Here is a 57,671-nt window from a genome sequence, read left to right as displayed (position 1 = left end):
AAGCTTCAAGCGTTCAATTGACTGCCTTCAAGAGAGCTGAGAATGGAGATGGTTATATTTTGCGCTTATTTGAATCCTCAGGTAAAGGTGAAACGGCCAAATTGTATTTCCCGGAAAATAATTTGCATAAGGAAATCAAGTTGAATGGCTTCGAAATTGTTACGCTACGGTATCGTAAAGAAACAGGAGAAGTTGTGCAAGAGTCATTAATGGAAGGTTATTAAGGTTGATTCCAATTATTGCGATCTATCCATTTATGCAAAGATACTTTATTGACGGTATTATGATGGGATCTGTAAAAGTGTAGGTTAACCATGCGAGCCCTAGAGTTGGATCTAGGAGCTCGTATTTTTTTATCGCAGAATAGAAAAAGTGATAGACGTATGTTATAAAATAACATATTATTATGTTATAAATTAACTTTTAAATGTTATTTTAAAACAATGAAAAGGGTGGGAGACATGTCCGTTCAACCAAGATTAAATCGCATGTTTAGTGAGCAGGGGAAATGCTTTGATGTAGCTATCGATCATGGCTTCTTTAATGAGGCTCAGTTTCTAACCGGAATCGAAAATATGAAGGAAGCTGTTGAAACCATCGTTCATGCGAGTCCGAACTGTATTCAACTTAGCATAGGTCAAGCCAAGCATTTGCAAGCCATCCCAGGCAGTCATAAACCAGGACTTGTGCTTCGTACAGATGTTGCCAATATTTATGGGAATGTGCTTCCTGCGTTTCTTTTCAGCGAACTGATTGACAAAGCGATTGAGCAAGCAGTCCGGATGGATGCTGTAGCTGTATGTGTGAACCTGTTGCAATTGCCGAATCAGCCCCAGCTTCATTATCAATGTGTGAAAAATGTATCACATCTTAAAACAGCATGTGAAAAATTCGGCATGCCGCTGATGGTGGAGCCTTTAGTTATGCTTGCAAACGAGGAAAAAGGCGGCTATATCGTCGATGGCGATATCAACAAAATAATGCCGCTTGTTAGGCAAGCTGTTGAACTTGGGGCAGATGTCATTAAAGCAGACCCATCTGAGCATGTAGAAGAGTATCATCGTGTCATTGGGATTGCTTCTGGCGTTCCTGTCCTTGTCCGCGGGGGAGGCCGAGCAAGCGATGAAGAGATCATGAGCCGCACGGTGGAGCTGATGAAGCAAGGCGCATCGGGTATTGTGTACGGCCGCAATGTCATTCAGCATCCGAATCCTGCTGGCATGACCAAAGCTTTAATGTCCATTGTTCATCACGGGGCTTCGGAAGACCAGGCGCTTGCGTTACTGCGTAAATAACTTAACATACCAGAAGGAGGTCATCTCATTTTGACTAGGACAATTATTCGGTTTGGTGTTATCGGCTGCGGCTTGATGGGCAAAGAATTTGCAAGTAGCGCCGCAAGATGGTGCCATCTTACCGAGATCGATAGTGAACCCCGAATCATAGCGGTTTGTGATGCCAACTCTGCAGCGACACAGTGGTTCAAGGACAGCGTATCAAGTGTGGAAGCTACCTATACGGATTATAGGGAGATGCTTGCGAACCCCCATATTGACGCGATTTACTGTGCGGTTCCCCACAACCTGCATGCTCAAATCTATATCGATATCATTGAAGCAGGGAAACATTTGCTAGGTGAAAAGCCATTCGGTATCGATCAGGCAGCCAATACCTTGATATTGGAAGCTATTTCACGCAATCCCCATGTCATCGTTCGTTGCTCATCAGAATTCCCATTTTTCCCAGGCGTTCAACAAATGGTTCAGTGGGTAGAAGAGAATAAATTCGGGAAGATCATTGAGGTTGAGGCTGGATTCTGGCATTCAAGTGACTTAGATCCGACGAAACCAATCAATTGGAAAAGGCGTATCGCTACGAATGGCGAATATGGTTGTATGGGCGATCTGGGGATGCACGTTCTTCATTTGCCTCTGCGTTTTGGTTGGAAACCGAAATCCGTAAGAGCTTTGCTGTCCAAAATTGTACCAGAACGTCCCGATGGCAAAGGGGAGATAGTTCCATGCGAAACGTGGGATAATGCCATATTGGCCTGTGAGGTAGATACGGGAGGGCAACAATTTCCGATGGTCCTATCGACCAAGCGTATTGCCCCAGGACATGCTAATACGTGGTTCATCCGAATCATGGGCACGGAATTCTCTGCGGAATTTACAACCAAGAACCCAAAGCAAGTGAGTTCATTGCCTTACAACCCTGGCGGGGTACAGTCTTGGCATCAAACAGATGCTCCTTATAAGTCGGCGTACAGCACCATTACAGGAGCAATCTTTGAGTTCGGCTTCTCGGATTCGATCTTGCAGATGTGGGCTGCATTCTGTGATGAATTAGCACACCCTAAAGAGATGGCGCAGCCTTTTTATTGCGCCACGCCAGAAGAAGCCGCAGCCAGTCATCAGGTGTTTACAGCTGCGTTAGAATCCAATCGAACCGGTCAAACCATAGCGCTACATTGGGAGGAATAAATGTGAGCGGCAAAGCGGAAGTCATCGTGGCAGGGCATATTTGCTTGGATATTATTCCAACGATTGATGAGAAACAATCGAGCTTGGCTGCCCTGCTATCACCTGGGAAGCTTGTGAATATCGGGCCTGCCGTCATTTCAACGGGAGGTGCAGTTTCAAATACCGGACTTGCGCTTCACCGACTGGGAAGCAAGGTGAAATTAATGGGGAAGATAGGTGCGGACCCCTTCGGTGAAGCCATACTTACCCTGCTGAGGCAGCAGGATCCTTCCTTAGTGGAGGGGATGATTGTATCGCCGGAGGCTAATAGTTCCTATTCCATCGTCATTAGTCCACCGAATATGGATCGGATGTTTCTGCACTCGACGGGAGCTAATGATACGTATGCGGCTTCTGATTTGAATCAGGAACAATTGCAAGGAGCAAAGCTGTTTCATTTTGGTTATCCACCTCTCATGAAGAACATGTTCGAGAATGAGGGGGCAGAGCTTGTATCCTTATTGAAGAAAGTCAAAGCGAGTGGCTTGACGGTTTCTCTTGATATGGCCAAACCTGACCCAGAATCAACTGCTGGAAGGGGGAATTGGCGAGAAATTCTGACGCAAGCTCTTCCTTATGTCGATGTTTTTTTACCAAGCTTCGAAGAAATTGTTTATATGCTCGACCGAGAGCGTTACGACCTCATGGAAAAAACGGCTCCAGATGGCGACCTGTTGTCTTATGCTGATGGCGTATTATTAGCTCAACTATCCGCTGAGCTCATCCAAATGGGGGTGGCGATTGTAGTCATTAAACTGGGGGAGCATGGGTTATATGTACGAACAACCTCAGATGAGAAGAAATTTGCACGGATGGGGCTAAGTTTACCCCAGCAGAATCAATTCGATGATTGGCTAAACTGCGAATACATTTCCTCTTGTTATGAAGTCGATGTTGTAGGTACAACAGGGGCAGGAGATTGCACAATTGCAGGTTTCCTATTTGGACTGACAAGGGGGCTATCTCTAAAGGAGTCACTGCAGAGCGCTGTTGGCGTAGGAGCTTGCAATGTGGAACAGGCGGATGCGACCAGTGGCATACCCGAGTGGACAGCGGTCCAAGACCGAATGAACAAAGGATGGAAGAAACGGGCGACGAAGTTGAAGCTGGTCAATTGGCATTTGCATGATGATCAGATCTGGATAGGACCTTATCATAAGTCTTCGAAAGAGAGCGTGAGAAGCGAATGAAGCGAAGTGAGATTAAGCAAGCTCAGCAGCTGGCTGAACATATGTTGACATCATCAGGCATTCATTTAACTCAGGAAGAGATTGCACGAATTGAAGTTGCAGACTTTGGACTGGGACAGCTTGAGGTACAAGGGCTGGAGCTCATTACTTATATCAATACCGACCGTTATTGTGCAAAAGACTTAGTTCTTTTTCCACGACAAACTTGTCCCGAGCACCTTCATCCTAGAATCGCGAACGAACCTGGTAAAATGGAAACTTTTCGCTGCCGTGCAGGGGTCGTCTATTTATATGTGGAGGGGGAGCCTACACCAGAGATAGCGGCTATTTTACCTTCAGGAAGTGAGGATTCCTATACTGTCATGAATGAAATCGTCCTCCATCCGGGCGAGCAATATACCATTGAACCTGGGATTAAACATTGGTTTCAAGCTGGCGTTGAAGGGGCCATCATTTCCGAATTTTCAAGTACGAGTCGGGATGAGTTGGATATCTTTACAGATCTGCGCATTCAACGAATGCCGATTATTCATGAAGATGCGTAGGTAGAATCCTATGAACCTATATGGAAAAGCATGGTCGCGTCGAGACATGGAGGCGAGAGTGGGCAAGATAGATCAAATAGCGGGAATCAAACGCTTCGTTGCCGTTGAAGGCAAAGAAGCAGGTGTGGCGTATATTCAGGTGCGGACAGGTGCAGGCTTAAGTTATAACGTGGTCCCATCCAAAGGTTTAGATATCTCCTTGGCGGAATATCATGGTGTGCCGATTAGCTGGCAATCACCGAATGGGGATGCCCATCCTTCATACTATGAGGCGGAAGGCAATCAATGGCTCCGGACTGCATCTGGCGGGTTACTCATGACATGTGGGCTCATGCAAGTAGGGGCTAGCTGTGAGGATCAGGGTGAGCGTCTTGGACTTCATGGACGGTATCATCATACACCAGCAGAACAAGTATGTGCACGAAGCACTTGGCAGGAAGATGAGATGGATCTGTGTATTTCAGGAACCATTAACGAAACCTCTATTTTCGGTGGAAGACTTCAATTAGCTAGAGAAATCAACAGTCGTGTTGGTGACAATACAATACTAATTAAAGACGAAGTTCGTAACATGGGTTTTGAGCCCTGTCCGCATATGATTATGTACCATTTTAACTTTGGTTTCCCGCTGCTGATGGAAGAGACACGTATTCAATTTTATAGTGATCAGGTGAGTCCGCGTGATCAAGATACTTCTATCCATGCCTATGGTGAGTGGCAGGCTCCTGATGCTGCTTATCAAGAACGTGTTTATTATCATGAGTCTGCCAATAAGCCATTGGTGCGAATTAGCAATCCTTGTTTTCCATTAAATGGGGGAACAGGGACGGTTCAAGCCTCTCTTCAATGGTCTTCGCAAACGCTGCCTAATCTCGTTCAATGGAAAATGCCTGGTAGTGGGACACATGTGCTTGGTATCGAGCCTGCTAATTGTCATGTAGGAGGTCGTAAAGAAGAGCGTGAGCGAGGGACTTTGGTATATCTGGAGCCAGGTGAAACGGTAAAATATGAAATCAGGTTGAACCTCAGTTAAATGATTGGGATAATAAGGTGAATAGAAACATTGACGGGGGTTCTTCATGATAACAAATCAAATAAATGGTCGGCAGCAACAAATCTTAGATCGGATGGCACTCGATGGTGAGATTCGAATTGCTGAATTGAAAGAAATGTTTAATGTCACAGAAATGACGATACGTCGTGATATAGAAAAGCTTGAGACCATGGGACTGCTTAGACGAACTTTTGGAGGAGCTATCCTGATAGGCAAGGATATTGCCCTGCAAGATCGCACAGGCGTCATGATGGAAGAAAAAATGAAAATGGGCCTCCGCGCAGCACAGCTCATTAATGAAGGGGAATCTATCTTTCTGGATGGAGGTTCAACGACACTTCAAGTAGCCAAGTATCTAACACCGAATATGCCGATCACTGTGGTTACCAATGCATTAAATATTGCAGCCGAGCTGCAAGGCAAGCAGATTCCGACCATTGTCGTGGGAGGCATGCTGCTGGATAAAACATCGACACTCGTTGGCCCAGTCGCTGCCGTAGCAATTGCCAAAATGGCGTTTGACCGCGTATTTATTGGAACAACGGGTCTCACCTCTAAGCATGGATTCAGTAATTCTAATATGCACGAGGCTGAAATCAAAAGGCTTGTTATCGAACAAGCGTCTGAAATAAACGTAATAATGGATCACACGAAGTATGGCGTTCGGGATCTGTTTTCATTTGCTGAGATAGGTGCGGTGCATCGAGTTATTTCAGACAAGTACCCAGAAGGTGAACTTCATGCGACTTTAAAAGAAAGCGGAGTTCAATTGCTTGTTTGTTCGGATGCATGATCATCAGATAGCGATGCTGGCGAAGCGGTTTGTACGTTTTTAGGGATGGCGGTTGTTGGAGAGTGTTTAGAATAAGAATGAAATAAGGCCAGGACTCCTTGGGCAATTGGGGTTCCGGCTTATTTTAATTGGATAATAGTATCAGAGGAGGCATTTCAAGGTTCTATCTGGACGGAAGATACCCCTCACGGTAAAATAAAGAAATTACCAAATAGGGGGAGGGCATCCGGTGAAACGATCCATCTATATCCGATTGTTGTTTCATTTGACAATTGCTGTTGTTCTGATTACATGTCTTGTTGGAGCTCTCGTATACCGGTACACGACAGCTATGTTGAAGGAGGAGGTTATCGGTGCCAATAATGAATTGTTATTGCAAACGAGCAAAATTGTCGATCAGTCGCTTGGCGAAGTCCAACAAATTGCTACGACGCTTGCTTTGAACAGTGACGTGCAAAAATCAGTTTGGCTCCCGTGGAATTTGGAAGAAGAATATCGGTTTCTGAAAAATACAGGAGCGTTGTTCGATGAACGGATCAATTCGTCCAACTACGTACACTCCATATATTTATATAGTTCCGTCAACCGGAAGCTAATATCGAGCTCGGGCATTACCGACATGGCTGACTTTTCGTATCGATCGGTATTAGATCGTTTTGTAGAAGGTCCGAACACCTCGGCCTGGTTAGCGGCAAGCATGTTGACGACAGGTGGCGATCGGGACAACGTCATTAGCTTTTTAATTACTGTACCGTTCAATAGCGTAGAAAAGAAGGGCGTCTTGCTGATTAATCTCAAGGAGGACGTGCTCTACAATGCGGTAGTCAATACGAACAACCGGAAGCTTGGCAATGTCGCGGTTCTCAATAGCAACGGCGAAGTGCTGTCCTACAAAGATAAAAGCATGCTGCTCGAACAGTTCAAGCAGGCAGACATCAAGCGAATTAGCGAGCATAAAGAAGGATATTTCGTGGAAACAATCGGCGGTAAAAAGATGTTCGTATCGTTTCTGAGCTCGTCGTTTACCAACTGGATATACATTACGTTGAACCCGCACGGAGAGTTATTTAAACGTTCCAACGAAGTGATTCGGATTACACTGCTTATCTCAGTAATCAGCTTGGCAGCGGGAGTGTTGCTGATGGTAGTCGTCTCGAGACGGCATTACCAGCCGGTCCGGAACATGGTGCAAGCTCTCATCTCTTACATGGAGAAGCCGCTGCCGAAGGCGAAGTACGGGGATGAGTTCGGATTTATCCGCGAGTCGATCGATCGGCTGCATCACGAGAACGAGGAGTTCAAGACAAGGTTTCGCGGACAGGAGCTTATTTTGAAGGATCATTTACTTCTAAATCTGTTATCAGGCAAAACAGCCGACGAGGATGAAATGATTGGGCAATTGAACTATTATCACCTCAATCTAGAGCCGCACGGTTTTCTGGTGATGGCCATGCGGGTCCATTTGAATGGTCCTATGCTCAGGTCTCCTGACGAGCAGGTTCGTAACCTGATTCATTTCCAGATCCGCACCATTTGTGAGGATGCCATCGGTCTCTATGGTAAAGGAGCTTACATCAGCAGGTTTCATAAGCACGATGTCATCATTCTCAACACGGGACATTGGGATTCGGCTAACCCAGCAATCGACAAGGCGAAGGAACTCGCTTTCCGGATCAAGAACGAGGTGACCTCGAAACTCGAAGGCGTCTCCGTTACATTCGGAATAGGCGGTAATTACGAGCTTATAACGGAAATACCACTTTCCTACAACGAAGCAACCGAAGCACTTCTGCACGAAAGGATTGCCGGGATTGGAAGCATCTTGTCGATTCACGATCTAGATGTCAACCGTGCTAATCGGAACCAGTTTATCGCGTACCGTCAGCAAGTAGACAAACTTGTCGGCGATCTGAAATCTGGCCATTTAGATAAAGTGAAAGAAACGAAGGACAGCATCATCAACCAGCTCGAACATGACGGCCATTTCGGCCTCTCCTACAAAAACATGATATTGCTCCACTTGCTGAACGCTCTCGTGACAGTACGGGTAGAGCTTGCCATATCCGGAGAAGAAACGGTCGAGCAAGTAAACCGATGGCACCATGAATTCGCTAAGCTTCAAAATTTAGAAGAAATCACGGTTTGGCTGGACCGTATCCTGACTATTATCGCAGGCGACATAGAGCATAGGCGTGACAATAAAAACGCAGAAGTGATCGCTAAATTGGCGGCTTATATTCGTGAACACTACCGAGAGCCTCTCGGTCTTCAACTGCTGGCCGACATGGCATACATGAACAGCCAATATTTATCGAAGCTGTTTAAGGAAATGACGGGATCGACGTTTATCGATTATTTGACAGAGACGCGCTTCCGTGAAGCATGCCGGCTATTGAAAGAGACGGACCGTAATATTAACGATATCGCCGAAGCGACGGGGTTCGGACAAAAGCAAAATTTAATTCGCACATTCAAAAAAATGACAGGTTTGACGCCAACAGAGTACCGGAATGGGGACGTACTGGACCGTCTTGAGAGCCTAAATACGAACGAATGAATCTAATCCGATGAATTGACACCTAACGAAAATGACATTATGAAACCGTTATCAACAATTGAATCTTGAGGACACCTCCCCCTCCACTTTATGCTGAAAGTGCTTACATGACCTACAGATAACAAGCATAAAGAAAGGGGGAATTTTGTCCATGGCTGTTCCATCGACCACGTCGGGGCCGAAACTCAATATACGGAGACGATTGTTGTGGAAACGCATCGCATCCAACCGCTATATTTATTTGATGCTTTTGCCTGCGATTGTTTATTACGGTGTCTTCCATTATTACCCGATGTATGGAGCTCTAATTGCGTTTAAGCAATTCAGTATTACGAAAGGGATTATTGGGAGTCCATGGGTAGGGTTTAAGCACTTCGAAACGTTGTTCGCGCTCGACAAGTTTTGGCAAGTGTTTTGGAACACAATCGTCATCAGCTTATACAGGCTTGTTTTCGGTTTTCCGTTGCCTTTGTTTGTGGCGGTATTAATGAATGAAGTTCGCAAGATTGCATTCAAGCGCACGGTACAAACGGTTATTTACTTGCCTCACTTCATTTCCTGGGTCATCCTCGGTGGGCTGTTGATTAATCTGCTATCGACCGACAGCGGTGTCGTCAACAACGCGATTCGCTCGTTTGGCGGAGAGCCGGTAGGCTTCCTGACCGATGAAAGCTATTTCCGCAGCACACTCGTCTGGTCGATGATCTGGAAGGAGTTCGGTTGGAGCACAATCATCTATATGGCTGCTCTCGCTGGAGTCAATCCGCAGTTGTATGAGGCTGCGGTAATGGATGGGGCCAACCGGTGGAGGCGTATCTGGCATATTACGTTGCCGTGTATTCGCAGCACGATCATCATTTTATTGATTTTGAGGATTGGCCATCTGATGGAGGCGGGTTTCGAACAGATTTTCGTGTTGTACCATCCTGGTGTCTATCAAACATCCGATATTATCGACACCTATGTGTACAGGATCGGGTTGACCGAAGGACGGTTTAGCCTGGCCGCAGCAGTCGGCTTGTTCAAATCGGCAATTAACTTCTTGCTGCTTATTATCGCGAATCGGCTGGCCCGTATGATGGGTGAGCAAGGTGTTTACTAAAAAGGCAAAGGAGGAATGCAGCATGGTTCGCGGCAGTTTCGGCGGAAAGCTATTCGACGCAGCGAATGTTATATTTCTGGTGTTGATCACGCTGTTGACGCTGTACCCATTCTGGGACTCGCTCATCGTCTCGATCACGCCCATTCAAGAAAGTCTGTCATCAAGCATTCATCTCTATCCACAATCGATTACATTCGAAGCCTACACCTATATTCTCGGTTTGAAGCAGTTGTGGGTTTCGTACAAAGTGAGTGTGATCGTTACTGTACTCGGAACATTGATTAGCATGATAGCGACCCTATTGGCCGCTTACGCACTCTCCAAGAAGCAGTTGCCAGGCGGACGTATCATCATGTTCGCGATCGTATTCACGATGATGTTCGGCGGGGGCATCATTCCGAACTATCTGGTAGTCAAACAGCTCGGAATCATCAATTCGATGTGGGCAATGATGATTCCCGCAGCGATTCAGACGTATAATTTGATTCTCATGCGCAGTTTCTTCTCATCCGTTCCGGAAAGCTTGGAAGAGTCTGCGCGCATCGACGGCTGCAATGATTTCGGTATATTGCTGCGAATTATCGTCCCGCTGTCAATGCCAGCCATCGCTACCATATCCTTGTTTTATGCGGTATCGAAATGGAACGAATTTTTCACAGCGGTCATGTATGTGACGGATAAGGAAATATGGCCGCTCCAGTTATTTTTGCGGTCCATGCTCATTGATAACGAGGCCGCCTTTCAATCTGGAGGTGACAGCCCGTTTCTGCTCGGTCAATCGATCAAGATGGCAACGATCATGATTTCCACCATTCCAGTCATGCTCATATACCCGTTCTTTCAGAGGTATTTCGTGCAAGGGGTTACGCTTGGAGCGGTTAAGGAATGACGGTTCGTATTAGAAGAGGAGGACAAACGATGCTAAAAAATAATAAATGGCTTGCACTTGCACTTTCCGGGGTGCTGGCGGTATCTGTAGCAGGATGCGGAAACTCCGAAAATGAGTCTGGGGCAGGTGCCACCGGAACGAATAAGGAAGTCAAAAAGGTCAAAATCGTATTTCTCACCCCAGGCGACGGTGCTGCCAAGGCAATCAATCCGGGAGACCGGGTTATTGCCGAAATCAACAATAAACTCGGTATCGATTTGGAAGTCAAGCTCGTGCCGGAGAACGGCTTTGAGAAGATCAACGTTGCTATGGCGACCGGGGACTTGCCGGATATCGTGACCATTAATTATCCGTCCCCATCATTAAACCAATGGATCTCGGAAGGCTTACTCGTACCGTTAAACGACTATTTGCCCGTAATGCCGACCGTCAAGGAGAAGCTCGAGAAGCAATTATCTTGGACCGCCGTTAACGGTAAATATTACGGGTACCCCTTCATCGAGGAGCGCTCGAACACTACGGTTGCCTATCGCGCGGACTGGCTTGAAACACTCGGATTGAAGGTGCCGCAGACGCTGGACGAATTATATACGGTGCTCAAAGAAATCGCGACGAAAGATCCCGACAAGAATGGAAAGGCCGATACGTACGGATTGACAGGCACCAAAAGCACTGGATTCAACGGGTCGTTCCATTTCGTCCTGTACGGTTATGGTTTGCCTCATGGCGATTGGGTTCTGGACAGCACAGGCAAGGTCGCTCCCATATTCGAGCATCCCTCTTTCAAGCAAGGCGTTCAATATTTGCGTAAGTTGTGGGAAGAGAAGCTGATTGACCCGGAATTTCTGCTGAACGATACACAGCAGCGGGAGCAAAAGTTTTTTCAAAGCAAGGTCGGATTCATGGGCACACCGCTGTTTCGTCACGTGAACCGTCTCGAAACGAGCCTGCAAAAAGTGAATCCGCAAGGCAAGCTTGGATTCATGGCACCGCCGGCCGGACCGGATGGCAAAAGAGGGATGGCGAGTGCGCCGAAGGGCGGCCTGTTCACAGCGGTTACGAAAAATTCCAAAGATCCGCAAAAAGCGGCTAAATTAATCGAATTCATGCTGTCTAAGGAAGGCCGAAGCTTGCTAGAGCTTGGAATCGAAGGCGTTCATTACACGAAAGCAGGCGACAAAATTACGTACAATGAAGAAGAACGGGCCAAAGACGGCTTTGCCACTAACGGCTGGTCGCATCCACTCGCTTGGGGCAGCGTCGTATGGCCGCTTACGGAAAATTATTTGCCGCAGACCGAGCCTCAGGCCGACCGAGCGAAGCAATCCGTAGACATCGCCACAAAAAACCTGGTCCCGAACCTCGTGAATGTGACGACCGCTGAGGAAGTGGAGATGGGCAGCGTGTTGGGGGAATTGTTGAATCAATATTATCTCGACATGATTGTTGGCAAGAAGGAAATTGACGCTGGTTTGGCCGAGTTATCTAAAAAATGGCGTGACCAAGGCGGCAACAAAGTGCTAGAAGCGGTTAACAAGGCGTACTTGGCGCAGCAGAAGAAGTAAGGAAAGGGTGTTGATAAGATGCTTCCATCTGTACAAAAGCAGCCGAACATAGTTTTCATATTGAGTGACGATCAAGGCGCTTGGGCGCTCGGCTGTGCTGGCAATCGCGAGATCCAGACGCCGAACTTGGACCGTTTGGCGGCAGAAGGGGTGCGGTTCTCGAACTTTTTCTGCACCTCGCCGGTATGTTCGCCTGCGCGCGCTTCGCTGTTGACCGGACGCATGCCGTCGCAACACGGCATACATGATTGGATTCGCGGTGGTAATGTGGGGGATCGACCGATTGAATATTTGAAGGGCCAAACCGCCTATACGGAACTTTTAGCTAATAGCGGTTATACGTGTGGATTGAGCGGGAAATGGCACCTTGGCGACAGTATAAAGCCCCAAAAAGGATTTACACATTGGTATGTGCACCAGCAGGGAGGCAGCGCTTATTATAATGCGCCGATGATTCGCGATGGCGAATTGATCGACGAACCGGGTTACTTGACCGATGTTATCACCGACGATGCCTTGCATTTCCTGGAGTCACAACAAGATGATCAGCCGTTTTACTTGGGTGTGCATTACACGGCGCCGCACAGTCCTTGGATCGACAGCCATCCTCAGGAGTTCGTCGATATGTACGATAATTGCCAGTTCGACACCTGCCCGCAGGAGCCGAAGCATCCCTGGTCGATCCAAACAGCACCTTGGTCCGACGACCAACGGGAAAACTTGAAAGGATACTTTGCTGCCGTGACGGCAATGGACCGCAATGTTGGCCGCATTCTCGACAAGCTCGAGGCGAAGGGTATGCGCGAGCAAACGCTGATCTGCTTCTTGAGCGACAACGGTTTCAACTGCGGTCATCACGGCATATGGGGGAAAGGCAACGGCACGTTCCCGTTCAATATGTTTGATACGTCCGTTAAAGTACCAGCCATCTTCAGCCACCCGAGCCGCATTCCGCAAGGCAGCGTCTGCGACGAACTGGTCAGCGGGTACGATTTTATGCCGACATTGCTGGCGTATGTCGGAGGGATTGAGCATCCAGAAGCGGGGAATCTGCCTGGTCGAAGCTTCCTGCCCCTCTTGCTTGGCGATGAAGGGGCTGGACGAGAGGATGTCGTCATCTATGACGAATACGGTCCGGTTCGCATGATCCGTTCGCGGGAATGGAAATACGTTCACAGGTATCCTTATGGACCGCATGAGTTATATAACTTGGCGGCCGACCCGGACGAACGCAACAATGTGATCGACGCGCCGGAGGCCGAAGAACAGCGACGTTCCATGAAGGAACGGCTGGATACCTGGTTCGTCAGCTATGTTGATCCGAGCCGTGATGGTACGCGGGAAGCGGTGACTGGCTTTGGTCAGCTGGAGCTTGCCGGCCTCGACGGGCAAGGAAAGAAGGCGTATCACGAGTAGCCTCTTTGAGATCTCGGTGCTAATCAAGGTGATATCCCAATGCAGCAAGCGCAGAGCTAATTCCAAGTGATTTTATTGGTGATTTGTTTATGATAAAAACAACGAGAAAAAACAGCCCGTATTTTATTTCGCGGACGTTTTTTCTCGTTATTATTTGTGTAGGATTAAGGAATTACCATACAAAAGCTGACGTGATGATAACCAAAAGAATAAAAAGAACCAAAATAGCTGCTGCGCTTGAACCGTGACCTGCACAACTTCCACCATAACCTACTGCTCCCATGTGTACTCATTCCCCTCTGGTGATTTGTCACTACGGTATAAAATATGTTCGTTAGATAGTAATTGATTGGACGTATGCACCAAATTGAGTTTACATTTACAATATACCCGGAAAAAATAACCGCATCTTCCCCCTATGAATACACACATTATAAACCGGATTCCTAAGCGTACAGGAATCCGGTTTATTTGTGAGTCACAAATGACGATAATAATGGAGTTGACATACTGATCATTCGGCTATTATAGAAATGGATGCGGATGAGGATTGAGTTGACCAGCCTTCAGCGGTTCTTTCGCATATCCAAGCTTCGCCGGCACCCGATACACTCTCTTTAGCCCCGTCAAGCGTTTCAAATGATGTCCGAACGTCATCGGCAACATTCCCGGAATCAGTACTTTTACACAATGCAGCCCGTTTCGCAGCGTTTCCAGCGATGATTGATCCACCACAATCACATCGAGGTTCAATTGGTGAAACACCTCGATCGTGTCCTTCAGATCATCGGTCAGATCCGCATGACTTGCCTTACGCTTGAACTCCTCGTCAAACGTTCTGAGCGGGCGTTGGTCGTTCAACAAAAATTGCAGCCGTTCCTCTGCTTGCGGCAAACCGTAAAGCAGGGCATGATCCTCCATTTGATATACGAGAAATGGATCGTCGAGCATCTGCCTAATATGTTCTTGGCCCTCCTCAAATTTCTCTTGCAAAAAGATCAACCTGCCGGCAAATTCGTGAATGGCGCTTTTCGCAGCTCTTACTGGATCCAGATGAGTTCCCGCCGAACAGATAATATTCATCTTCCCAGGGCTGATGCTTTTCGCGAGTGCCCAAATGCTCGGAATCCCATTCTCCATCGTCATATTAAACAAATGTATATCGTATCCGGCAACAACGCGGAGCCTTTCGAGCATGAGCCGCAGTTCCTGATCGTTAGTGGAATAGGGGTCCAAGCGCGGGATAGGCAACTGCGCATACCAAGTCATCAGGAACGCGTCGCGCTCCACCACTTCCAAAATACCGTGCAAGATGGCTTCCTCCAAGCTCCCGCCTAATGCACACCCGTTAGAGCCTTCCTGAACAAAGGCGGAACCAAATCCCGAGCTGTAATAAGCGAGACTCTCAGGAACAAGGATCGGAGAATTCTGCACTAGCGAATAGCCCCAAATCCAATCGATCGGGATGGCGGGGTCAAACGGTTGGAACGTGCAATCAGACTGGGCGTACTGTTTCTTCGAATATAATCCAACCTTGGAGGGGTCGAGTGCTTGATCCGCAACATGGTTGAAGCTGTCGTAGATTATGGTTCGTTTGCCGCGGGGGGTTATTCCACAGTGCCGCTCCAATCCTTCCAAGATTGCGGTCAATTCGCTTTCAGCATAAGAAAAGCTGCGACCTCCCGTTACCTCATCGCCCATCATAAACGACGGCAGATTGACCCCCACCCCAGCAAACGGCGATTCGAGGTCAAGCATCTTGGCATTAAAAACGCCAGTTCGGTAATCCAAATAGTCTTTGACCAAATGTTGTTTCAGGTCCTCTATCGGACGGCATCGGTAACTGTCTGCGCTTATCTTCGGTCTCGGCTTGAGCGAAATGTTGGCCGCCTCCGATGAATCGTCTGGCAAGCAGCCACACACCGGACAAAGCGGGTCAGGCAGAATAAAATGGAGCGAGCTACTCAGATTATTTAGGTTAACGATATACATATGCTCTTCTGTATGGGCTCGGCTGCCCTGCAGCACTCGCTGCGTCTCGGCAACCAGCAAGTGAGCAACATGCCAAAGTCCTGAGGGCGAAGATCGTACTGCATGTTGTATGTTCCCAGGCGACGCCGTAAAACGCCGGTTATCCGCACATTCCGTGCATCCCGGCACACCCGGACGAATCAAAGGCCCAACTATGCCCTCATCCATTGAAATAAAGCCCCGCAGCCATGGGATGCTAACCTGCTGTAACACCTCTTCAGCCTCTAAGTATCCCGAGGAAGGCCAGTCATCGTGCAGCACCACAACCAATTTCGCTGCTTTCGGTATGTCTGAAGTGAAATCTTTCTGTCGAACGACCTGATAATGGTCCAATAACATTCCGCATACGAAGTCGACCAATAAACCTGTTCCAACAACGGATATGATAGCATTCATGCAGATCACCTCATCTCGCAGCATTAGCCCCCGCTCAAGGATTCCAAAATTGAATCTCATCGCTTCAAGGATTCCGCTAATTTTTCTCCTAATAACAACCTTTCTTTAAGATGACTTCATTTTATAGGAGTGATGACTAATATATGCACGTATTGGACAAGGCGCTTACAATTTTCAGATGTAGGTGAATGACTGTTTTTACACATGGGTGGACAGGTATCCAATCGATCTTACCTAAACAGGAGTACATTGTATAGCAATGTATCTCTGGTGGCAGAAGGAGGTGGACGTTCATGACATCCCAAATTAGGAAAGAGGACGTTCGTAAAATGGTTGGTAAACAAATTATGGCACTGAAAAAAGACGGAACAAGCGTATCTGGCAAATTGGTCAGAATTAGCGGTAACAAATTGATTATAGCTCCACAAAAAGGTGAGAAAGTACAGGTTAAAGCGATCATCCCATTGGTTTTATTTGATCTCTTAGCTATTGGCACTGAACCTTTTGCATTTGGTGGTTTTGGCGGAGGCTTTGGCGGCTTCGGCGGCTTCGGTGGTCCAGGATTCTGGTGGTAAGTTGAAATAAGGGGCTGCACCGAAAGATTTATTTCGGCGCAGCCCATTTTTATTGAAGTATTATATGATTAAGTATAAGAATAAGGGTGATCTTTATTATGATAAGAACAAAGAAAAAAAACGGCCCGTATATTATTTCGCGGCCGTTTTTTCTTGTTGTTATTGTGTAGGATTAAGGAATTACCATACAAAAGCTGACGTGATGATAACCAAAAGAATAAAAAGAACCAAAATAGCTGCTGCGCTTGAACCGTGACCTGCACAACTTCCACCATAACCTACTGCTCCCATGTTTACTCATTCCTCTCTGGTGATTTTTCACTACGGTATAAAATATGTTCGTTTTATAGTCATTGATTGGACGCACGAACCAATTTGTGTGTAGGAATTTCCGCCAACTGAGAATTTCACACAAAAAAACGGTCTTATCGCGAAGTAGATGCGAATACAGACCGTTTTTTTCGTTTTATAAATGAGGGTGACGATTAAGTTGACTGTGCTGGGTGGCAATATCAATATATGGTCAAGTGGATGGTTCCGCACTAGGTTGATACCCATATTTCGTGATTACTTACCTTCTAACCTGTCGTGAAATCTACAACGTCATCCACTTTTTTCTCTTATTTATCGTGTTTTAACAAATTCGATCGATAACGAGCAAAAAAAGCCGGATGTGATTATAGACGGTAACTCCAAAACTGGCTACGATAAACGTAACGACCTCATCGGCATTTGGGAGGAGCACATGCCAATGAAGGCAGCAGCGAAATCAAAATACTTCCATAAGATGATCATCTTCTCGATCTTCCTCATTTCATTCCCCATCGTCCTTATAGAGCAACTTGGATTAAATTGTGCTAATCGTAATTATTCTCAAATCGTATTTTGTGCACTGAGTGTAAACAATTTCAAATGTTTGATATCGCTTTCACTTTGCTAAAAATTTCATAGTTAGCCTGCAAAGCAAGTTGTCCGCGAATGCGTTGGACGATTTCGTGCACCAGGTCAAGGCGCAAAGCGGTAAGCATTTGACAAGCCAGGCGGCGCAATATTTACTGCGTGATGCCAACTATTTGTTATCCCGACCATAAGGTTGAATAGAGTATAGCGTCATTCGGAGCCGGCACAAGGCAGCGTATTGATAATTTTTGGAAAAAAAGCGCTTCCCGTGAAGTGCTTTTTTCTTCGTATTTTTGTGCATACTACGAAAGAAAACTCATTATGAATAGGAGTAACTCAAGTGAACATGGATGAACTCATCGTGGAACAGATCAAGAAACAGGCTGTGCCTTTGAACAGTACAGATGATTTAGATGTATTAATCGAAGCGATTGGCGATAAAAAGTATGTTTTACTTGGTGAGGCCACGCATGGTACTTCCGAATTTTATAAGCTTCGCATGGAGTTGAGCCGTAAATTGATTGAGACGAAGGGATTTTCTTTTATAGCAGTTGAAGGGGATTGGCCTTCCTGCTATGAGGTTAACCGGTATGTCAAGCAGTACAAGGATGCGAAGCCAAACGCCCGTGCTGTTATGGAAGGGTTCAATCGCTGGCCAACATGGATGTGGGCAAATGAAGAAGTTGGGGAATTAATGGATTGGTTAAAAAAGCATAATGAAGACAAATCGATGGCGCAGCGCGTCGGTTTTTATGGACTTGACGTTTATAGTTTATGGGAGTCATTGGAAGAAATCGAACGCTACTTGCACGAAAAAGGCACACCTGAGCAGTTAGCTTTAGCCCGTAAAGCCTTTGAGTGCTTCGATTCCTATGATAAAGAGGGGCAAAACTACGGAGTTTCTGCGGCTTTCTACGGCGAGAGCTGTAAGGACGATGTCGTGAAGTTGCTGAAGGAGCTTCACGTGAAACGAGTGCGGTACGACGAAGACAGCGAAGCCGCCCTTAGTGCAGAAATAAACGCGCTTGTTGCCGTAAATGCGGAGGATTATTACAGCACCATGGTCAAGCATGACGCGGAATCGTGGAACGTCCGCGACCGACACATGGTCGAGGCACTGCGCCGCCTCGCCATCCATCACGGCTCAGACGCCAAAGTTATCGTCTGGGAGCATAACACGCACATTGGCGATGCGCGTGCAACCGATATGCTGAACGACGACATGATCAACGTCGGCCAGCTTGTGCGCGAAGCGCACGGCGAAGCCGATGTGTGTGCCATCGGCTTCGGCACTTACCGCGGCACCGTCATTGCCGCGAAATCTTGGGGCGCGCCGATGGCGACGATGCAAGTGCCCGCTGCACAGCAGGGCAGCTGGGAAGAGCTCATGCATCGCGCTGGCGCATATGATCAGATCCTCCTGCTAAGCAAGGAGGATCCGTTACTCGGGCACGAGGTGCTGGGGCACCGTGCCATCGGTGTCGTGTACCGCCCCACTGCTGAGCGAGGGAACTACGTTCCCTCTGTGATGGCTCGGCGGTACGACGCCTTCGTGCATGTGGACGAAAGCCATGCGCTTCGTCCGTTAACTATAGAAAAAGTGCTTGTGTGAACACAAGCACTTTTTCTTATACACTGGTAACCTTAAGTAGGTGACCGGCGTTTTCATAATTTAGCGTTTCGGCATTGTGCTCTCATCCATGAACAGCAGGTTTCAGTGGCGACCGTCCAGGTCGGCAAATCCTGCGCCGTACATCCAGCCGTCAATTTCACTCGGCTTGCCAAAGATGCTTCCTCCGGCAAACTCTACTTTTTGAATAAAGGTATCTACTTCTTTTCTGCTTTCAGCGCCAATGGAAAATATTACTTCTGAGCTTTGGACTATATCCGGCATGTTTTCTGTAAGGAAGTAGGCATGCTTTTTGACGAATACCTTGCCCAGTACCGGGTACGGATTGCGAAAAAGTGGTTGACGGAGACGAGCATGAAGATTTCGGACATTGCCGAAAAACTTCAATACAATAATTCACAGAACTTTATCCGGTATTTCCGGAAGATGGAGGGTATGACTCCGGGGCAGTATCGCAACTCGGTAGACATTAGCGCAGCGGATCAGTAACTGATCTAGCTGCGTTTTTTTGTCTTTTCGCTTCCCTTACAGAGCTGTCATGGAATATGAAGCAGACGCTCAGGATTGTTGCTTGGGCAGTCACTTAACGGATATAACCGTCTCGACTTTTAGGTTTCTGTGCGAGTGGGCCTGAAATTCATCCCTTCGAGATTTTTATGCTATAATGTACCCGATTAACAGCAGGAGATGATAACTGGATGGTGCTGCGCAAGATATATCGGAATTATTTGCAAAATAATTTGTTTATGAGGCTGCTGCTCCTCTTTTCGATGATTACGGTTCTAACGATTATTTCGTTTTCTTATTTTATGTACTACTCGATGTCTCAAGCGGCGATCAATCGAGAGTTGGATATCCAGAAGAAAGCGCTGACGAACGTTAACAATTATTTGGGTGGAAAATATGATTCAGCCCAGTCCATCCTGTTTGGCCTCTATCGGGATAGCTCGCTGGCTTCGGGTGTATCTTTTATGCTGCAACACCCTTTTCAAGAATATGTCCAGCACGGTTTGGAGCAGTATAATTTAGGCGGCAACAGCATGTGGAGCGATGGGCTGCAATATTTTAAAAATCAGGTGGAAGACAACAAAGATATCCGTAATTTGCTGTTATACAGCGAGGATCAGCAGACGTTATATGCGCTGGGGCAAAATGGGCAGATGAAATTCGTTCCCACCAATCGCGCTCGCTCTTATATCCCGGATGTGATGGCTCTCGAAAGCAAGAGTGTGGAACTGCCAAATATTTGGGTGCGTGAAGCGATCGGACAATGGGATCCCAACCTTTATGCGATTCGAACGCCAATCACGGACAAGTTAACGCTGAAGACGATTGGCCAGCAGGTCGTTTATTTTAGTACGGATGGGATTTGGAAGATTTTGCAGAACGATAAGGATGAGCTGAAAGGGATGATTCTTGTATTGGCACCGGACGGCGGTGTGCTGTTCGATTCTTCGAATCAATACGTTGGGAAGATCTATCCACATATGGATCAAATCAATGCGATGTATGAGAATAGTGGTTCCAGCCAAGGCGACTATGTGACGAAGCTCACGCAAAGCAAGGGAAATTTCAGCACGGTCAGCATCATCCCCCGCAAAGAGCTGGATGCTTCCTCAAAGAAAATCGGCAGTATGATTTTCCTCATCAGTGCGATATGTATCTTTTTCGCCATCCTGATTCCGTTCCTTGTCGTGATGAGTGTCGCCAAGCGGACCAATCAAATCATCCGATTCACGAGAAAGGTAAAGCAAGGCGATCTTAGTGTGCGGATACCCGATGTGCGGGAGGATGAGATCGGGCAAATATCACGGAGCTTTAACGAGATGATTGAGGAATTGAACCTCTATATTGATCGGGTGTATAAGGCGAACATTAAGCAAAAACAGACGGAACTAACGGCACTGCAAGCTAGGGTGAATCCTCATTTCCTCTACAATACGCTGGAAGTGATTCGGATGCGGGCAATCTCGCAAGGCGCACATGACGTTGGGGAAATGATCTACAGCTTATCGGCGCTGTTCCGAAGTTTTGTCCAACAGAAGAAAATCTATACACTCAAACATGAGTTGGAAGCCTGTCGTCTGTATTTGGAACTATTTCAAATTCGATATAAGGATAAATTTACGTATGCCATGGATTGGGATCGACGGCTCGGGTCTGTGCGCGTGATGAAAATGTCGCTGCAACCGATCATTGAGAATTATATTGTGCATGGCTTGCGAAGCGAAAGCTCGGATAATGAGCTTCACATCCGAGTGAAGCAGGTAGAGGCGTTTCTACATGTGCAGATTGAAGACAACGGCAACGGGATTTCACCCCAGCGGCTCAATGAATTGACTTTATTTCTGCAAGATGAGGAATTGGAAGGGGAGTCTTTTGGGTTGCGAAGCATCAATCAACGGCTTAAACTGCTGTATGGCAGTGAATACGGCTTGAAATTACATAGCCAACCAGGCCAAGGAACAACCATTGATATCTGGTTGCCGATGGACGGTGGAACGGAGGTGGACGATGTTTAGGGTCTTTCTTGCGGACGATGAACCTTTCATTATCGAAGGGTTGTATGACATTATTGATTGGGCGGAAGTTGGTTTGGAAATTGTGGGGCATGCCAGCAATGGACAGAAGGCTTTAGACGCTTTGCAGGAAACATCCGTCGATATTTTGGTGACAGACATTTCCATGCCGATTATGAATGGGCTGGATTTGATTCGGCACGCGAGAGCGGTTCACCCGGAATTGAAAGTGATCGTGCTCAGTGGATTCGATGAGTTTGCTTATTTGAAAGAGGGCATGCAGCTAGGCATCGAAAATTACTTGCTCAAGCCCATTAACATCCAAGAACTCAAGTCGTCCCTGCAAAATACCGTTGAGAAGCTGAATACCATGAACGAGACACAGTTGGTCCAGGCATACAGCAAGCAAATATTGAAGGACAACACGCTGCATCGTTGGTTGACGCAACAGATTGCGCCGCTGGAGTTCTATGAGCGTGCAGAACTTCTAGGCATCAACTTAGCAAGCGCCTATATGGTCGCGGCCGTTCTGCGAATGCCTATTGATGCAGATAAGGGCTTGGAATTTATCACTAGCCGGCTGGATGTCTACGAATGGGTAACCGTTTTCCGCGATCTGGACGGAGATATCTTGCTGCTTGCGTCCATGGATCACATGGAAGAGGGCAAAAAAGAACTGATAGCACTACTTCATCAGCTTCATACCGCGTTTCAAGACCAATCGGTTCGCATCTCGATAGGGACCGTCGGTCACCTGCCGGATGGCGTCGCGCAAAGCTATGAAGCCGCCAAAAAAGCACAGGAGTATTTCTGGATTTATCCTGAACTGCCAATTATTGATTATCAGGAGTTGGCTATGCATCAAGACAATCCCAAGGTGGATTTCTCGATCATTGATTGGCCGGCTTATGCGAAGCTAATTATTGCCAAAGATATAGAAAATCTGCGTGCATGCATTCATAGCGACTTCAAGCGAATTCAAGCCTTGCCGGGAATTACGCCACACGATTTTCAGAATATCGCCTTTGAGATGGTTATACATTTCAAGTTGGAAATCAAAGCAATCCGCCATACCGAAGAACTAGAGGTGTATCATCTTGCCTTTGACCAGATTCGCGAGGCGGTCGCGCTGGAAGAACTGGAAGCTGCCATCCTGGAGATTGCCGAGACGACAGTTGGCTTTTTGATTTCGGACGTTCGAAGTCCGATTGTGCAGCAGGTGTTGAAATATGTGCAGCAGTCCTATGCGGAGGAGCTCTCACTCAAAATGCTTGGCGCTCACTACCACATCCATCCTGTTTACTTAGGGCAATTGTTTCAGAAAGAAATCAATGAGACATTCACGGAGTATATGAACCGTTTCCGGGTTGAGAAGGCGAAAGAACTGCTCAAGACAACGCATGCGAAGGTTCATCAGATTGCCAAAGAGGTAGGTTACTCCGAATTGGGTTACTTTTATAAACAATTCAAAAAATATGTCGGTATTTCGCCAACGGATTATCGTGGACTGCTCTAGGGAAACTTAGAAGCAGTCTTTTTTTTGCGAAAATGATTTGATAGCGTTTTTTTCTTTATTTTAGACAGGGTTCATTTAGTTTATCGTCTATTTGTAATTGCTTTCATGCAGTACTGTAAATATAGCCCCTACGGGCGTAGAAAACGAGTATTCACTTGGGAGGACTCAAAAAATGAGAAAAATGAAAAAAAACTTGGTCACTACACTAGGATTAACCTTAGCTGTATCCTTGACGCTTAGCGCTTGTGGCAGCAAAGATGCCGATGATGCGAAAGGGAATGCGGCAGCGAATAAACCCGTTGAATTAATTTGGTATACAATCGGAACGCCACAGAAAGATGTGGAGCGCGTTATGGCTGAAGTCAGCAAGTACACTGCGGAGAAAATCGGTGTTACGGTGAAGATGAATATGACGGATTGGGGCGATTATGCTCAAAAAATGCAAGTAATGACCGCTTCCGGCACACCTATGGATATTATGTTCACGTCTTCATGGGCATTTGATTATGTGCAAAATGCGCGTAAAGGCGCATTCAAGCCAATTGACGAGCTGCTGCAAAAAAATGGACAAGGCATAGTCAAAGCATTGGACCCTGCTTTCCTTAACGGCTCCAAAGTTGATGGACATAATTACGGTGTTCCAGCTAATAAAGAGCTGCCAGCACAAGACGTATGGCGCTTCAACAAAAACCTGGCTGATAAATATAACCTCAGTCTAGATAACGTGAAATCGCTGGAAAGCCTAGAGCCGCTTCTTTCAGTAATTAAAGCCAAAGAGCCGAACACTTACGGATTGGCTGTTGATAAAAACTACATGCCTTATGTGCCATATGACTACATCATTGAGAAAATGCCAATGGCTGTTAGCGTAGACAATAAAGATTTGAAAGTCGTTAACATTCTAGATACACCGGAAATGAAACAAGCATTGAAAACAATGAATAAATATTACAAAGCCGGCTACATTCCAACGGAAGCGTCCACGCTGACATCATTGAATGATGTACAAGTGACGGGCAAGTGGTTCTCCGATAAAGCGACCAATCAACCTTTCGCGGACAACCTTTGGTCAGCAAGCTATGGATACCCCGTTGTATCCAAACCAGCAAGCCCAGCTTTAATTTATAACTGGTCCGTTATGGGCTCCATGCAAGCGATCTCGGCCAACTCCAAATATCCGGAAAAAGCGATGGAATTCCTGAACCTACTCAACACGGATCCTGTACTTCGCAACATGGTCGATTCCGGTATTGAAGGCGAGCACTACAAAAAAGTCGGCAACGACACAATGGAAAACTTACCGGCATCCAAAAACTATGATATGCCTACATTCTCCCTTGGTAATGTGTTGTTGACATACAGAGATGTCAAAGACCCTGAGAACAAATGGGAAGAATTCAAGAAATTTAACGATACAGGCGTACCTGCGCCGCTGCTTGGCTTTAACTTCGATCCTACCAAAGTAATCAACGAAATCGCCGCTGTACAGAACGTGAAAGAAGAGTTCTGGGCAACACTTATGACGGGTACCGTTGATCCAGATAAATACATTCTGCTTGCTAACGAGAAATTCAAAGCAGCCGGACTGGATAAAATTATGGCGGAAGCACAAAGTCAAATTGACGCGTGGAAAGCAGCTAACAAAAAATAGAGGCAAGTTTAAAGATGAGGTGAATGTTCTGCATTCACCTGATCTTTGTCTAAATATCAGCGAAGGGGTGATTGTATGAACAGAATAGGAACTTTTTTCAAAGATGTTAAACAAAGCAGAGTGCTGCTGCTCATGGCATTACCAGCAACACTTTGGTTCCTGTTCTTCTCTTATTTACCGATGGCAGGCATGGTTATTGCTTTCAAGCAGTACCGTTACAGCCGTGATGGTTTTTGGGCAAGTATTGTGGAGAGCAAGTGGGTTGGCTTACAGAACTTCAAATTCCTTTTTAGTACGAACGATGCTTATATCATTACGCGCAACACCTTACTATACAATATTGTGTTTATAATTGCAGGTCTGGTGCTGTCCGTTGGACTCGCCATTGTGTTATCTGAAATTACGAATAAAAAGCTTGCTAAGCTTTATCAAACAGGTATGTTCATGCCCTATTTCTTATCTTGGGTCATCGTTGGCTATTTCGTATTCAGTTTCCTAAGTGTGGATAAAGGAATGCTTAATCATATACTTCCCTGGTTTGGCGTGGATCCGATTCGTTGGTACAACGACAAGACGTATTGGCCGCTTATCATTATTCTCGTTTACCTCTGGAAATCAGTCGGCTACAGCTCTGTTGTGTATTTGGCGGCGATCATGGGAATCGATAAATCGCTTTATGAAGCAGCCATGATTGACGGCGCGAGCAAATGGCAGCAAATCCGCAACATTACCTTCCCGATGTTAAAACCATTAATGACGATTCTGACGCTGCTGGCGATCGGACGAATTTTTTATGCAGACTTTGGCTTGTTCCTGCAAGTGCCTAGAGACTCCGGGACGTTATACTCCGTAACCAATGTTATCGATACGTACGTATACCGCGGCCTTAAATCTACGGGAGAGATCGGGATGAGTACAGCGGCTGGTTTGTATCAGTCCGTGATCGGCTTCATTCTCGTGATGACTTCGAACTATGTCGTTAGAAAATTTGATAAAGACAATGCACTCTTTTAACTGAGGATTGAGGAAAGGAGGAACTGATAATGAATGCTGTCAAAGCGATGAAAAAACAAGACTTTCATAAATTGCCGCCACTTTTGAATGTGTTCGCTCATGTGGCCGCGGGTCTTTTTACCATTGCCTGTGTTTTCCCGTTTCTGTTTGTGACGATTATTTCGTTCACCGATGAGAAATCTCTGAATACGAATGGATATCGCATCATCCCGGAGAAATGGAGCCTGGAAGCTTACCGTTATCTCTTCAAAGCAGGCGATCAATTGCTGATGTCCTATGGGGTCACCATCCTTGTGACGGTCGTAGGTACGCTAGTCAGCTTGATTCTGACCGCTACGTTCGCGTACGCGATTTCCCGAAAAAGCTTTAAATTCCGTAATTTCTTCGGTTTTTTCGCCTTTTTTACGATGCTCTTCAACGGTGGACTTGTGCCGACTTATATTGTCATGACGCAATTGCTCGGGCTCAAGGACTCCCTGTGGGCTTTGGTTCTGCCATTAGCGGGCAACGCCTTCTATATCATGATTATGCGTACTTTCTTTAGCACATCTGTACCGGATGCCATTATTGAATCGGGCAAAATGGACGGAGCCGGCGAATTCGGCATCTTCGTCAAGCTCGTGCTGCCGCTGTCCCTGCCAGGGCTCGCGACGATCGGGTTATTCAGTACTTTGGGGTACTGGAATGATTGGTTCAATGCGCTTCTGTACATCGACACGCCGAGCTTGGTGCCTCTGCAATCGATGCTGATGCGGATTGAGAATAGCATGCAGTTCCTGCTTCAGAACACGAGCAACCCGTCGGTTGGCATTGGCTTGCTGCAATCGCTGCCGCAGGATACGTCGCGGATGGCTATGGTTGTGCTTGCGACTGGACCGATTATATTCGCATATCCGTTCTTCCAGCGTTACTTCATTCAAGGCTTGACGATCGGTGCTGTAAAAGAGTAGTGCCCTAACCAACTTCGTAGATTATAGAAATGTGGAGGATTCACCGTGGAACAATTCAGACTGCCCAAAATTCCGATGCCCAAGCTAGAACTGCCACAAGCCATTCAAGATGTCTTGTTGGAAGCCGAAGAAAAGCTGGCGCATCGTCCTAAACTCCTGCAATTATTTAAAAATTGTTTTCCGAATACATTAGAAACAACAACCAAGTTGATGCCAGATGGCACCACGTTTGTAATCACGGGAGATATTCCGGCGTCCTGGCTGCGTGATTCTGTCGAACAGGTCATGCATTACGTGCCTTTTGCCAAAGAAGATAGGGATCTTCAACGCATCATTAGCGGTTTAATTAAACGTCATATTCAGTATATTCATATTGATCCGTATGCGAATGCGTTTAATGAGTCGGCCAATGATTGGCATTGGAACAAAGCAGACCAAACAGAGATGTCGCCATGGGTATGGGAGCGTAAATTTGAGCTCGATTCCTTGTGTTTCTCGATGCGTCTGGCCTATGCGTATTGGAAGGAAACCGAATTGACGGATATCTTTGATGCTGGCTTTAAAGCAGCGATGGTTAAGATCTATGAGTTGTTCCAAACCGAGCAGCATCATTTTGAAAAGTCGCCTTACCGCTTTACCCGCAATAACGGGATACCAACCGATTCCCTCCGCAATCATGGCTTGGGCATGCCTGTGAATTATACGGGGATGGTGTGGTCAGGCTTCCGTTCCAGTGACGATGCGTGTGACTTTCATTACAACATTCCAGCGAATATGTTCGCGGTAGTCGCCCTTCGCCATATGCAAGAATTCGCGGAATGGGTATTCCGGGACATGGATTTCCTCGCACAACTCAAAGCGCTCGAAGCGGACATTGACCATGGCATTCAATTGTACGGGATTTATCGTCATCCGACATTTGGTCCTATTTATGCGTATGAAACAGACGGCTTCGGCAATTACTGCCTGATGGATGATGCCGGGACGCCGGGTCTTATGTCGATTCCTTACTTGGGCTATGTGACCGCGGACGATCCTATATATCAAAACACAAGACGCTTTGCGCTTAGCAAAGAGAACCCGTTCTATTTTGAAGGCAAGGTGGCTCGAGGCATCGGCAGTCCGCATACGCCGGACGACTACATTTGGCATATGGCTCTGTCCATGCAAGGCATTACGGCATCGACGGCGGAAGAGAAGCTAGAGATGATCGCGATGCTGGAAGCGACAGATGCGGATACGGGATTCATGCATGAAGGTTTTCACGTCGATGACCCAACGATTTTCACGCGCAAATGGTTTGCGTGGTCGAACAGCCTGTTCTCTCAATTGGTTTATCAAGCGATGAAGGATGGTCTTCTATGAGTCGTCCGGTCCTTATCTTCCATGAACCCGGATTCCCGAGCAGTTCGTTTAGCGATGTGCAAATCGAGCAATTGATGGCGCAAGGGGCGGTTGTAGTAGGTGCCCATGCACTTGCAGAGGCATTAATATCAGCAGTTGGCGGATGTTTCGTCAATTTGCATGCGCCGTATTTTCCGAAAGCGGCGTGGCCTGAGATTCTGGCGTTCTTGCAGCGCGGGGGCGGCCTGCTGAGTGTTGGCGGCGCAGCCTTCAAGCGTCCTGTCCGCTGGGAAGATGAGAATTGGCATGTGGAATCTGAGCAGACGGGCTACCACCAGCAGCTGCATATTCATGAAATCATGCGAGTTGAAGGAACGCCAATCCGTTCCAATATCGCGTTAGAAACGTTACCGCTGCTGCAAGGGCAAGAGTCTTTATTCGCGTTTGCGGATACTTGGAATATGGTGCCGCATACGACGCGAGACAGTGATTTGCCTCATCAGATGGGTGCGGCAGGTACGATGAGCACGCAAATTTATCCGTTGCTGAAAAGCATCGGCAAGACTGGCCGCGAAGTAGCGGCTCCTGTCGTCCTATGGGAGAATTCGCGCGGTGCGTTTATCGGTTCGCGTTGGATGTTCGTCAATGTGCCGCTGAGTCCCTCGTTTTGGAGCGAAGGCGGCGCGCAGAAATTGGTCCAATGGGCGAAATTCTGTGCGAGCGGTGTGACTGAATTGTGGATCAAGCCGAATTATGCCAGCTATGAACCTGGCGAGCACGCGATGCTGACGATTCAGACGCAACGAATTGGGGATAAAGATGCCGCTAAGACGTGGACACTGGATCTTCGGGTCGAACATGAAAAAGCTACACAAGATGCTTGGACGCATCGTCTAATCGTTCAAGTCAACAAAGAATTTAATGTGGTGCGCATTCCGGTACCGATGGATATACAGCGTGGCTTGTATCGCGTAACGTGCAAAGCAGTCTCAGAGGACGGCGAGCTCCGCTTGCTTCGTCAAGGATTCTGGGGGCACGATGCTGGGCTCCTCGCAGATGGTCAGCCCATCACTTGCGGACGCGATTATTTCATCAAGGATGGTCGTCCATTACCCGTAGTTGGCATGACGTACATGACGTCGGATGTCGCTCGCAAATTCTTATTCCTGCCGAATAGCGATGTCTGGGATCGGGATATGGCCCAAATGGCCAAAGCAGGCATTAACTGGATTCGTACGGGCATTTGGACAGCCTACCGCAATATCATGCAGGTGGATGGCCATGCTTCGGAAGAAGTATTGAGAGCCATTGATGCCTTCCTACTGACGGCCAAAAAACATCAACTGCAGGTGACGTTTACCTTCTTCTCCTTCACACCTGAAACTTGGGAAGGGGTTAATCCCTATCTCGATCCGCAAAGTGTGGAAGCTCAAAAGCGGTTTATTCGCTCCATCGTTTCCCGACATCAGGCGACGACCCATGTGGATTGGGACCTGATCAACGAGCCGTCGATGTTCGATCCAGCTCAGATTTTCTCGGATGGACCTCGTTCCAGTCGAGATAAGTATGAGAAAGAAGCTTTCATTGCGTGGCTCAAGCAGCGTCATGAGAGCATCGAACTGCTGCAAGAACGCTGGAATATGACGCCTATGCAGCTTCCGAATTATGAAGCGGCTGTCATTCCGGAGGCGGCTGACATCAATTTCGATGTGCAGGACATGCACCGGGCGAAAAAGGGGTCACGCTGGCTGGATTACTGCTTATTCTCGATGGAGATGCACAACCAGTGGGCCAAACAGCTCTATGACACAATCAAAGAAATCGTACCTGGGCATCTCGTTGTGGTAGGCCAGGATGAAGCGCTTGGCGCGCAGCGGCCTTCACCGCTTTTCTACGAAGAAGCGGTAGATTACACAACTGTCCATTCGTGGTGGTTGAACGATAACCTCGTTTGGGATGGCATCTTTGCCAAAACAGCCAACAAACCGAATGTAGTTCAAGAGACCGGTATTATGTATGTAGAGACCCCGGATGGACGTGCTAAACGTTCGGAGATCGAGCTGCGCAGCATGTTGGAGCGCAAATATGCTTACGCCTTTGCAACCGGAGGCGCAGGAGCTATTCATTGGATTTGGAACACCAATTTCTATATGGATAACGCAAACGAGTCGCACATCGGAGCTCTTCGTGCCGATGGCACGGAGAAACCGGAAGCGGATGTATCGTATGAATTCGGCCGCTTCATGGCCGAGATCAGAGATTTATTCGAGGAGCGGGAGCTGGAAGATATTGTGGCTGTATTCCCTTATTCGAATGATTTTTCCAATCGGAAACTGGCGTTCGATGCAACGACATCAATGACTCGTGTGCTGTCATACGAGATGAAGCTGCCGTTCCGCGCGGCTTCGGAATATCATTTGGAGGCGCTGGAGCAGCAACCGGCGAAGCTGATTGTGCTCCCAAGCGCGCATAATCTGGATGAACAAGCATGGAATAAGCTTATCGATATTGTGAAGCGCACGGGTGCGACATTATTGGCTACAGGTCCAATCAGTCTGGACGCGTATTGGAAGCAAAAGCCGAGGCTCATTGAAGAGCTGGGTGAAGCAGAACTTCACAATGTACGCCGTGAAGAAATGCTTGAGCTGGAAGGCACTTCGCTTCATGTCTCCTATAGTCGGCGCCGAATTGCTGAAACGTTGAAAGAAGTACGGCTTGGAGGTTTGGGAGCGAAGTCAAGCGCTGCTGGGGATCGTGTTGTCGATCTTCCTCTAGGCAATGGCCGATTGATTTGGAGTCCGCTGCCAGTGGAAGTAAACGACCGGATGGACACGGTAGCGGCACTTTACCGATATGCCGTGAATGCTGCAGGTTGCAACAACAGCAGCGGATTGCAGTGGCTTCAAGGCGATATCGCAGGGGTTTACGGAAGTAAGCTGCGTTTCAAGGGCGGTTTCTTGTATGTATTTGTTTCCGAGTTTGCCTGGGATGTGACGGTAAAAGTTCGGGATACCGATAGTGATACGACGTATGCGTTCACTCTGGAGAAAGAGCGTTCTGTGCTCTTTGCCGCAGATAAACGGGGGCAAGTGATTTCCATTTACCGCCCAGATGAAGTCCATATTGAAAGGAGCTAACCCATGAGTACCAAGCGAACGGCTCATATCATTTCCCATACCCATTGGGATCGGGAGTGGTATTTACCTTATGAGAAGCACCATGTGCGTCTAGTTAAACTCGTAGATACGTTATTAGATAAAATGGATCAAGATGCGAATTATCGCAGTTTCTTTCTGGATGGGCAGACGATTATTCTGGAGGATTACTTGCAGGTTAGACCCGAGCAGAAGGATCGCCTAAGCAAATTAATTCGGGATGGCCGTATTCTCATCGGACCTTGGTATATTTTGCAAGATGCCTTCTTGACGAGCGGAGAAGCCAATGTCCGCAATATGCAGATTGGACATCAAGATGCGAAAGCGTATGGCGATGTTTCGAAAATCGGTTATTTTCCCGACACATTCGGCTTAGTCGGGCAGACGCCGCAATTGATGCAGCAGTCCGGTATCACGAATGCCTTATTCGGCAGAGGCGTGAAGCCGACGGGTTTCAATAACACGGTTTCCGACGGTGATTTTGAATCCTCCTTCTCGGAGCTGATCTGGGAGGGGCCAGATGGTTCCCAAGTGCTGGGCATTCTATTTGCCAACTGGTATTCCAATGGCAATGAGATCCCCGTTGACAAGGAAGAAGCAAAAGCATACTGGGAACGTAAACTTGGAGACGCTGAGAAATATGCTTCCACGGGCGAACTGCTCTTCATGAATGGTTGTGATCATCAGCCTGTTCAGTTGGATCTGCCGGAAGCGATTCAAGCTGCGAGCGAGCTTTTCCCGGATACAACCTTTGTTCATTCGAACTTTAATGATTACTTGGCGGCCGTTCAGCGCTCAGGGAAGCAGGTACTTTCGACGGTCAAAGGTGAACTTCGCAGCCAGCGGACGGACGGGTGGTCTACGCTTGTCAATACAGCTTCGGCGCGCGTGTACTTGAAACAGATGAATCAGCTCGGACAAGCGATGTTGGAGAAAGTGGCAGAGCCGCTGGCGGCTTTCGCCCATGTCTGTAAAGTCGGGGAGAAGTACCCGCATCATCTGTTCACTTATGCCTGGAAAACCTTAATGCAAAACCATCCGCATGACAGCATCTGCGGCTGCTCCGTGGATGAAGTGCACCGTGAAATGGTCACGCGCTTCGATAAGAGCCGTCATGTTGCTGAAGCCATTATTGATGACAGCAAGCAAGCCATTGCGGACGCGATCGATACGTCTGACTTTACACTGGCGGGTGAAGGTGCACTGCCCGTAGTCGTGTTTAATACGTCGGGTTGGGAACGCACGGGGGTTGTAACTATTGAAATGGATGCTTTACGCCTCTATTTCCGAGATGGCTATACGCTGGAAGAAGCAAGCGCTTTTGCCAAAGCGGTAGATCTCACAGGACGAGTACTCGTGGATGCGTCTTCGCAGCCTCTCCCATGCACAGTCGAGGATCTCGGCTTGCAATTCGGTTATGATTTGCCGGACGACAAGTTCCGTCAGCCGTATATGTGCCGAAAAGTAAGATTGACGTTCGAAGCAGACAAGGTACCAGCACTAGGCTTGAAAACTTACGCTTGGGTGAAGAGGCAAACAGAATTGGCGAATTCCTCGTTGTTCACAGATGAGCGGGTTATGGAAAATGCAGCGATCAAGATTGAAATCGCGGATAACGGTTCATTCACGCTGACGGATAAGAAGAACGGCCGCACGTACCTGGATTTGGGGGTATACGAGAATGTTGGAGATATTGGCAACGAGTACATGTTCCGTCAACCGGATGGCGAAAAGCCGTTGACAACGAGCGGATTACAAGCTCAAATCCGTGTGCTCCAAGATACGGCCTACCAAGCTTCCGTCGAAATCGTCCATGATTGGGAAATCCCTGCATCGGGCGACGACATGCTGGACGTTGAACAACGTGACTTGGTTTACTATCCGCATCGCAAAGCACAGCGTTCAACGCGCATGATTCCGATGCGGATCCGCACGGAGGTTAGCTTGAGTCGAAGCGGACAAGGGGTAGAGATCGAGTCATCATTCAACAACCAAGCGATGGATCATCGTCTGCGGATGTTATTCCCAACCGATCTGACTGCGCAAACGCATCATGTTGATTCGATGTTTGAAGTCGTGCAACGCGATAATACGCCAGCCGCAGAGTGGGAAAACCCAAGTAATACGCAGCATCAACAGGCATTCGTTGATGTCAGCGAAGCGGGGGCGGGCTTGGTCGTTGCCAATCTCGGATTGAACGAATACGAAGTTCTTAGCGATGGGCGGAATACGATCGCCGTTACGCTTCTACGCGCGGTTGGCGAACTCGGCGATTGGGGCCTATTCCCGACTCCTGAGGCTCAGTGTCTGGGTGAACATACGGTACGATTGGCGATCTTCCCGCACACTGGTGAAGGTGCACAATACGAAGCCTTTACGGCTGCCTACCTGTTTCAAATTCCTTGGACAGTGGCACAAACCGGCATCCATTATGGTCGAATTGCTTCCACATTTGCTCCTTTCCAATGGGAAGGGGAAGGTCTGGCTTTATCCTCGATGAAAATGAATGAAGCATCAGGTGATGTGCTGCTTCGTTGGTATAACATGCGTTCACAGCAAGCGGAGGTTAAGGTCCGTACGCAACTTCCCCAGCAGAATTTCTATAAGAGCACGATCTTGGAAACACAAGGCGAGCGTTTGGCCGTGGAGGCAGACGGCGGCTTGACGTTGCCAGTGGGTTCCTGTGAGATCGTGACGATCGGGATTCAGCGGTAGTCGTTACCAGCTTGCAAAGACATGATTAGCTTAGGCTATTCTGGTCGAAATCGTACAAACAGAAAGTCGGAAACGGAGTAGCAAGTGACCAAGCAAAGTCACTATAATTAATATATTCTACTTGTTAAGTTGAGAAGCCAGCAGACTGCTGGCTTCTTTAATTCGTTCATTCAGTCAATAATGATTAGAGAAGAATATGAAAAGGGGGAGCAATTATGACAGGCCGATTTTTTCGAATTCCTTTCAATTCCATTCGTTTCAAGCTGATCGTCGGCTTGGTGTTGATCACAGTGCCGTTAAGCTTGCTGCTCATTTATACCAACTACTATGCGATCGGCGTTGTTCGGAGTCAAGTGGCTGATTCCAACAAAAAAATGATGTCTTTGTATATGGGACAAATCGATGAACAATTAAGGTTCGCAGAATCGAATTTAATGGGCCTGACGATCGCCGAAGCTGACTTCACCGGCATTGAGAACAAGGTTTCGGAGAGTGACCGCATCTTCGCTTTAAGCAGATTATCTAAACGAATTACCGAAAATATATTGAATTTCAAATCGGTGGACGGCTTTTTTATTTATTCCTCTCCTAATCAATATTATATGAATGCATTTTCGGAAGTTACGAATTATGCGGAACGAGAATCGGTCAGAAACTTTATTGAGGATGAAACCGGAAAGGCAACGCCCAATTTACCGATCAATCGTTGGTACGTACAGGAAATAGGGGAGAAATATTACTTGCTGCGTACGATCAAGGTGAGCAATACGTATGTGGGTACATGGATATTGATCGACAATTTAATGGTACCGCTAAATCTCATCGGACTTGGAGAAAAAGGGGTGGCCCTATTTACGACGAATGAGGGTGTGCCTTTGGTGAATGCGGAAATTGTTAGAGATAATCGGCTAGATGTAAGTAAAAATATTCAACACTATTATTTAACCGGAGACCATAATCGTTATTTGGTAGTCGGCGAAAAGTCGGCTGTGGGGGATTTCAACCTAATTGCGCTTATACCGGATGAACAAATATTAAAAAATCTTCCTATCCTCCGAAACATTGTCAATTTCATTCTTATCGGAGTTTTCATTCTGTTGCCAGTCTGTTTGCTGCTTCTCCGAAAAACGTTGCTCATTCCGATCAATCGCCTGATTTCAGCGATGAAACGGATAAAGGACGGCAATTTGGACATGCGGATTCCATCGTTCAGGACATCTGATGAGTTTCAGCTTGTTTATGAAACCTTTAATACGATGATGTCACAAATTCAAGAATTACGGATTCATGTCTATGAAGAGCAGATGAACAAACAAAAGGCGGAGCTCCAGCATTTGCAGCTGCAAATCAATCCGCACTTTTATTTGAATTCACTTAATATTATGCACACGCTCGCTCGCGCCAAAAATTATGCGTTGATTGAAGAGATGGCGCTATGCTTAGTTGGCTATTTCCGCTATATGTTCCGAAGCAATCTGACTTTTGTTTCTGTGCAAGAAGAATTACAGCATGTTCGAAATTATTTGCGCATTCAGGAGCTGCGATTTCCTAGTCATTTACAGTGTACGATTCATGTTCCTGACTATTTGCTGCGCACCCCGATCCCGCCGCTCGTCGTCCAAACGTTTGTGGAAAATGCGATCAAGCATGCGGTAACGATGGACGAACCTGTTCTTTTGACAATCGATATGGAACTTGACGATGCGGCTGTAACTCCTACGCTCAAAATAACTATACAAGATACAGGGCCAGGTTTCCCGGAAGAAGTGTTGGTAGGCATTCGCAGCGGAGCCCAGATGACGAATACGCAAGGTGAGCATATCGGAATTTGGAATGTTCAACAAAGGCTGTTACTGCTGTACCAAAGCCGTGCTGACATTTCATTTGCTAATCAAGCTTCTGGAGGTGCTGTCATTGTCATTACGCTGCCGTTACAGCTGGATATGGGAAAAGGAGAGCGATTATAATGCAAATGCTCATTGTGGATGATGAAATTCTGTTCGTGGAAGGACTCAAATCAGATTTGCACTGGGAGACATTTGGGGTGGCAACCGTTCACACGGCTTATAATATTAGGCAAGCAAAGGAGATTTTTGAAGCTCATCCCATCGATATCATGCTTTGTGATATTGAAATGCCGCAAGGCAGCGGCCTAGAGCTTTTGACATGGGTACGGGAGCATTATCCGAAAACGGAATCGATCTTCTTAACATGTCATGCCGATTTCAAATTTGCGCAGCAAGCTATTCAGCTTGGCTGCTTCGATTATTTGCTGAAGCCCGTTGCACTTTCACAGTTGGAAGAGGTGATTGTGAAAGCAAAGGCAAAGATCAATAAAGAGAGTGAGCTTCAGCAATACAGTCGTTACGGGCAATTCTGGGTCCAGCATCAGCCGATCCTGATTGAGCGATTTTGGCTCGATATTTTGCATGAAACCATTCCGTCAAATCTAGAAGCTATACGAGAGTCTGCCGCGGAACGCAATATTCCTTTTTCAGAGGAAATGAGGTTTTTACCTGTTCTGATCAGTGTCCAGCGCTTTTATAAAGAGTTGAGTTTGCGCGATGAGAAGATTATGGAGTATGCCATTCAAAATAGCGCTGAGGAAATGATCGTTGAACACAAAGAAAAGGGACAAGTTCTGCTGCTGGGCAGCCGTAATCTGCTAGCGATCGTGTCTTGGGATCAAGAAGCAGAGCCAGAGATGAAGCTATTGAAACAAAAGTGTGAAGCCTTTATCTCATCCTGCAGGCAATTTTTCTATTGCGATATTTCATGTTATATCGGGAATCGGGCGTCGGGCGTCTGTACATGAACTGCCGTCCATGGTGCACAAGCTGACTCAGCTCGAGAAAAACAATGTTGCTTATAACAATACGGTGTTCATGCTATCCGGCCAAAAACAATCCTCCAAGCCTGTTACATTGCCCGATCTGCCTGTGTGGTCAGTCATGTTGAAAGAAGGTTCAATGTCAAAAGTATTATCAGAGGTTGAGCGATACTTGGAGAGCCTGATGCAAGCAGGGGAACTAGATGCGAAGGTATTGCATCAGTTTCATCACGATTTTCTGCAAATGTTGTATCACGTCATCATGCTGAAAGGCATTCAGGCACGAGAACTGTTAAGTGATGCTGAATCCATGGAACTTGCACCGCGTGCAACACGCTCCGTAACGGATACGCTTGCATGGATTAAGCACATTATGGAGAGATCACTTCAATACGTAAACACGGTTGAACAAACGCAATCCGTCGCAGAGCGTGTAAAGAATCATATTGCGATTCACTTGAATGAACAAGAGCTGTCACGCGAAGAAATCGCTAATCATGTCTATTTGAATCCGGATTATTTGGATCGCATCTTCAAGAAAGAAACCGGCATATCCGTTACTGAATATTTGGTTCAGGAGCGAATGGGGATGGCCAAGGAGCTGTTGTCCAAAAGCGGAATGTCGGTCAGCAGCATCGCCGTGCATGTCGGGTACTCGAATCTTGCGCATTTCTCCAAACGATTCAAAAGTGTGACAGGTATGAACCCGAATGATTATCGACAGCTGCATGGTCGGAATGGTACAAGCGGAAAGTCGAAAACGGAGTAGTGACTGTTTTACCGGGTACTTATAATGAAATTGTTCGGATAACAACAAATAAAAGGAGATAACCATGAAGAAAAGAATGAGTTTCTTAAGTTCAGTTATCGCATTGACGGTCGTGATTTCAGGTTGCAGTTCCGATAATGAGGCATCAAGCTCCAAGAAACAGGATGAAAAGAAGGCCGAAGCGCCAGTTGAGCTCACGGTGGCGATTCCTGTTAAAGGCGCAATTCCGAAAGATATGCAGCTGGTGAATGACGAGATTAACAAAATTGCCAAAGAGAAAATTAATACCACTATTAAGCTGCTGCCTATCAGTTACAGTGCCTATGTGAATCAAATGAATTTGATGATGACCGGTGGAGAAAAGCTCGATTTGATGGTGGTGTGGGGAGCATTTTACTCCAACTATGTTGCAAAAGGACAAGTACTGGCCCTTGATGATTTACTTGCCAAATATGGAAAAAATGTTTCAGAGTCGCTCGGCCCTGTATTTCTAAATGCACCCAAAGTGAAGGGGAAAATTTACGGCGTTCCGAGCATTCGTGATTTAGCGCAAGATTACGGCTTTATCATGAGAAAAGATTTAGTAACCAAATACAACATCGATTTGAGTAAAGTGAAAAAATTGGACGATCTTGAAAGTGTACTAAAAACACTCAAAGAAAATGAGCCGAGCATGGCTCCTATGACGAATAAGGCGAATACCTCCCTATACGGTACGTTCAGCACTAGAGATTCTTTGGGCGACGATTTAGGGGTGCTTCTGAATAATGGTCAAGACGAGCTGAAAGTCGTGAACTGGTACGAGACTCCAGATTATGCCAACATGGTGAAGCTCATGAGAAAATGGAACCAAGCCGGTTACGCGATTAAAGATGTCGTGACAAACAAAGAAAGTGAAAACACCATTATTAAAGCAGGTAAGGCAGCGGGGAATATCACGCACATGAAACCAGGCTTTGTTGAACAGCAATCCAAAATAATCGGAACTGAAATGACCGCGGTCAAGCTTGCGCCAGCAGCTGCGAATACAAGTACGGTAAATAGCGTGATGTGGGGGATTTCGCAAGGTTCCAAAAATCCGGATAAAGCTATGCAGTTCCTTAATCTCATGTACGCTGACAAAGATATTGTCAACTTATTCTCATGGGGGATCGAAGGTAAGCATTATGTCAAAAAGCAGGATGGTTTGATTGGCTACCCTGCAGGAGTGGATGAGAATAATACAGGTTACGCATTGAACCAAGGGTTTATGTTCGGTAATTCGTTCCTTGCCGATGTATGGGAAGGTAATGACAAGAATGTGTGGCAGGAAACGAGGAAGTTCAACGAGAGTGCTACCCGGTCAAAAGCGCTTGGGTTTACCTATGACAATTCTTCGGTGAAGACAGAAGTCGCTGCGGTTACAAATGTCGTAAATCAGTACCGATTGGGGCTGGAGGACGGAGCCTTCGATCCGGATAAAGAACTGCCTAAGTTCATTTCTGAGTTGAAAGCTGCCGGAATCGACAAAATTATTGCTGAAAAGCAAAAGCAGTTAGATGTTTGGGCCAAAGAAAATAACGTGAAATAAGCGGAATATCAATGAAATTCAGGAGGATATAATGGGAACTGCCTACAAGCAAAGAGCAGAGGAAATAGAGCGCAGAACGAACTTGCGTAATTTAGGTGGATATCGCACGGCAGATGGAAGGACAATCAAGCATAATCTATTGTTCCGCTCTGCAGAGTTGGCGGAAATGAATGAAACGGATATTGCATACCTGCAAGAAAACGGTTTGCGCTATATCTGCGATTTCCGTTCGGAAGGTGAACAAATAGCTAATCCCAACCCAGTTGTCGCTGGTGCAGAAGACATCCATATTTCCGTACTGGGTGGCGTTGTAAATCCACAGGAAATGTTTGAATTGATTATGAAAATGGACATATCTGAGTTCAAGGGAGATTGGCTGGAAAACGTGTATGTACAGTTTGTCTCTGATCCAATTGCTAAGGCTGCATATCGTCGATTTTTTGATCTGATACTGCAGGCAGAAGGCAGTCCGCTGCTTTGGCACTGTGCAGCAGGTAAAGACCGAACGGGATTTGCTGGAGCCATCTTGCTTCTTGCACTAGAAGTGCCTATGGAAACCGTTATGGAGGACTTCTTAAGAAGCAACAATAACCGGAAAGAAGCGATTGAGCACGTGCTTAGTTCGATTCAAGAGAAGCTTGGAGATGACAACAAGCTTGCCAAGGTTAGGGAAATGATGGCTGTCAAACAGGAGTACTTGACTACGGCACTAAACGAAATCAAAAAGAACTATGGGACGATGGAATCCTATATGGAAGAAGTGCTCGGCTTGACCTCAGAAGCGCGCGAAAATCTGAAAAGCATTTATTTAGAGTAAAGGTGAGAATGCCAAATAAGTCATATGAGAAGAGGGACGATACATGGTTGATTTGCATGCAAAACCTTTTCATCTAGACGATAATGGGATTGGATGGGTTAAGGACACTTTGGCCGCCATGGATCTTGCCGCCAAGGTAGGACAGCTGTTTTGTCCGATCGGATTCACCGAAGATAAGGAGCATCTAGCGAAGCTGACGCAAAAGATGAGAGTCGGCGGCATGATGTATCGACCTGGTCCCGGGGAGAAAGTTCAGGAAACACATCGCTATTTGCAGGAAACTTCGGAAATTCCGCTTCTTATTGCCGCCAATCTGGAAGCTGGGGGCAACGGCACCGCTGTAGATGGTACTTTTTTCGGCAAGCAACTACAAGTCGCAGCTACGGACAATACGGACATGGCTCGCAGGCTTGGCGTTATTGCTGCTCGAGAAGGCAGCGCAGTAGGTGTAAACTGGGCGTTTGCGCCAGTCGTGGATATCGACGTCAACTTTCGCAATCCAATTACGAATGTAAGAACGTTTGGGTCTGACCCAAAGCGCGTTGCTAGCATGAGCAAAGCTTATACGGCTGCAGTTCAGGGACATGGCGTAGCTGTTTCGATTAAGCATTTCCCAGGCGACGGCGTGGACGAGCGCGATCAGCACTTGTTAACATCGATCAATTCGTTATCGGTCGAAGAGTGGGACGCCACTTTTGGCCATGTGTATCAAGAATGCATTGATGCCGGAGCCATGAGCGTTATGGTTGGCCATATTGCTCATCCTGCTTACAGCAAGCAACTTCGTCCGGAGCTCAAAGATGCGGACATTATGCCGGCGACTTTGACGCCGGAGCTACTGAACGATCTGCTGCGAGGCAAGCTCGGATTCAATGGACTTATTACGACGGATGCTACGCCTATGGCCGGTTTTATGATAGCGATGAAGCGCGAGACAGCCGTTCCCGCTTCGATCGCTGCAGGTTGTGATATGTTCTTGTTTAATAAGAGTATTGAGGAAGATTTCTTCTTTATGATGAAAGGGATCGAGACGGGCATCTTGACCGTTGAGCGGCTGGATGAAGCGGTGACACGTATTCTCGGTGTTAAGGCTTCGCTTGGTCTGCATACAAAGAAGCGGGAGGGGACTCTTGTGCCTGGCGTAGAGGCGCTATCCGTTCTGAAGTGCAATGAGCATATGAGATGGGCCGGGGAATGTGCGGATCAGTCCGTTACACTTGTGAAGGACACGCAGCAATTACTGCCGATCAATCCAGAACGTCACAAGCGCATTCTACTCTTCTCTCTCGGGGGCGAGGAAGGCTTGTTCAAATCAACAAACATAGCGCCTTACTTTATCTCCAAACTAGAAGCGGAAGGCTTCGAGGTCCATATATTTGATACGAAAAGTTTCGATTTAAGGACGATGTTTGCTGGGGTGAAGGCGATGACGGATCAACATGACGTTGCTATTTACTTCTCCAATTTTGAGACTCACAGCAACCAAACGACTGTCCGGGTCAACTGGGCACCTCCTTTTGGCTTAGATATGCCATGGTTCATTCAGGAGCTGCCAACGATGTTTATTTCCGTAGCTAATCCGTACCACCTGCTGGACGTACCGCGTATACCAACGTTTATTAATGCGTATTCAGCCAGCGAGCATGTCGTGGACGCGATTATCGAGAAGCTGCTGGGACGCTCCGCTTTCAAGGGGATCAATCCTGTAGATCCATTCTGCGGCTTTTGGGATACACGTTTATAAGTATGAGGTGCAAGTTGGACTATGAAAAGGGGAATTTCTAACATGTCGATACTTGCCGTCATTTTTGATTTGGACGGTGTGCTTGTGCACACAGATCAGTATCACTACCAAGCATGGAAGCGAATGGCGGACGAAGAAGGCATTGCATTCGATGAGTCCGTAAACGACAGACTGCGTGGCATTAGCCGGATGGACAGCTTGGAAGTTATCCTTGAAAAGAGCAGCAGAACGTATACAAGTGCGGAAAAAGAAGTTTTGACTGAGAAGAAGAATGGCTACTATCGTGAACTACTGAATCGATTGACTCCCGGAGACGCGGCCCCTGGTTCTCACGAGATCATCGCTGCCTGCAAGCAGCAGGGAACGAAAGTCGCGATCGGATCATCGAGTCGGAATACGCCGATCATTCTAGAAAGGCTTGGCTTTACGCACTTGTTTGAAGCTGTGGCGGATGGTAATGAGATCGTTAACAGTAAGCCGGATCCCGAGGTATTTCTACTCGCGGCGAAAAAGCTTGCCATAGATCCCGAATGTTGTCTCGTCGTAGAAGATGCAGAGGCTGGTCTTATCGCTGCTAAGCGTGCTGGAATGAAGTCGGCCGCCATTGGTACTGTGATAAACAGCCCGACTACTGCTGACTACCGGCTTTATCGTTTGGAAGAGCTGACGGCTGTCATTTGGGGTTAAATAAACATAAAAGGAAGGGGCAGACGGCTCCTTCCTTTTTTATATATACAGCGTCTCGATTTTACCTAAGGAGAGATCTCTCATGATGACAAGCATTGACGTTCATATTACTAGCAGGTCGGAATCGTACAAACGGGAAGTCGAAAACGGAGTAGTGGCGGTTCCGCCTAATTCCTATAATGAAAGTGTAAGCAAACAATAGATGCCATGAAGTGGAGGAAGTGAGTAGTATGACACAAGCAATAACGAATAAATCCTCAACGAGTAAAAGGCTGAGTAGGTGGAAAAATTATTATCCACTTTACCTTTTGATGATCCCAGGCGTGCTTTACTTACTCATTAACAATTATGTACCGATGTTCGGTGTTATCATCGCGTTTAAAGATATCAATTATCAGGCAGGTATACTCGGCAGCGATTGGATCGGGTTTAAAAATTTTGAATACTTGTTCAAGACGAAAGATGCCTTCATCATTACACGCAATACAATTCTGTACAATTCGCTTTTTATCATTGTACACACGGTCATAGCTATTTTTGTAGCAATTTTGCTAAATGAAGTGAAGAAGAAATTTTTATCCCGTTTTTATCAAAGTGTCATTCTGCTTCCCTATCTGATTTCGATGGTCATTGTTAGCTATCTCGTCTATTCCATGTTAAGTGTCGAATCAGGCTTGATGAACAAGGCCATTCTTCCGCTGTTCGGAATTGACGGCATTTCTTGGTACTCGGAGGCGAAATACTGGCCGTACATTCTGACACTGGTGCATATTTGGAAAGGTGTCGGATTCTTATGCGTCGTTTATTTAGCTTCCATCATCAGCATCGACTCGGAGTATTACGAAGCTGCGACACTGGATGGCGCTTCAAGATGGTATCAGATTCGCTCCATTACTATTCCTTTGATCATGCCTGTCATTATTATGATGACCATGCTGGCGATTGGGCGCATTTTTTATTCGGATTTCGGCTTGTTCTATCAAGTGCCAATGGACTCGGGCGCGTTGTCCAAAACGACAAATGTCATTGACACCTACGTGTATAGAGGTCTGATGAACCTCGGGGATATCGGGATGTCATCGGCAGCCGGTGTGTACCAATCGCTTGTCGGATTCGTATTGGTTATCGTATCCAACTATGCGGTGCGCAAATTTAGCAAAGACAATGCCTTATTTTAGAGGGGGAAAAGATTCATGGCACAAGATAGTAAAGCGCTGCAGTGGACTACTCATATTGTTCTAATCGCATTATCCGCTGCAAGCCTTCTGCCTTTTTTACTGCTCATCATGTCCTCCATTTCAAGTGAGACAAGCATTATTCAACATGGATACTCTCTGTTTCCGCAAGAATTTAGTTCCAAAGCGTATGTGTATTTACTGGATCACTGGCAAGAGTTGGGCCGCGCGTATGGGATTACCGTGTTCATTACGATAGTGGGCACCACTGCCAGCTTAGCCATCACGTCGATGCTGGCGTATCCGATTTCTCGCCAAGATCTGCCGTGGAAGAAATTTTGGGCATTCTTCGTTTTCTTTACACTTTTATTTAACGGTGGCCTTGTCCCGACGTACTTGATTTATACACAGGTTCTACATGTGAAAAATACAATTTGGGCTTTGCTTATTCCTGGGCTGCTCATGAACGGATTTAACGTCCTACTCGTCCGCACCTTCTTCATGACGTCCATTCCGCCAGCGCTTATCGAAGCGGCCAAAATCGATGGGGCGGGTGAGATTAAAACCTTCTACAAAATCGTTCTCCCGCTGTCGGTTCCGATCATGGCGACCATCGGTCTGTTCGAGGCCATCCTGTATTGGAACGATTGGTTTAACGGATTAACTTATGTGACCAACCCGAAGCTGTTTAGCATTCAAAATATTTTGAATCGGCTCATTCAAGATGTCCAATTTTTGAGCAGCAACTCCGACATGGGATCGGGCGCTGGGGCGAAGGTCGCAGAGCTTCCGAGCACATCAGTGAAAATGGCGATTGCTGTTGTCGGTGTACTTCCAATTCTGGTGGCGTATCCGTTCTTCCAAAAGTACTTTATCAAAGGAATTACAATTGGTTCTGTGAAATAGTGGGAAATATCGGGAGGGTACGGCTATGAAAGCAGTCATGATGATGTTCGATTCTTTAAATAAGCATATGCTGCCGAGTTACGGCTGCGATTGGATTCACGCTCCCAACTTTCAAAGACTGTCTGAGCGGACAATAACGTTCGACAAATGTTACGCGGCCAGCTTGCCCTGTATGCCTTCACGGCGTGAGATTCATACAGGACGTTTTAACTTTTTGCATCGAAGCTGGGGGCCGCTTGAGCCATATGACGATTCGATGATCGATTTGCTTCGAAAAAGCGGCGTGTATACGCATCTAACGACCGATCATAATCATTACTTCGAGGCCGGGGGAGCTACGTATCACACCAAGTACAATTCGTGGGAGTTTGCCCGCGGTCAAGAGGGAGATCCATGGAAAGGAAACGTCGAGGCCCCGCACATTCCGGAAAGCTTAAGCGGCCCTAAGCAGGGCGATTTATGGAGACAGGATTGGGTGAACCGACCCTATTTAGATAGCGAAGAGAAGATGCCCCTGGCGGTAACAGTCAATCGGGGGATTGAATTTATCGAGAAAAACCGCGATCAAGATCGTTGGTTTTTGCAAATAGAAGCTTTCGATCCACATGAGCCTTTTTTTACCCAGCAAAAATATAAGGATTTATATCCGCATGATTATCAAGGCAAACATTACGACTGGCCGGATTATTCGAAAGTCACGCAGCAGCCGGAAGAAGTTCAGCATATGAAATACGAATATGCGGCGCTTGTCAGCATGTGCGATGCATATTTGGGTAAAGTGTTGGATGCATTCGATCAGTACGATCTTTGGAAAGATACCCTGTTAATAGTGAATACCGATCATGGATTTTTGCTAGGTGAACATCGCTGGTGGGGGAAAAACATCCAACCGCTCTATCAAGAGATCTCGAATCTCCCCCTTTTTATTTGGGATCCCAGATACGCTGTAAAGAGTAAGAGAACGGAAGCATTAGTTCAAACGATCGATCTACCTCCAACGCTGCTCGAGTTCTTTGGAGTAGACATTCCTGCCGATATGCAAGGCAGCTCTATCCGACCGATAATCGAATCGAATCGGACCATTCGTGAAGCCGCTTTATTTGGCATACATGGCGGTCACATCAATTGCACGGATGGAAGATATGTCTACATGCGGGGACCGAAGGACATAAGCAACGGGCCGCTGTACGAATATACGCTGATGCCGACGCACATGCATACAATGTTTGATCCGAAAGAGTTTACAGGAATGGAACTCGCCGCTCCATTTTCGTTCACGAAAGGCTGTTCCGTGATGAGGCTCCTGGCTGCAAACTTTTTGAACCCGTATCTTTATGGTGATTTGTTATTTGATCTTGAAGCTGATCCGTCACAAGAGATCGTCATTGCAGATCCGGAAGTAGAGGCGACCATGATCGACCATATCGCCAGGCTGATGCGGGAGCATGATGCGCCAGCCGAGCAGTATGAGCGTATCGGCATTCCGAAGGACGGTATCGTGAAGGCTGAGGAACTCGAACGGGAAAAAGAAACCAAGCGGAAGCAAAACGAAGTTGATTTGGGGCTAGAAGAGCGATGGATCGGGAAATCGAAAGAAGCCTTTTTCACCCTGAGCTGCCTGACGCCGAATCCAATGCGATCGATGCTGAAAGCGAAGCTGGCTACGATGGTGCAAAGCAAACCATCGCTGGAAGTGTGTGAAGATGACATTGTCCAGCTTGCGATGAGCTTGTTTGGCAATCACGCGCCGAGGCTTGTCGGTTTTCTGAAAATGCTTTTGGTGTAAGGGATGGCGGAGCGGTTAATAACATATAAAGGAGTTTGTGGGATGAAGGATGAAGGACGAAAACCTAATTTCTTGTGGATTACGTTGGAGGATACGAGCCCAAGAATGGGCTGCTACGGAGATCCTTTGGCGCGTACACCCCATATAGATCGCTTAGCCCAAGAGGGCACTTTGTATCAGAACGCATTTGCCACGGCGGGAGTATGCGCTCCCAGCCGATCCGCGGTCATTACGGGCATGTATCAAACCGCGATAGGCACGCATCATATGCGAACCGCACATACGAATGTGCACACACCAGAGCTGCCGACACCTTATTATGCAGTTCCCCCTGCTCATGTCAAAACGATTCCCGAAATCATGCGTGCCAACGGATATTATTGTACAAACAATGCTAAAACAGATTATCAGTTTGAGGCGCCTTTAACAGCATGGGACGAAAACGGCAAAGAAGCCCACTTCCGCAACCGGGAAGACGGTCAGCCCTTCTTCGCTGTATTTAATTATGACGCTACACATGAGAGCGGCATGTGGCCCGCTGAGTTTATGAGGCAATTTGCACCTAACTATGAGGAGAGACCGCTCACAACCGACCCGGATCAGGTCGTTCTTCCACACTACTTGCCGAATACACCGAAATCGCGAGCAGCGCTTGCCAAACACTATGACAATCTGGCCAGTGCTGACGAGTTTGTAGGTCGCATTCTTCAACAGCTTGAGGAGGATGGTTTGACGGACAATACGATCGTCATGTTATGGAGCGACCACGGAGAAGGGCTGCCGCGTGCCAAGCGGTGGACGTATGATGCGGGAATCCGCGTGCCGCTTATCGTCAGGTGCCCCGAAAATGTGAAAAATGGACAAGTCAGTGAACAACTAGTCAGCATGATCGACCTGGGACCAACGGTGCTCTCCTTGGCTGGGATACCCGTTCCTCGGCATATTCAAGGCCAGCCGTTCATGGGAGCGCATGCGGAATCGAGAGACTTTGTATTTGCCACGCGTGACCGGTATGACGAAGCTTATGATAAGGTTCGCGCTGTAAGAGATGCACAATTCAAATACATTCGTAATGATTATCCCGATCAGCCTTACCTTCAGTGGATCCCGTTTAGTCATCTTCATCCCATATTCCAAGAGCTGTGGAGATTACAATTGGCAGGCGACTTAGAAGGCGATAAGCAAGTTCTCATGCAAAATAAGCGCCCTCCTGAGGAATTGTATGACTGCGTGAGCGATCCTCATGAACTTCATAATTTGGCGGACGATCCATCTTATCGGGAACTACGGATACGTCTGCGCAAGGAGCTTGACAATTGGTGCGGGAAATACGACGTTTGGGGGGATATACCAGAGACACAAATGGTTGCGACCATGTGGCCCAATGGCATTCAACCACAAACTGCTAAACCGCTCTTTATCCAGATCAATAGCCAGTTGCCGGGTAAGAATGCAGTGAATGAGGGAATCTTCAAAGAACCGACAGCGGTTATGCTTCATTCAGCAACACAAGGTGCTTCCATAGCATATACGACCAATGAAGATGTGAATCCTCGTTGGAAGCTGTACACAGGCCCGATAATCGTAACCGATTGTATTGCGCGTATTCGAGCGATTGCGGTGCGCATTGGCTATAAGGATAGTGAGGAAGCGCAGGCTACCTTTGTTGTTGAATGAGGACGGGTACGGAAGATTACTTTGGCGGCGCTTGGAATATGTATAGATGGCACATCATGGACATGCAGGTTTAGGGCAGCGTGGGATTATCGACGAACTTTAAGATAAGTAGTGAAGAGCACTGCAGATATTGCCTGTATGATGGGCGAGGTCTGCAGTTTTTTCGAACATGGTCAGATTTGAAGATAACGATTGAAGTTTGGGGCGTTGATAAGAAACTAAACTTCAAAAGGAACGCCAGCAAGCATAGAGTTTGCTGGCTTCTTGCCCATAAACGAATATTGACATGTGTTATAACACGTGTTATTTTGTTCTGGAGAAGGTGATTGAATGGCAAAGCGCGTAACGAGTTTTGACGTCGCTAGACGTGCAGGGGTGTCCAGAAGCATTGTGTCAGCGGTTCTTAACAACACGCCCGGTATCGGAGTCGGTGAAGAGAAGCGAAAAGCGGTTCTGGACGCAATTGAGGAGCTGAACTATCGGGTTGATGCGCAGGCAAAGGGAATGAGAACCGGCCGAAGTTACTGTATCGGTGTGCATGGGGATTTAAGCAACCCGATGTTTACACAGATGCTGCAGGGGCTTCAGGAAGCCTGCAAAGAGAGGGGGTACCACGTCCTTCTGTGTGGTGTGGAAAACCGAACTGAGCTGATCGAGCTGTTCATGCACAAGCGAATTGACGGCATCGTGACCAAAGACACGACGGGCTACGCGGATGAGAGTTGGGAGAAGGAGCTGAACGATCAGCAAGTTCCCTTCATTTCGGTTGAAGGATACCCAGAGAGTTCGAGAACTACTTCGATCCTCATGGATTATAAGCAAAGTGTGCATGATGCACTGAACGCCATGTGGGGGCTAACTAAACTGCCTCCAGTTTATCTGGGGGTTTATAGAGGGTTTGAGTATAAGCCGAATTGGGGAGACCGTGAACGACTGCAAGGTTATCGGGAGTGGATGAGCCAACACGGCTGCGAGGCTTCTATAGAATTGCGCCAGGAAGAGTCTAGGCAATCTGCACCTAAGGATTGGGAGAAGTGGCTGGAGATGCTGCCTAAGCCTGTTTCTATCCTTTCCAATTGGTCAAGAGGGGCTATATATATATACCGTGCCGCTAATAAGCTAGGCCTACGCATCGGTGAAGATGTGCATATTATGGCAGCAGATAACACAGAAAGCGTTAATGCTTTCTTGGTTCCCGCATTAAGTGCTGTAGAGGTTCCCTACCCAGACATGGGCCGAGCAGCTGCAGACCGAATTATCGCGTACATCGAGGGGAAGCAAGCGATAGATAGCAAGGAAAAGCAATGGGTACCAGCAAAGTTATCGATGAGGGATAGTGTAATGACAGGTAGGAGCAGGTAGACCTACCCTTTTTTATTATCTGACATAACACGTGTTATAGGGGGAATAGACATGTTTTGGATCATGGAAAAGCTGGAGGCAAGACTTAAGGAGTTAAGCGGTTACAGGTATCGTGGGGAAAAAACGCTGACACATATTCGTAAGCAGGTGGATCATGAGGGAATAGTGGGAGCCTACCCTTCATGCGAGGGAAAGTGGGAAGAAGTGAGCCTAGGAGATCGTTGGACCGGACGTGATTACTACGTTTGGCTAACGATCGATGTTGAGATTCCTTCCGCGTGGGAAGGACGTAATGTGCTCGGACGATTTAATTTCGGTCAGACTGGAGGAGGCAACAACAGCGGTTTTGAGTCCTTGCTATTTGTGAACGGCAAGCCCTATCAAGGTGTGGATTCCAATCACGAGGAAGTGTTCTTCACTCCCGATTTGATTGGAACGAAGGTAAGCCTTCAATTCCGGCTTTGGTCCGGTTTGAATGGCTATGCTCCTGAAGCTCCTATAGAACATACACTGCGCCTAGCGCGTATAGGTTGGTTGGATGAAGCAACTGATGATCTTTTCTTTACTGCTCGGGCAGCTTTAGATACGGTGATGGGACTAAAAGAGAATTCGCCGGACTATCACGATTTATCGAAGGCGCTAGATCGTGCCTTTCTGCGGATTGATTGGTCCTATCCGGGCTCTGAGGATTTCTACACCTCAATCTCAGAAGCAAGAGATACATTGCAAAGTGAACTTGCGCAGTTAACCAATCGGCACCCCGTAACAGTGCAATGCATAGGTCACACGCATATTGACGTAGCTTGGCTATGGCGCCTAAAGCATACACGTGAAAAGGCTGCTAGATCGTTCTCGACCGTACTCCGTCTGATGGAGCAATATCCGGAATATGTTTTTTTGCAAACCCAGCCGCAGCTTTATGACTATATAAAAAAGGACTATCCAGAAATTTACGAACAAATCCGAATGAGGGTGAAAGAAGGACGCTGGGAGGCCGGAGGCGCGATGTGGCTTGAGGCCGATTGTAACCTAACGTCGGGCGAATCCCTCGTCAGACAGATGATGTACGGGATGCGTTTCTTCAAAGAAGAATTCGGTGTTGATTGCAAATATTTGTGGCTTCCAGATGTGTTCGGTTATAGCTGGGCGCTGCCACAAATTTTGCGGAAATTTGGGATCGATATGTTCATGACGACCAAAATCAGCTGGAACCAATACAATCGGATGCCCCATGACACCTTCCAATGGAGAGGAATTGATGGCAGCGAGGTACTCACTCATTTTATTACAACACCTGACCCAGGTGGTAGTGAGGGGGCCTTCTTCTATACATACAATGGAAAGGTGACGCCTCATTCTATACAAGGGATTTGGGAAGCTTATCGCAATAAGGAACTTAATCAATCGTTACTGCTTTCTTACGGTTATGGGGATGGTGGAGGCGGCGTGAACCGCGAAATGCTCGAAATGCGACGTAGACTTGAGAACATGCCGGGTGTGCCGAAGGTGACGACAGGGCGGGCGGATGCTTATTTTGAACAATTAAAAGAGACGGTCAATCAGACAGATCAATATGTGCACACATGGGATGGGGAGCTTTACCTGGAGCTGCACCGCGGGACTTACACGAGCCAAGCTTACAATAAGCGGGCGAATCGCAAGCTGGAGCTTTTATACCGGGAGACAGAATGGTTAAGTGCTTTGAACAGCGTGCTTCGTTCCGATTGGACGGAATATGGACAATCAGATCTTGCCGAAGGTTGGAAAATTATTTTGCGCAATCAGTTTCATGATATTATCCCAGGCTCTTCCATTCGTGAGGTGTATGAAGATTGTAGGCTGGAATATGCGGAAGCATTCGAGCTTGGTCATCACGTGTGGCATCGTGCAGCAGAAGCTATGGCTGATCCAAAGAGAGAGCTTGACGGTATCAAGAGCTACTTGGTATTCAACAGCGCCATTTGGGATCGTGATGGGGTTGTATCTCTGCCAAGCGATTCATTGCCCGCGACGGGAACATGGACTGACCATGAAGGCGTGAAGCTCGACGCAACCCATTCGGGTGATCAGTGGTTGATCCCTGTTAGACAAATTCCGTCTATGGGTTACTCTACCATTTATTATTCGACGAGCCCTGCTGCTCTTCAAGATGATCATAAAGATGTTTTCGAACATGGTGATGACTGGATATCTACTCCTTTTTACAAGCTTGAGTGGAATTCCGCCGGTCACCTCACACGGATTTATGATAAGCGTGAGAACCGTGAAGTGCTCGCGGAAGGCGAAGCCGGCAATGTGTTTCAAGTGTTCGAGGATAAGCCGAAGGGGCGTCATGAAGCTTGGGATATTGATTTGTTTTATCAGCAAAAAATGCGCGTGATCGGAGATCTCCAATCGGTTCGTCTAGTCGAAAACGGCCCGTTTCGTGCTATCCTTTATTTCGAGTGGCTTTATGGGAGATCGACCATTACACAACAGATGATCGTATATGCCGACAGCCGAAGAATCGACTTCGATACGAAGGTAGATTGGCAGGAGCGTCGTCAATTGCTTAAAGTGGCCTTCCCGGTGAAGGTGCGCAGTACGGAAGCCACCTTTGACATTCAATTTGGTAACGTGAAGCGGCCAACGCATTGGAATACGAGCTGGGATTATGCGCGTTATGAGACAGTGGGCCAACAGTGGGCTGATTTGTCAGAACGCGGCTATGGAGTCAGTTTGCTTAATGATTGCAAATATGGCTATGACATTAAAGACCATGTTATGCGCTTAACGCTAATAAAATCGGCGATGGTTCCAGACGCGACGGCAGATTTAGGTGAGCATTTGTTCACCTATGCCTTATTTCCGCATCGAGGAGATTGGCTTGAAGGCGGCACCGCCCAGGCTGCTTGGGATTTAAATAATCCGCTTTGCATTGCGCCAGGAATTGCTCATACCAGGGAGGCTTTGTCCCTGTTCAAAGCTAAGGGTGGACATGTGCTGGTGGACGCTGTGAAGAAGGCAGAGGACCAAGATGTACTGATCCTGCGTCTTCATGAATATTCGGGTGCGCGCAATGAGATTATTTTGGAAAGCGCAATGAAGATCATTTCTTGGCAAGAATGCGACCTGATGGAGCGGCCTCTAGAGGAGCCTAACTATGGGGAAGCGCTTCGTTTTGAAATTAAACCCTACGAAATTAAAACATTTATTATTGTAATCCTTTGATGAGTATATGTGAGATAAACCTTTAAAACCGAGGGATCGGATAGTAGTCTGTAATAGTGAATACTTGCATATGTCAAAGAGCTTCTACACGGCAGAACAATCTGCCTGTAGAAGCTCTTTCTTTTCTCCAGAATCCCCTTACAAAGGATAACAAATGATCGTGTTATACATTGTTTTCTCATCTGCGATGTTCTCATAAACATGGGGCTGATCGGCGGAAAAGTGAATGGCGTCTCCGGCCTTCAACTCGTAGGTTTCATCCTGAATACGGAGTCGAAGCTCACCACTGATCATCAAAATGTATTCTTCAACGCCATCATAGTGAGCTTCCGAGGCATGGGTACAGCCGACTTCAATTTCAACGGTGTAGATTTCAAATTGTTTTTTCTGCTCAAAGGGAACGATGGGAAATGCTCGATATTTCCCATCCTCCTCTAGAAAAGGTTCAATTTCATCGAGGTGGATATGGGTCACCTTGGGGACATTGTCCTCGATGAGCGAAGTAAAGGAGATGTGAAGTCCATTTACGATTTTCCACAATATCGAAATCGTTGGATTGGAATCACCGCGCTCGATCTGACCGAGCATCGCCTTGCTGACGCCTGTTAATTCTGCGACCTGATCCAGACTGAGTGATCTTGCTTTGCGTATATTTTGAAGGTTTTTCCCGATCTTCTTATGAATTTGCTCCTGATCCATTGATTTCTCCTCTTCCTACAAGTACCTCAAGTATAAACCCAATTTAGCATAGCTGCGAAATATTTTCAAACAGATATGTACAATATACCATCCGTATGTATAATATATTGTATATGCAAGATAACGCACAAAAAGTCATTATAGTAAACTTTATTCTTTTAAATAAGGGGGGCATACAACATGAGAGAGACGATGATCGGACTTGTAAAAGAAGTTCGTGGACCTGGTGCGGTTTTACGTGAAGTTCCGATACCACGCTGTGGGCCTGACGAAGTGCTGGTTAAAGTAAAAGCTACCTCGATTTGCGGGACAGATGTCCATATCTATAAATGGGATGATTGGGCGGAAAGCGCAGTCATAACACCGAATGTATTCGGTCATGAATTCGCTGGCGTGGTCGAAGAGATAGGATGCCAAGTGACCAATGTGAAAGTCGGAGATCATGTTTCAGCAGAAGGCCATATCGTATGCGGTGTATGTAAGGCTTGCCGAACCGGCAATGCCCATGTCTGCCCGAATACGGTTAGCTTCGGGATTACAGCGCCAGGCTGTTTTACGGAATATGCAGTCGTTAAGGCATCGAATGTCATTCACAATAGGCCGGATATGCCGTTTGAACTGGCCTGTTTGCAAGACCCGTTAGGAAATGCGGTGCAGACCGTATTGTCGGGAGAAATCGTGGGGAAGTCGGTTGTCGTCATCGGAACTGGGCCCATCGGGTTGATGGCGGTTGCCGTTGCCAAAGCGAGCGGCGCTGGTGTCGTGATCGCAGTTGATATTAATCCGTATCGCTTGTCACTTGCGAAGCAGATGGGCGCTGACTATACCATCAATAGCCGAGAGGAATCTATGGTAGCAGCTATTCGAGCCTATACCGATGGTGAAGGCGCTGAAGTCGTTCTAGAAATGTCAGGATTTCCCGATGCGATTCGTGGAGGTTTTGAGGCAGCGGCTTCTGCCGCACGAGTATCCTTACTCGGCATTCCTACACAAGAAGTGCCGCTTGATTTATCACGCCATATTATTTTCAAAGGCTTACGTATTGATGGGATTACCGGTCGGCGTATGTACCAGACTTGGTATCAGTTGAAAGGTTTGCTAGATCAGAAACGAATCGATTTGAAACCGCTTATCACTCACACATTCTCGCTGCAAGATTATGAGAAAGCCTTTGAATTGATGATATCAGGGCAATGCGGTAAAATCGTTTTTTTACATGACACGGAAGTTAAATTACCCTCAATGAAGGAGTGTGCGATTCATGGCTAATTGGAACACATTGGAGAAAGAACTGGAGCAATTGCAAAAGGAGGGCCGTTACCGTCCACTGACCGTATGGGAGAGTGGTTCTGGTGCATGGATGACATTGAAGGGGCGTTCGGTACTGCAAATGTCCTCTAACAATTATTTAGGGTTTACCGATCATCCTGGCATGAAGGAAGCGGCTATTCGTGCGATTGAGAAATATGGTGTTGGCAGCGGATCGGTACGAACAATCACGGGGACGCTTGATATCCATGATCAACTTGAACATGAGCTTGCCAAATTTAAGGGAACCGAAGCGGCACTTGTGTTTCAATCAGGCTTTACGGCGAATCAGGGCGTTCTGGCCTCGCTTCTTGGACCTGATGATGTCGTAATCAGTGACGAGTTAAATCACGCCAGCATTATTGATGGGATTCGGTTAACGAAAGCGCAGCGGAAAGTATTTGCCCATAAAGACATGGATCAATTGGAAGCAGCGTTAAAAGAGAGTGCTGGATTTCAGAAGCGTATTGTTGTGACGGACGGCGTTTTTAGCATGGATGGAGATATCGCACCGCTGCCAACTATTGTGGCACTTGCTGAGAAGTATGATGCCTTTGTCTATGTAGACGATGCCCATGCGAGCGGTGTACTTGGTAAGAACGGTAAGGGATCGACGGATCATTTCGGTTTACACGGTCGCGTGCACATTCAGATCGGCACCCTTTCGAAGGCGGTTGGAGCCGTTGGGGGTTACGTGGCTTGTGAGCAAGTTGTCAAAGACTACCTAATCCATAAAGCGCGTCCTTTCTTGTTCAGTACATCTCAAACACCGGCGGTTGCGGCTACTTGTCTCTCGGCCATTCAAGTATTGCAACAAAGCAGCGATCTCATCGCGAGACTTTGGGAGAACGCTGCCTATTTCCGCTCAAAGGTGCAAGCACTTGGCTTCGACACAGGAGCAAGCGAGACGCCAATTATTCCTGTTATCGTGGGGAATCCAGCAGAGACGATGCAGTTTTCTGATTTGCTCCTGCAAGAAGGTGTCTATGCCCAAGGGATCGTCTATCCGACGGTAGCTATGGACAAAGGGCGTGTGCGTTTTATTGTCACGGCTCAGCATACACGGGAAGAACTTGATTTTGCGCTGCATGCGCTGCATAAAGCGGGGAAACAGCTCAATCTTTCCATGAATTAAGCTGTGGAGACCTTTTTGAAGCAAAAAGTGGACAATTGAACAAATTAGTTTAGTCTTTTACATTAATAACTTCAGTTCTTTCTACAAATTGTGAAGTATACGGGAGATTGGGGTTCAACTACTATGATATTAGGTAACCAGTCGTCCTGTGTAATATTCCATTTTGAAAGAAAGAAGGGATTCAATTTTGGCCTATATCTTATCCCAAATGAACCAAATGGGCATTCCACCGCTGTTGAATGGAATTGCGAGTGATGAACAATGGGCAGAAAAACTGTCTGGCATTCGTCGAACATGGCTTTCGTACATTGGCGAACTGCCTGCCAGGGTGACTGTCCGAGTGCAAGTCAATTCCCAGAGCAAGCAATCAAGCCATACTAGGCTTCATGTCGAATATGATACGGTTTATGGGGATAAAATTACCGCGTACCTCCTTATTCCAGATGACCATGGATCCAGTCGTTCGATGAAAGAGGGATACCCGGCTGTTATTGCGCTCCATTCGACACATGAGCAAGGGAAAGAATATATTGCACTTTCTACTGGCGGGAAAAATCGCTTGTATGCTCTCGAACTGGTGGAGCGCGGCTATGTGGTGCTGGTCCCCGATGCGCTGACAGCTGGTGAACGGATCTATCCGAGCAGAGCGGCATTTGATAGTACTCCTTTTTATGAAGAGTATCCTGAGTGGTCAACAGCAGCCAAGAATATAACAGATCACATGCAAGGCATTGATGTTCTATGCGCGTTGGATTATGTTAATCCGCGCGCCATCGGGGCGATCGGACATTCGTTTGGCGCTTATAACGCTTATTTTCTGGCAGGTATAGATGATCGGATTAAAGCAGTTGTATCCAGCTGCGGGTTCAGTCCGTTTATTGGCGATCCGCATCCGGAGCATTGGGGTTTCCGGTCTTATCCTTACACGCATATCCCGAAAGTTTCTGCGGATTTGCAGCAGGACCGGATTCCCTTTGAATTTCACGAGATTGTCGCCTTGTGTGCCCCGACGCCGTTTTTCAGCTACGCGGGACAGGACGATCATATCTTTCCTCAGTGGAAATCGGTTGGAGAAATGATGCTGGAGCTTTCGAGGCTTTACCGATGGTTGGGCAAAGAAGACCGCTTTCAATCCTTTATGGGGACGGGCGGACATGATTTTCCAGAGGAGATACGGATGTTAGCCTACCGGTTCCTTGATCAATGGTTGAAGAAGGAAGGCGAGTAACGGATGAAACCACTCAAGATTGTCATGCTTCAGGATGTCGTCTATACGGAGCGTATTTTTAAGCCTGAACATGTGAAACAAATACAGCGTCATGGCACTTTATGTATCAATCCCCGTAAAAGTCCCCCTACGCCAGATGAAGTCGCGGAGCTGATCGTGGGGGCAGATATCGCCATCACCTCCTGGGAATGTCCGCCGTTCGAGGCTGCCATCCTCGACCGCTGTCCAGAGCTGAAGCTGATCGCTCATGCGGCCGGCACGGTCAAGCCACTGATGAGCCCGGACGTCATCTCGCGCGGGATTCGCGTCTGCAGCGCGAACGAAGCTTTGGCGCGCGGAGTGGCGGAAACGACGCTTGGCCTGACTATCGTTTCGTTGAAAAACATCTGGCAGCTTGCCCGCAATACGCGGGATGGCGAGTGGAATAAGCAGCGAGAGCTCGTTCGAGAACTATATGAAGTAACTGTCGGGGTCATTGGCGCAGGATTGTCTGGTAGACATTACATTCGCTTGCTGCAGCAGTTCGAAGTGCAAGTGTTGGTGTATGATCCATTCTTATCAGCTAGCCAAATCCAAGAGATGGGAGCGGTCAAAGTGGAGTTGGACCAACTGCTTCAACAAGCCGATGTCGTCTCGATCCATGCGCCTTCGATTCCAGAAACGAATCATTTGATGAACGAAAGGACACTCCGGCTGATGAAGGACGATGCGATCCTCATTAATACGGCAAGGGGGTCGC

General features: G+C 47.1%; 44 protein-coding genes and 1 pseudogene (2 of these 45 only partly in view). 40 read left to right on the top strand and 5 right to left on the bottom strand.

All coding sequences use genetic code 11. The features are described from left to right. From AB4114_RS04840 to AB4114_RS04785, 12 genes are all read left to right on the top strand, one after another. Nucleotides 1-224, top strand: partial view of a glycoside hydrolase family 38 C-terminal domain-containing protein gene (locus AB4114_RS04840; protein WP_441987397.1) — the final stretch only. 2,263 nt of this gene lie to the left of the window's left edge; only the last 224 of its 2,487 coding nucleotides appear in the window; the start codon falls outside the window, past its left edge; its stop codon occupies nucleotides 222-224. 237 nt (nucleotides 225-461) lie between these two features. Further along, complete coding sequence (locus AB4114_RS04835) at nucleotides 462-1,295, top strand: class I fructose-bisphosphate aldolase (protein WP_441987396.1); 834 nt, start codon at nucleotides 462-464, stop codon at nucleotides 1,293-1,295. Nucleotides 1,296-1,325: 30 nt separating this feature from the next. Next, the gene (locus tag AB4114_RS04830; protein ID WP_441987395.1) at nucleotides 1,326-2,483 is read left to right on the top strand and encodes a Gfo/Idh/MocA family protein; all 1,158 of its coding nucleotides are present in this window, start codon (nucleotides 1,326-1,328) and stop codon (nucleotides 2,481-2,483) included. A gap of 2 nt (nucleotides 2,484-2,485) precedes the next feature. After that, nucleotides 2,486-3,712 (top strand): carbohydrate kinase family protein, encoded by a 1,227-nt coding sequence (locus tag AB4114_RS04825; protein ID WP_441987394.1) that lies wholly within the window; start codon nucleotides 2,486-2,488, stop codon nucleotides 3,710-3,712. After that, nucleotides 3,709-4,257 carry a D-lyxose/D-mannose family sugar isomerase gene (locus AB4114_RS04820; RefSeq protein WP_441987393.1) on the top strand — a complete coding sequence of 183 codons (549 nt, stop codon included), beginning with the start codon at nucleotides 3,709-3,711 and terminating at the stop codon, nucleotides 4,255-4,257. Before AB4114_RS04825 ends, AB4114_RS04820 begins: the two co-directional genes overlap by 4 nt. A 58-nt stretch (nucleotides 4,258-4,315) precedes the next feature. Beyond that, complete coding sequence (locus AB4114_RS04815) at nucleotides 4,316-5,290, top strand: aldose 1-epimerase family protein (protein ID WP_441987392.1); 975 nt, start codon at nucleotides 4,316-4,318, stop codon at nucleotides 5,288-5,290. A gap of 46 nt (nucleotides 5,291-5,336) precedes the next feature. Next, nucleotides 5,337-6,104 carry a DeoR/GlpR family DNA-binding transcription regulator gene (locus tag AB4114_RS04810; RefSeq protein WP_441987391.1) on the top strand — a complete coding sequence of 256 codons (768 nt, stop codon included), beginning with the start codon at nucleotides 5,337-5,339 and terminating at the stop codon, nucleotides 6,102-6,104. Nucleotides 6,105-6,333: 229 nt separating this feature from the next. Then, nucleotides 6,334-8,661, top strand: a complete 2,328-nt coding sequence (locus AB4114_RS04805; protein ID WP_441987390.1) for a helix-turn-helix domain-containing protein — start codon at nucleotides 6,334-6,336, stop codon at nucleotides 8,659-8,661. A gap of 151 nt (nucleotides 8,662-8,812) precedes the next feature. Beyond that, nucleotides 8,813-9,763: an ABC transporter permease gene (locus AB4114_RS04800; protein ID WP_441987389.1), complete on the top strand. Its 951-nt coding sequence runs from the start codon at nucleotides 8,813-8,815 to the stop codon at nucleotides 9,761-9,763. Nucleotides 9,764-9,785: 22 nt separating this feature from the next. Continuing rightward, nucleotides 9,786-10,652: a carbohydrate ABC transporter permease gene (locus AB4114_RS04795; protein ID WP_441987388.1), complete on the top strand. Its 867-nt coding sequence runs from the start codon at nucleotides 9,786-9,788 to the stop codon at nucleotides 10,650-10,652. Between the two features lie 29 nt (nucleotides 10,653-10,681). Further along, nucleotides 10,682-12,217, top strand: coding sequence for an extracellular solute-binding protein (locus AB4114_RS04790; protein ID WP_441987387.1), 1,536 nt, complete (start codon nucleotides 10,682-10,684; stop codon nucleotides 12,215-12,217). Between the two features lie 18 nt (nucleotides 12,218-12,235). Then, entirely contained in the window at nucleotides 12,236-13,633 is a 1,398-nt protein-coding gene (locus tag AB4114_RS04785; protein ID WP_441987386.1) for a sulfatase-like hydrolase/transferase, read from the top strand. A 172-nt stretch (nucleotides 13,634-13,805) separates the two neighbouring features. On the opposite strand, the gene AB4114_RS04780 is transcribed toward AB4114_RS04785, so the two are convergent. Both AB4114_RS04780 and AB4114_RS04775 read right to left on the bottom strand, forming a co-directional pair. Then, complete coding sequence (locus AB4114_RS04780) at nucleotides 13,806-13,916, bottom strand: YjcZ family sporulation protein (RefSeq protein ID WP_171628410.1); 111 nt, start codon at nucleotides 13,914-13,916, stop codon at nucleotides 13,806-13,808. 242 nt (nucleotides 13,917-14,158) lie between these two features. Next, on the bottom strand, nucleotides 14,159-16,060 hold the full coding sequence (locus tag AB4114_RS04775; protein WP_441987385.1) for a TOMM precursor leader peptide-binding protein: 1,902 nt from the start codon (nucleotides 16,058-16,060) through the stop codon (nucleotides 14,159-14,161). A 293-nt stretch (nucleotides 16,061-16,353) separates the two neighbouring features. On the opposite strand from AB4114_RS04775, the gene AB4114_RS04770 reads away from it, so the two are divergent. After that, nucleotides 16,354-16,635: a hypothetical protein gene (locus AB4114_RS04770; RefSeq protein ID WP_441987384.1), complete on the top strand. Its 282-nt coding sequence runs from the start codon at nucleotides 16,354-16,356 to the stop codon at nucleotides 16,633-16,635. Nucleotides 16,636-16,815: 180 nt separating this feature from the next. Here AB4114_RS04770 and AB4114_RS04765 read toward each other — a convergent pair whose 3' ends face one another. After that, entirely contained in the window at nucleotides 16,816-16,926 is a 111-nt protein-coding gene (locus tag AB4114_RS04765) for a YjcZ family sporulation protein (protein ID WP_171628410.1), read from the bottom strand. A 955-nt stretch (nucleotides 16,927-17,881) separates the two neighbouring features. On the opposite strand from AB4114_RS04765, the gene AB4114_RS04760 reads away from it, so the two are divergent. Continuing rightward, nucleotides 17,882-19,147 (top strand): erythromycin esterase family protein, encoded by a 1,266-nt coding sequence (locus AB4114_RS04760; RefSeq protein ID WP_441987477.1) that lies wholly within the window; start codon nucleotides 17,882-17,884, stop codon nucleotides 19,145-19,147. A gap of 102 nt (nucleotides 19,148-19,249) precedes the next feature. On the opposite strand, the gene AB4114_RS04755 is transcribed toward AB4114_RS04760, so the two are convergent. Further along, the gene (locus AB4114_RS04755; protein WP_441987481.1) at nucleotides 19,250-19,429 is read right to left on the bottom strand and encodes a VOC family protein; all 180 of its coding nucleotides are present in this window, start codon (nucleotides 19,427-19,429) and stop codon (nucleotides 19,250-19,252) included. Here AB4114_RS04755 and AB4114_RS04750 point away from each other — a divergent pair. From AB4114_RS04750 to AB4114_RS04645, 22 genes and pseudogenes are all read left to right on the top strand, one after another. Continuing rightward, nucleotides 19,418-19,654, top strand: a pseudogene (locus AB4114_RS04750) (helix-turn-helix domain-containing protein); the annotation flags it as partial. The gene AB4114_RS04755 and the pseudogene AB4114_RS04750 sit on opposite strands and share 12 nt — an antisense overlap. A 209-nt stretch (nucleotides 19,655-19,863) precedes the next feature. Beyond that, the gene (locus tag AB4114_RS04745) at nucleotides 19,864-21,687 is read left to right on the top strand and encodes a sensor histidine kinase (RefSeq protein ID WP_441987383.1); all 1,824 of its coding nucleotides are present in this window, start codon (nucleotides 19,864-19,866) and stop codon (nucleotides 21,685-21,687) included. After that, nucleotides 21,680-23,200 (top strand): response regulator, encoded by a 1,521-nt coding sequence (locus AB4114_RS04740; RefSeq protein WP_441987382.1) that lies wholly within the window; start codon nucleotides 21,680-21,682, stop codon nucleotides 23,198-23,200. The genes AB4114_RS04745 and AB4114_RS04740 overlap by 8 nt, the downstream gene beginning before the upstream one ends. Before the next feature lie 172 nt (nucleotides 23,201-23,372). Beyond that, a complete protein-coding gene (locus AB4114_RS04735; RefSeq protein WP_441987381.1) occupies nucleotides 23,373-24,851 on the top strand; it encodes an ABC transporter substrate-binding protein in 1,479 nt (492 codons plus the stop codon). A gap of 75 nt (nucleotides 24,852-24,926) precedes the next feature. After that, nucleotides 24,927-25,865: an ABC transporter permease gene (locus AB4114_RS04730; protein ID WP_028553304.1), complete on the top strand. Its 939-nt coding sequence runs from the start codon at nucleotides 24,927-24,929 to the stop codon at nucleotides 25,863-25,865. A 29-nt stretch (nucleotides 25,866-25,894) separates the two neighbouring features. After that, entirely contained in the window at nucleotides 25,895-26,815 is a 921-nt protein-coding gene (locus AB4114_RS04725; RefSeq protein ID WP_441987380.1) for a carbohydrate ABC transporter permease, read from the top strand. Nucleotides 26,816-26,860: 45 nt separating this feature from the next. After that, on the top strand, nucleotides 26,861-28,180 hold the full coding sequence (locus AB4114_RS04720) for a glycoside hydrolase family 125 protein (protein ID WP_441987379.1): 1,320 nt from the start codon (nucleotides 26,861-26,863) through the stop codon (nucleotides 28,178-28,180). Further along, on the top strand, nucleotides 28,177-31,296 hold the full coding sequence (locus tag AB4114_RS04715; RefSeq protein WP_441987378.1) for a beta-galactosidase: 3,120 nt from the start codon (nucleotides 28,177-28,179) through the stop codon (nucleotides 31,294-31,296). The genes AB4114_RS04720 and AB4114_RS04715 overlap by 4 nt, the downstream gene beginning before the upstream one ends. Before the next feature lie 3 nt (nucleotides 31,297-31,299). Next, nucleotides 31,300-34,029: an alpha-mannosidase gene (locus AB4114_RS04710; protein WP_441987377.1), complete on the top strand. Its 2,730-nt coding sequence runs from the start codon at nucleotides 31,300-31,302 to the stop codon at nucleotides 34,027-34,029. Nucleotides 34,030-34,244: 215 nt separating this feature from the next. Next, nucleotides 34,245-35,996, top strand: a complete 1,752-nt coding sequence (locus tag AB4114_RS04705) for a sensor histidine kinase (protein ID WP_441987376.1) — start codon at nucleotides 34,245-34,247, stop codon at nucleotides 35,994-35,996. Next, nucleotides 35,996-36,844: a response regulator gene (locus AB4114_RS04700; RefSeq protein ID WP_441987375.1), complete on the top strand. Its 849-nt coding sequence runs from the start codon at nucleotides 35,996-35,998 to the stop codon at nucleotides 36,842-36,844. The genes AB4114_RS04705 and AB4114_RS04700 overlap by 1 nt, the downstream gene beginning before the upstream one ends. 10 nt (nucleotides 36,845-36,854) lie before the next feature. Next, the gene (locus AB4114_RS04695; RefSeq protein WP_441987374.1) at nucleotides 36,855-37,628 is read left to right on the top strand and encodes a helix-turn-helix transcriptional regulator; all 774 of its coding nucleotides are present in this window, start codon (nucleotides 36,855-36,857) and stop codon (nucleotides 37,626-37,628) included. A 64-nt stretch (nucleotides 37,629-37,692) separates the two neighbouring features. After that, nucleotides 37,693-39,198: an ABC transporter substrate-binding protein gene (locus AB4114_RS04690; protein WP_441987373.1), complete on the top strand. Its 1,506-nt coding sequence runs from the start codon at nucleotides 37,693-37,695 to the stop codon at nucleotides 39,196-39,198. Nucleotides 39,199-39,229: 31 nt separating this feature from the next. After that, entirely contained in the window at nucleotides 39,230-40,015 is a 786-nt protein-coding gene (locus AB4114_RS04685) for a tyrosine-protein phosphatase (protein ID WP_441987372.1), read from the top strand. A gap of 43 nt (nucleotides 40,016-40,058) precedes the next feature. Next, nucleotides 40,059-41,759, top strand: coding sequence for a glycoside hydrolase family 3 protein (locus AB4114_RS04680; protein WP_441987371.1), 1,701 nt, complete (start codon nucleotides 40,059-40,061; stop codon nucleotides 41,757-41,759). Nucleotides 41,760-41,801: 42 nt separating this feature from the next. Beyond that, on the top strand, nucleotides 41,802-42,446 hold the full coding sequence (gene pgmB, locus AB4114_RS04675; RefSeq protein WP_441987370.1) for a beta-phosphoglucomutase: 645 nt from the start codon (nucleotides 41,802-41,804) through the stop codon (nucleotides 42,444-42,446). A gap of 230 nt (nucleotides 42,447-42,676) precedes the next feature. Beyond that, the gene (locus AB4114_RS04670; RefSeq protein ID WP_441987369.1) at nucleotides 42,677-43,624 is read left to right on the top strand and encodes an ABC transporter permease; all 948 of its coding nucleotides are present in this window, start codon (nucleotides 42,677-42,679) and stop codon (nucleotides 43,622-43,624) included. Nucleotides 43,625-43,639: 15 nt separating this feature from the next. Beyond that, nucleotides 43,640-44,527, top strand: coding sequence for a carbohydrate ABC transporter permease (locus AB4114_RS04665; protein ID WP_441987368.1), 888 nt, complete (start codon nucleotides 43,640-43,642; stop codon nucleotides 44,525-44,527). 25 nt (nucleotides 44,528-44,552) lie between these two features. Next, nucleotides 44,553-46,313: a sulfatase gene (locus AB4114_RS04660; RefSeq protein WP_441987367.1), complete on the top strand. Its 1,761-nt coding sequence runs from the start codon at nucleotides 44,553-44,555 to the stop codon at nucleotides 46,311-46,313. Nucleotides 46,314-46,355: 42 nt separating this feature from the next. Then, nucleotides 46,356-47,990 (top strand): sulfatase-like hydrolase/transferase, encoded by a 1,635-nt coding sequence (locus AB4114_RS04655; RefSeq protein ID WP_441987366.1) that lies wholly within the window; start codon nucleotides 46,356-46,358, stop codon nucleotides 47,988-47,990. Between the two features lie 330 nt (nucleotides 47,991-48,320). Beyond that, nucleotides 48,321-49,352 (top strand): LacI family DNA-binding transcriptional regulator, encoded by a 1,032-nt coding sequence (locus AB4114_RS04650; RefSeq protein ID WP_441987365.1) that lies wholly within the window; start codon nucleotides 48,321-48,323, stop codon nucleotides 49,350-49,352. Nucleotides 49,353-49,403: 51 nt separating this feature from the next. Continuing rightward, nucleotides 49,404-52,562 carry an alpha-mannosidase gene (locus AB4114_RS04645; protein ID WP_441987364.1) on the top strand — a complete coding sequence of 1,053 codons (3,159 nt, stop codon included), beginning with the start codon at nucleotides 49,404-49,406 and terminating at the stop codon, nucleotides 52,560-52,562. A gap of 138 nt (nucleotides 52,563-52,700) precedes the next feature. Here the strand turns inward: AB4114_RS04645 and AB4114_RS04640 are convergent, their stop codons facing one another. Further along, entirely contained in the window at nucleotides 52,701-53,261 is a 561-nt protein-coding gene (locus tag AB4114_RS04640) for a helix-turn-helix domain-containing protein (RefSeq protein ID WP_441987363.1), read from the bottom strand. 180 nt (nucleotides 53,262-53,441) lie between these two features. On the opposite strand from AB4114_RS04640, the gene tdh reads away from it, so the two are divergent. From tdh to AB4114_RS04620, 4 genes are all read left to right on the top strand, one after another. Continuing rightward, nucleotides 53,442-54,530: an L-threonine 3-dehydrogenase gene (tdh, locus tag AB4114_RS04635; protein ID WP_441987362.1), complete on the top strand. Its 1,089-nt coding sequence runs from the start codon at nucleotides 53,442-53,444 to the stop codon at nucleotides 54,528-54,530. After that, nucleotides 54,523-55,704, top strand: a complete 1,182-nt coding sequence (locus AB4114_RS04630; protein WP_441987361.1) for a glycine C-acetyltransferase — start codon at nucleotides 54,523-54,525, stop codon at nucleotides 55,702-55,704. The genes tdh and AB4114_RS04630 overlap by 8 nt, the downstream gene beginning before the upstream one ends. A 187-nt stretch (nucleotides 55,705-55,891) precedes the next feature. Beyond that, a complete protein-coding gene (locus AB4114_RS04625; protein WP_441987360.1) occupies nucleotides 55,892-56,932 on the top strand; it encodes an alpha/beta hydrolase family protein in 1,041 nt (346 codons plus the stop codon). Nucleotides 56,933-56,935: 3 nt separating this feature from the next. Further along, nucleotides 56,936-57,671, top strand: partial view of a hydroxyacid dehydrogenase gene (locus tag AB4114_RS04620; protein WP_441987359.1) — the 5' portion only. The gene runs 263 nt beyond the window's last position; the window shows 736 of its 999 coding nt (coding positions 1-736); the start codon lies at nucleotides 56,936-56,938; the stop codon falls past the right edge of the window.

Origin of the sequence: Paenibacillus sp. 2RAB27 (assembly GCF_052115445.1) — a bacterium.
GTDB lineage: Bacteria > Bacillota > Bacilli > Paenibacillales > NBRC-103111 > Paenibacillus_E.
The sequence above is the reverse complement of the archived record's forward strand: the minus strand, read 5'-3'. Positions and strand labels throughout refer to the sequence as shown.

What these genes read in the sequence shown, in the direction of transcription:
- AB4114_RS04835 (WP_441987396.1), top strand. Translation starts at nt 462, where the DNA reads ATGTCCGTTCAACCAAGATTAAATCGCATGTTTAGTGAGCAGGGGAAA.
- AB4114_RS04820 (WP_441987393.1), top strand. Translation starts at nt 3,709, where the DNA reads ATGAAGCGAAGTGAGATTAAGCAAGCTCAGCAGCTGGCTGAACATATG.
- AB4114_RS04810 (WP_441987391.1), top strand. Translation starts at nt 5,337, where the DNA reads ATGATAACAAATCAAATAAATGGTCGGCAGCAACAAATCTTAGATCGG.
- AB4114_RS04800 (WP_441987389.1), top strand. Translation starts at nt 8,813, where the DNA reads ATGGCTGTTCCATCGACCACGTCGGGGCCGAAACTCAATATACGGAGA.
- AB4114_RS04795 (WP_441987388.1), top strand. Translation starts at nt 9,786, where the DNA reads ATGGTTCGCGGCAGTTTCGGCGGAAAGCTATTCGACGCAGCGAATGTT.
- AB4114_RS04790 (WP_441987387.1), top strand. Translation starts at nt 10,682, where the DNA reads ATGCTAAAAAATAATAAATGGCTTGCACTTGCACTTTCCGGGGTGCTG.
- AB4114_RS04785 (WP_441987386.1), top strand. Translation starts at nt 12,236, where the DNA reads ATGCTTCCATCTGTACAAAAGCAGCCGAACATAGTTTTCATATTGAGT.
- AB4114_RS04780 (WP_171628410.1), bottom strand. Translation starts at nt 13,916, where the DNA reads ATGGGAGCAGTAGGTTATGGTGGAAGTTGTGCAGGTCACGGTTCAAGC.
- AB4114_RS04775 (WP_441987385.1), bottom strand. Translation starts at nt 16,060, where the DNA reads ATGAATGCTATCATATCCGTTGTTGGAACAGGTTTATTGGTCGACTTC.
- AB4114_RS04770 (WP_441987384.1), top strand. Translation starts at nt 16,354, where the DNA reads ATGACATCCCAAATTAGGAAAGAGGACGTTCGTAAAATGGTTGGTAAA.
- AB4114_RS04765 (WP_171628410.1), bottom strand. Translation starts at nt 16,926, where the DNA reads ATGGGAGCAGTAGGTTATGGTGGAAGTTGTGCAGGTCACGGTTCAAGC.
- AB4114_RS04760 (WP_441987477.1), top strand. Translation starts at nt 17,882, where the DNA reads ATGGATGAACTCATCGTGGAACAGATCAAGAAACAGGCTGTGCCTTTG.
- AB4114_RS04755 (WP_441987481.1), bottom strand. Translation starts at nt 19,429, where the DNA reads ATGCCGGATATAGTCCAAAGCTCAGAAGTAATATTTTCCATTGGCGCT.
- AB4114_RS04745 (WP_441987383.1), top strand. Translation starts at nt 19,864, where the DNA reads ATGGTGCTGCGCAAGATATATCGGAATTATTTGCAAAATAATTTGTTT.
- AB4114_RS04740 (WP_441987382.1), top strand. Translation starts at nt 21,680, where the DNA reads ATGTTTAGGGTCTTTCTTGCGGACGATGAACCTTTCATTATCGAAGGG.
- AB4114_RS04735 (WP_441987381.1), top strand. Translation starts at nt 23,373, where the DNA reads ATGAGAAAAATGAAAAAAAACTTGGTCACTACACTAGGATTAACCTTA.
- AB4114_RS04730 (WP_028553304.1), top strand. Translation starts at nt 24,927, where the DNA reads ATGAACAGAATAGGAACTTTTTTCAAAGATGTTAAACAAAGCAGAGTG.
- AB4114_RS04725 (WP_441987380.1), top strand. Translation starts at nt 25,895, where the DNA reads ATGAATGCTGTCAAAGCGATGAAAAAACAAGACTTTCATAAATTGCCG.
- AB4114_RS04715 (WP_441987378.1), top strand. Translation starts at nt 28,177, where the DNA reads ATGAGTCGTCCGGTCCTTATCTTCCATGAACCCGGATTCCCGAGCAGT.
- AB4114_RS04710 (WP_441987377.1), top strand. Translation starts at nt 31,300, where the DNA reads ATGAGTACCAAGCGAACGGCTCATATCATTTCCCATACCCATTGGGAT.
- AB4114_RS04705 (WP_441987376.1), top strand. Translation starts at nt 34,245, where the DNA reads ATGACAGGCCGATTTTTTCGAATTCCTTTCAATTCCATTCGTTTCAAG.
- AB4114_RS04700 (WP_441987375.1), top strand. Translation starts at nt 35,996, where the DNA reads ATGCAAATGCTCATTGTGGATGATGAAATTCTGTTCGTGGAAGGACTC.
- AB4114_RS04695 (WP_441987374.1), top strand. Translation starts at nt 36,855, where the DNA reads ATGGTGCACAAGCTGACTCAGCTCGAGAAAAACAATGTTGCTTATAAC.
- AB4114_RS04690 (WP_441987373.1), top strand. Translation starts at nt 37,693, where the DNA reads ATGAAGAAAAGAATGAGTTTCTTAAGTTCAGTTATCGCATTGACGGTC.
- AB4114_RS04685 (WP_441987372.1), top strand. Translation starts at nt 39,230, where the DNA reads ATGGGAACTGCCTACAAGCAAAGAGCAGAGGAAATAGAGCGCAGAACG.
- AB4114_RS04680 (WP_441987371.1), top strand. Translation starts at nt 40,059, where the DNA reads ATGGTTGATTTGCATGCAAAACCTTTTCATCTAGACGATAATGGGATT.
- pgmB (WP_441987370.1), top strand. Translation starts at nt 41,802, where the DNA reads ATGTCGATACTTGCCGTCATTTTTGATTTGGACGGTGTGCTTGTGCAC.
- AB4114_RS04670 (WP_441987369.1), top strand. Translation starts at nt 42,677, where the DNA reads ATGACACAAGCAATAACGAATAAATCCTCAACGAGTAAAAGGCTGAGT.
- AB4114_RS04665 (WP_441987368.1), top strand. Translation starts at nt 43,640, where the DNA reads ATGGCACAAGATAGTAAAGCGCTGCAGTGGACTACTCATATTGTTCTA.
- AB4114_RS04660 (WP_441987367.1), top strand. Translation starts at nt 44,553, where the DNA reads ATGAAAGCAGTCATGATGATGTTCGATTCTTTAAATAAGCATATGCTG.
- AB4114_RS04655 (WP_441987366.1), top strand. Translation starts at nt 46,356, where the DNA reads ATGAAGGATGAAGGACGAAAACCTAATTTCTTGTGGATTACGTTGGAG.
- AB4114_RS04650 (WP_441987365.1), top strand. Translation starts at nt 48,321, where the DNA reads ATGGCAAAGCGCGTAACGAGTTTTGACGTCGCTAGACGTGCAGGGGTG.
- AB4114_RS04645 (WP_441987364.1), top strand. Translation starts at nt 49,404, where the DNA reads ATGTTTTGGATCATGGAAAAGCTGGAGGCAAGACTTAAGGAGTTAAGC.
- AB4114_RS04640 (WP_441987363.1), bottom strand. Translation starts at nt 53,261, where the DNA reads ATGGATCAGGAGCAAATTCATAAGAAGATCGGGAAAAACCTTCAAAAT.
- tdh (WP_441987362.1), top strand. Translation starts at nt 53,442, where the DNA reads ATGAGAGAGACGATGATCGGACTTGTAAAAGAAGTTCGTGGACCTGGT.
- AB4114_RS04630 (WP_441987361.1), top strand. Translation starts at nt 54,523, where the DNA reads ATGGCTAATTGGAACACATTGGAGAAAGAACTGGAGCAATTGCAAAAG.